General features: G+C 58.5%; 55 protein-coding genes and 3 tRNA genes (1 of these 58 running past the window's edge). 26 read left to right on the forward strand and 32 right to left on the reverse strand.

Features of this window, described 5'->3' with window-relative positions; all coding sequences use genetic code 11:
* From SVU69_08845 to SVU69_08860, 4 genes are all read left to right on the forward strand, one after another.
* Positions 1 to 229: hypothetical protein (locus SVU69_08845; protein MDY6943108.1), on the forward strand; the 229-nt coding region annotated here is incomplete at its 5' end.
* Between the two features lie 9 nt (positions 230 to 238).
* Positions 239 to 718, forward strand: a complete 480-nt coding sequence (locus SVU69_08850; GenBank protein MDY6943109.1) for a type IV pilin protein — start codon at positions 239 to 241, stop codon at positions 716 to 718.
* A gap of 181 nt (positions 719 to 899) precedes the next feature.
* Positions 900 to 1,454, forward strand: coding sequence for a GspH/FimT family pseudopilin (locus SVU69_08855; protein ID MDY6943110.1), 555 nt, complete (start codon positions 900 to 902; stop codon positions 1,452 to 1,454).
* A gap of 866 nt (positions 1,455 to 2,320) precedes the next feature.
* Positions 2,321 to 5,737, forward strand: coding sequence for a PilC/PilY family type IV pilus protein (locus tag SVU69_08860; protein ID MDY6943111.1), 3,417 nt, complete (start codon positions 2,321 to 2,323; stop codon positions 5,735 to 5,737).
* A gap of 60 nt (positions 5,738 to 5,797) precedes the next feature.
* On the opposite strand, the gene ispH is transcribed toward SVU69_08860, so the two are convergent.
* The 5 genes from ispH to murJ form a co-directional block, all read right to left on the reverse strand.
* Entirely contained in the window at positions 5,798 to 6,736 is a 939-nt protein-coding gene (gene ispH / locus SVU69_08865) for a 4-hydroxy-3-methylbut-2-enyl diphosphate reductase (GenBank protein MDY6943112.1), read from the reverse strand.
* Between the two features lie 66 nt (positions 6,737 to 6,802).
* Entirely contained in the window at positions 6,803 to 7,285 is a 483-nt protein-coding gene (gene lspA / locus SVU69_08870) for a signal peptidase II (GenBank protein ID MDY6943113.1), read from the reverse strand.
* Positions 7,285 to 10,137 carry an isoleucine--tRNA ligase gene (gene ileS, locus SVU69_08875; protein ID MDY6943114.1) on the reverse strand — a complete coding sequence of 951 codons (2,853 nt, stop codon included), beginning with the start codon at positions 10,135 to 10,137 and terminating at the stop codon, positions 7,285 to 7,287. Before ileS ends, lspA begins: the two co-directional genes overlap by 1 nt.
* A 25-nt stretch (positions 10,138 to 10,162) precedes the next feature.
* Positions 10,163 to 11,125, reverse strand: coding sequence for a bifunctional riboflavin kinase/FAD synthetase (ribF, locus tag SVU69_08880; protein ID MDY6943115.1), 963 nt, complete (start codon positions 11,123 to 11,125; stop codon positions 10,163 to 10,165).
* A gap of 61 nt (positions 11,126 to 11,186) precedes the next feature.
* Positions 11,187 to 12,752: a murein biosynthesis integral membrane protein MurJ gene (gene murJ / locus SVU69_08885; protein ID MDY6943116.1), complete on the reverse strand. Its 1,566-nt coding sequence runs from the start codon at positions 12,750 to 12,752 to the stop codon at positions 11,187 to 11,189.
* A 211-nt stretch (positions 12,753 to 12,963) separates the two neighbouring features.
* Between murJ and rpsT the strand changes: the two genes are divergently transcribed.
* Positions 12,964 to 13,236: a 30S ribosomal protein S20 gene (gene rpsT, locus SVU69_08890; GenBank protein ID MDY6943117.1), complete on the forward strand. Its 273-nt coding sequence runs from the start codon at positions 12,964 to 12,966 to the stop codon at positions 13,234 to 13,236.
* A gap of 55 nt (positions 13,237 to 13,291) precedes the next feature.
* Positions 13,292 to 13,669 carry an MAPEG family protein gene (locus tag SVU69_08895; protein ID MDY6943118.1) on the forward strand — a complete coding sequence of 126 codons (378 nt, stop codon included), beginning with the start codon at positions 13,292 to 13,294 and terminating at the stop codon, positions 13,667 to 13,669.
* Positions 13,670 to 13,678: 9 nt separating this feature from the next.
* Here the strand turns inward: SVU69_08895 and proB are convergent, their stop codons facing one another.
* The 4 genes from proB to rplU form a co-directional block, all read right to left on the reverse strand.
* Positions 13,679 to 14,803 carry a glutamate 5-kinase gene (proB, locus tag SVU69_08900; GenBank protein ID MDY6943119.1) on the reverse strand — a complete coding sequence of 375 codons (1,125 nt, stop codon included), beginning with the start codon at positions 14,801 to 14,803 and terminating at the stop codon, positions 13,679 to 13,681.
* Between the two features lie 27 nt (positions 14,804 to 14,830).
* Positions 14,831 to 15,907: a GTPase ObgE gene (obgE, locus tag SVU69_08905; protein ID MDY6943120.1), complete on the reverse strand. Its 1,077-nt coding sequence runs from the start codon at positions 15,905 to 15,907 to the stop codon at positions 14,831 to 14,833.
* Positions 15,908 to 16,011: 104 nt separating this feature from the next.
* Positions 16,012 to 16,269: a 50S ribosomal protein L27 gene (gene rpmA, locus SVU69_08910; protein ID MDY6943121.1), complete on the reverse strand. Its 258-nt coding sequence runs from the start codon at positions 16,267 to 16,269 to the stop codon at positions 16,012 to 16,014.
* Between the two features lie 86 nt (positions 16,270 to 16,355).
* Positions 16,356 to 16,670 carry a 50S ribosomal protein L21 gene (rplU, locus tag SVU69_08915; protein ID MDY6943122.1) on the reverse strand — a complete coding sequence of 105 codons (315 nt, stop codon included), beginning with the start codon at positions 16,668 to 16,670 and terminating at the stop codon, positions 16,356 to 16,358.
* A gap of 210 nt (positions 16,671 to 16,880) precedes the next feature.
* Between rplU and SVU69_08920 the strand changes: the two genes are divergently transcribed.
* Positions 16,881 to 17,849 carry a polyprenyl synthetase family protein gene (locus tag SVU69_08920; protein ID MDY6943123.1) on the forward strand — a complete coding sequence of 323 codons (969 nt, stop codon included), beginning with the start codon at positions 16,881 to 16,883 and terminating at the stop codon, positions 17,847 to 17,849.
* Positions 17,850 to 17,855: 6 nt separating this feature from the next.
* Positions 17,856 to 17,932, forward strand: a tRNA-Pro gene (locus tag SVU69_08925).
* A gap of 37 nt (positions 17,933 to 17,969) precedes the next feature.
* Here SVU69_08925 and yidD read toward each other — a convergent pair.
* A complete protein-coding gene (gene yidD, locus SVU69_08930; protein ID MDY6943124.1) occupies positions 17,970 to 18,254 on the reverse strand; it encodes a membrane protein insertion efficiency factor YidD in 285 nt (94 codons plus the stop codon).
* 206 nt (positions 18,255 to 18,460) lie between these two features.
* Between yidD and SVU69_08935 the strand changes: the two genes are divergently transcribed.
* The 5 genes from SVU69_08935 to SVU69_08955 all read left to right on the forward strand — a co-directional run bounded on the left by SVU69_08935 (position 18,461) and on the right by SVU69_08955 (position 22,730).
* On the forward strand, positions 18,461 to 19,348 hold the full coding sequence (locus tag SVU69_08935; GenBank protein ID MDY6943125.1) for a zinc ABC transporter substrate-binding protein: 888 nt from the start codon (positions 18,461 to 18,463) through the stop codon (positions 19,346 to 19,348).
* Positions 19,345 to 20,082 carry an ATP-binding cassette domain-containing protein gene (locus SVU69_08940; protein MDY6943126.1) on the forward strand — a complete coding sequence of 246 codons (738 nt, stop codon included), beginning with the start codon at positions 19,345 to 19,347 and terminating at the stop codon, positions 20,080 to 20,082. The genes SVU69_08935 and SVU69_08940 overlap by 4 nt, the downstream gene beginning before the upstream one ends.
* A complete protein-coding gene (locus SVU69_08945; GenBank protein MDY6943127.1) occupies positions 20,075 to 20,944 on the forward strand; it encodes a metal ABC transporter permease in 870 nt (289 codons plus the stop codon). Before SVU69_08940 ends, SVU69_08945 begins: the two co-directional genes overlap by 8 nt.
* Positions 20,941 to 21,432, forward strand: a complete 492-nt coding sequence (locus SVU69_08950; protein MDY6943128.1) for a Fur family transcriptional regulator — start codon at positions 20,941 to 20,943, stop codon at positions 21,430 to 21,432. The genes SVU69_08945 and SVU69_08950 overlap by 4 nt, the downstream gene beginning before the upstream one ends.
* A 62-nt stretch (positions 21,433 to 21,494) precedes the next feature.
* Positions 21,495 to 22,730: an HD-GYP domain-containing protein gene (locus SVU69_08955; GenBank protein ID MDY6943129.1), complete on the forward strand. Its 1,236-nt coding sequence runs from the start codon at positions 21,495 to 21,497 to the stop codon at positions 22,728 to 22,730.
* 61 nt (positions 22,731 to 22,791) lie between these two features.
* Here SVU69_08955 and SVU69_08960 read toward each other — a convergent pair whose 3' ends face one another.
* From SVU69_08960 to SVU69_08985, 6 genes are all read right to left on the reverse strand, one after another.
* Positions 22,792 to 23,919 (reverse strand): phospholipase D-like domain-containing protein, encoded by a 1,128-nt coding sequence (locus tag SVU69_08960; GenBank protein MDY6943130.1) that lies wholly within the window; start codon positions 23,917 to 23,919, stop codon positions 22,792 to 22,794.
* Between the two features lie 277 nt (positions 23,920 to 24,196).
* Positions 24,197 to 24,273: transfer RNA gene (locus SVU69_08965), tRNA-Arg, on the reverse strand.
* A gap of 143 nt (positions 24,274 to 24,416) precedes the next feature.
* Positions 24,417 to 24,507: transfer RNA gene (locus tag SVU69_08970), tRNA-Ser, on the reverse strand.
* Positions 24,508 to 24,732: 225 nt separating this feature from the next.
* On the reverse strand, positions 24,733 to 24,936 hold the full coding sequence (gene csrA, locus SVU69_08975; GenBank protein MDY6943131.1) for a carbon storage regulator CsrA: 204 nt from the start codon (positions 24,934 to 24,936) through the stop codon (positions 24,733 to 24,735).
* Positions 24,937 to 25,131: 195 nt separating this feature from the next.
* On the reverse strand, positions 25,132 to 26,376 hold the full coding sequence (locus SVU69_08980) for an aspartate kinase (protein ID MDY6943132.1): 1,245 nt from the start codon (positions 26,374 to 26,376) through the stop codon (positions 25,132 to 25,134).
* Between the two features lie 387 nt (positions 26,377 to 26,763).
* Entirely contained in the window at positions 26,764 to 27,105 is a 342-nt protein-coding gene (locus tag SVU69_08985) for a non-heme iron oxygenase ferredoxin subunit (protein ID MDY6943133.1), read from the reverse strand.
* Between the two features lie 348 nt (positions 27,106 to 27,453).
* On the opposite strand from SVU69_08985, the gene SVU69_08990 reads away from it, so the two are divergent.
* From SVU69_08990 to SVU69_09000, 3 genes are all read left to right on the forward strand, one after another.
* Complete coding sequence (locus SVU69_08990) at positions 27,454 to 28,701, forward strand: fatty acid desaturase (GenBank protein ID MDY6943134.1); 1,248 nt, start codon at positions 27,454 to 27,456, stop codon at positions 28,699 to 28,701.
* 253 nt (positions 28,702 to 28,954) lie between these two features.
* Complete coding sequence (locus SVU69_08995; protein MDY6943135.1) at positions 28,955 to 30,202, forward strand: alkane 1-monooxygenase; 1,248 nt, start codon at positions 28,955 to 28,957, stop codon at positions 30,200 to 30,202.
* Positions 30,203 to 30,652: 450 nt separating this feature from the next.
* Positions 30,653 to 32,899: a PQQ-dependent dehydrogenase, methanol/ethanol family gene (locus SVU69_09000; GenBank protein MDY6943136.1), complete on the forward strand. Its 2,247-nt coding sequence runs from the start codon at positions 30,653 to 30,655 to the stop codon at positions 32,897 to 32,899.
* Positions 32,900 to 33,031: 132 nt separating this feature from the next.
* Here SVU69_09000 and alaS read toward each other — a convergent pair whose 3' ends face one another.
* From alaS to SVU69_09020, 4 genes are all read right to left on the reverse strand, one after another.
* The gene (alaS, locus tag SVU69_09005; protein MDY6943137.1) at positions 33,032 to 35,647 is read right to left on the reverse strand and encodes an alanine--tRNA ligase; all 2,616 of its coding nucleotides are present in this window, start codon (positions 35,645 to 35,647) and stop codon (positions 33,032 to 33,034) included.
* Between the two features lie 109 nt (positions 35,648 to 35,756).
* Complete coding sequence (locus SVU69_09010) at positions 35,757 to 36,251, reverse strand: regulatory protein RecX (GenBank protein MDY6943138.1); 495 nt, start codon at positions 36,249 to 36,251, stop codon at positions 35,757 to 35,759.
* Complete coding sequence (gene recA, locus SVU69_09015; protein MDY6943139.1) at positions 36,214 to 37,251, reverse strand: recombinase RecA; 1,038 nt, start codon at positions 37,249 to 37,251, stop codon at positions 36,214 to 36,216. Before recA ends, SVU69_09010 begins: the two co-directional genes overlap by 38 nt.
* A 221-nt stretch (positions 37,252 to 37,472) precedes the next feature.
* Complete coding sequence (locus SVU69_09020) at positions 37,473 to 38,018, reverse strand: nicotinamide-nucleotide amidohydrolase family protein (GenBank protein MDY6943140.1); 546 nt, start codon at positions 38,016 to 38,018, stop codon at positions 37,473 to 37,475.
* 92 nt (positions 38,019 to 38,110) lie between these two features.
* On the opposite strand from SVU69_09020, the gene mutS reads away from it, so the two are divergent.
* The 3 genes from mutS to folE2 all read left to right on the forward strand — a co-directional run bounded on the left by mutS (position 38,111) and on the right by folE2 (position 42,355).
* Entirely contained in the window at positions 38,111 to 40,723 is a 2,613-nt protein-coding gene (mutS, locus tag SVU69_09025; GenBank protein MDY6943141.1) for a DNA mismatch repair protein MutS, read from the forward strand.
* A 123-nt stretch (positions 40,724 to 40,846) separates the two neighbouring features.
* Entirely contained in the window at positions 40,847 to 41,230 is a 384-nt protein-coding gene (gene queD, locus SVU69_09030) for a 6-carboxytetrahydropterin synthase QueD (protein ID MDY6943142.1), read from the forward strand.
* 306 nt (positions 41,231 to 41,536) lie between these two features.
* Positions 41,537 to 42,355 carry a GTP cyclohydrolase FolE2 gene (folE2, locus tag SVU69_09035; protein ID MDY6943143.1) on the forward strand — a complete coding sequence of 273 codons (819 nt, stop codon included), beginning with the start codon at positions 41,537 to 41,539 and terminating at the stop codon, positions 42,353 to 42,355.
* 4 nt (positions 42,356 to 42,359) lie between these two features.
* Here folE2 and SVU69_09040 read toward each other — a convergent pair whose 3' ends face one another.
* From SVU69_09040 to glyA, 9 genes are all read right to left on the reverse strand, one after another.
* Entirely contained in the window at positions 42,360 to 42,899 is a 540-nt protein-coding gene (locus SVU69_09040) for a phosphatidylglycerophosphatase A (protein MDY6943144.1), read from the reverse strand.
* Positions 42,859 to 43,878, reverse strand: coding sequence for a thiamine-phosphate kinase (gene thiL / locus SVU69_09045; GenBank protein MDY6943145.1), 1,020 nt, complete (start codon positions 43,876 to 43,878; stop codon positions 42,859 to 42,861). The genes SVU69_09040 and thiL overlap by 41 nt, the downstream gene beginning before the upstream one ends.
* Positions 43,879 to 43,889: 11 nt before the next feature.
* Complete coding sequence (gene nusB / locus SVU69_09050; protein ID MDY6943146.1) at positions 43,890 to 44,366, reverse strand: transcription antitermination factor NusB; 477 nt, start codon at positions 44,364 to 44,366, stop codon at positions 43,890 to 43,892.
* Positions 44,367 to 44,371: 5 nt separating this feature from the next.
* The gene (gene ribE, locus SVU69_09055; protein ID MDY6943147.1) at positions 44,372 to 44,842 is read right to left on the reverse strand and encodes a 6,7-dimethyl-8-ribityllumazine synthase; all 471 of its coding nucleotides are present in this window, start codon (positions 44,840 to 44,842) and stop codon (positions 44,372 to 44,374) included.
* Between the two features lie 87 nt (positions 44,843 to 44,929).
* The gene (ribBA, locus tag SVU69_09060) at positions 44,930 to 46,036 is read right to left on the reverse strand and encodes a bifunctional 3,4-dihydroxy-2-butanone-4-phosphate synthase/GTP cyclohydrolase II (protein ID MDY6943148.1); all 1,107 of its coding nucleotides are present in this window, start codon (positions 46,034 to 46,036) and stop codon (positions 44,930 to 44,932) included.
* Between the two features lie 11 nt (positions 46,037 to 46,047).
* The gene (locus SVU69_09065) at positions 46,048 to 46,722 is read right to left on the reverse strand and encodes a riboflavin synthase (GenBank protein MDY6943149.1); all 675 of its coding nucleotides are present in this window, start codon (positions 46,720 to 46,722) and stop codon (positions 46,048 to 46,050) included.
* Between the two features lie 8 nt (positions 46,723 to 46,730).
* Positions 46,731 to 47,912 carry a bifunctional diaminohydroxyphosphoribosylaminopyrimidine deaminase/5-amino-6-(5-phosphoribosylamino)uracil reductase RibD gene (ribD, locus tag SVU69_09070; protein MDY6943150.1) on the reverse strand — a complete coding sequence of 394 codons (1,182 nt, stop codon included), beginning with the start codon at positions 47,910 to 47,912 and terminating at the stop codon, positions 46,731 to 46,733.
* Positions 47,909 to 48,430, reverse strand: a complete 522-nt coding sequence (gene nrdR, locus SVU69_09075; protein ID MDY6943151.1) for a transcriptional regulator NrdR — start codon at positions 48,428 to 48,430, stop codon at positions 47,909 to 47,911. The genes ribD and nrdR overlap by 4 nt, the downstream gene beginning before the upstream one ends.
* Before the next feature lie 8 nt (positions 48,431 to 48,438).
* Positions 48,439 to 49,713 carry a serine hydroxymethyltransferase gene (glyA, locus tag SVU69_09080; GenBank protein MDY6943152.1) on the reverse strand — a complete coding sequence of 425 codons (1,275 nt, stop codon included), beginning with the start codon at positions 49,711 to 49,713 and terminating at the stop codon, positions 48,439 to 48,441.
* Between the two features lie 241 nt (positions 49,714 to 49,954).
* Between glyA and ettA the strand changes: the two genes are divergently transcribed.
* From ettA to SVU69_09105, 5 genes are all read left to right on the forward strand, one after another.
* Positions 49,955 to 51,628 (forward strand): energy-dependent translational throttle protein EttA, encoded by a 1,674-nt coding sequence (gene ettA / locus SVU69_09085; GenBank protein ID MDY6943153.1) that lies wholly within the window; start codon positions 49,955 to 49,957, stop codon positions 51,626 to 51,628.
* Positions 51,625 to 52,530 (forward strand): ATP-binding protein, encoded by a 906-nt coding sequence (locus SVU69_09090; protein ID MDY6943154.1) that lies wholly within the window; start codon positions 51,625 to 51,627, stop codon positions 52,528 to 52,530. The genes ettA and SVU69_09090 overlap by 4 nt, the downstream gene beginning before the upstream one ends.
* 185 nt (positions 52,531 to 52,715) lie before the next feature.
* Positions 52,716 to 53,075: a hypothetical protein gene (locus SVU69_09095; protein MDY6943155.1), complete on the forward strand. Its 360-nt coding sequence runs from the start codon at positions 52,716 to 52,718 to the stop codon at positions 53,073 to 53,075.
* Positions 53,076 to 53,271: 196 nt separating this feature from the next.
* Positions 53,272 to 53,619, forward strand: a complete 348-nt coding sequence (locus SVU69_09100) for a hypothetical protein (protein ID MDY6943156.1) — start codon at positions 53,272 to 53,274, stop codon at positions 53,617 to 53,619.
* 208 nt (positions 53,620 to 53,827) lie between these two features.
* Positions 53,828 to 54,127 carry a hypothetical protein gene (locus tag SVU69_09105; GenBank protein ID MDY6943157.1) on the forward strand — a complete coding sequence of 100 codons (300 nt, stop codon included), beginning with the start codon at positions 53,828 to 53,830 and terminating at the stop codon, positions 54,125 to 54,127.
* A 152-nt stretch (positions 54,128 to 54,279) separates the two neighbouring features.
* Here the strand turns inward: SVU69_09105 and SVU69_09110 are convergent, their stop codons facing one another.
* From SVU69_09110 to egtD, 3 genes are all read right to left on the reverse strand, one after another.
* A complete protein-coding gene (locus tag SVU69_09110) occupies positions 54,280 to 54,822 on the reverse strand; it encodes a hypothetical protein (GenBank protein MDY6943158.1) in 543 nt (180 codons plus the stop codon).
* A gap of 139 nt (positions 54,823 to 54,961) precedes the next feature.
* Entirely contained in the window at positions 54,962 to 55,714 is a 753-nt protein-coding gene (locus SVU69_09115; GenBank protein ID MDY6943159.1) for a BPSS1780 family membrane protein, read from the reverse strand.
* Between the two features lie 78 nt (positions 55,715 to 55,792).
* A complete protein-coding gene (egtD, locus tag SVU69_09120) occupies positions 55,793 to 56,791 on the reverse strand; it encodes an L-histidine N(alpha)-methyltransferase (protein MDY6943160.1) in 999 nt (332 codons plus the stop codon).
* A gap of 87 nt (positions 56,792 to 56,878) precedes the next feature.
* Here egtD and egtC point away from each other — a divergent pair, with 87 nt between their 5' ends.
* Both egtC and SVU69_09130 read left to right on the forward strand, forming a co-directional pair.
* A complete protein-coding gene (egtC, locus tag SVU69_09125; GenBank protein ID MDY6943161.1) occupies positions 56,879 to 57,658 on the forward strand; it encodes an ergothioneine biosynthesis protein EgtC in 780 nt (259 codons plus the stop codon).
* Positions 57,655 to 57,671, forward strand: partial view of an SUMF1/EgtB/PvdO family nonheme iron enzyme gene (locus SVU69_09130; GenBank protein ID MDY6943162.1) — the 5' portion only. Its footprint extends 1,162 nt past the window's final position; the window shows 17 of its 1,179 coding nt (coding positions 1-17); it begins with the start codon at positions 57,655 to 57,657; the stop codon falls past the right edge of the window. The genes egtC and SVU69_09130 overlap by 4 nt, the downstream gene beginning before the upstream one ends.

The raw sequence follows: 57,671 nt of genomic DNA on the forward strand, positions 1-57,671 counted from the left end.
TGTCAGCTTGTTCGACGCCACGCCCACCATGCGCTTCTACAGTGCTGACAATGCCGATTTGGTTAAAGAGGACCGAATCTCGACGTTGGATCGCCCAGGCATACCCGCCTCGCCGGTTGTATATTTCCCGCCCGGAGGTGACGTCAAGATCCTCATTGGGCCGGAAATTCTTCCCAGCCCAATCAGCAACCCGACCACACGCACGTCGTGGGTCGCAGAGACGGAGTAGTCAGCCGTGATGCGAAAAATGACCCACCATTCGATGCTATCTGCCGGCTCCGATGATTCGGAGCCGGTCTGGGTAAAGCCTCAACGGGGTTTCACCCTGGTCGAACTGCTGATCGTGATCGTGATTGTAGGTATCCTCGCCTCTGTCGCCGTGCCGGCTTATCAAGGTCAGATGCAAAAGGCGCGCCGCTCGGATGCGATGACACTACTCATGGTCTCCGCTCAGCAGATGGAACGATGCGCGAGTCAGAATCCCGCCGCCACCGGCTATACAGGATGCGATACCGACTTAGCGGCCACATCGGACGAAGGTTACTATGACTTGGCGGCAAGCAGCGTAACCGCCACCACCTTCACACTCACGACGACCCCGGCCAGCGGCGAGGCACAAGTCAACGACACCGACTGCGCCAGTATGACGATCAACCAAGCCGGTCAGCGGTCAGCAAGAAACGGAGACGATGAAGACACCACAGCTACGTGCTGGTAAACCGCACCGCGGGAAAATCCACCCAGGCCCGTTCATCGCATTGAACGGGCCCACTTCCATCTAAAGCCCCTCGCTGTATAATTCGACTAACCGTTTCGACGGAATGCCGGACGGATAACAACTATCAGCCGCCCCAAATCCGCGGCCAAAAAAACTTATCAACACCAAGGATGGTGACCCCATGTCCAAGGGATTTACCCTGGTCGAGCTCATTGTGGTCTCGGCCCTCGTGAGCATACTTCTAGCCATTGCGTCCCCCAGTGTGGCAGCGCTGATCGGCGATAATCGTCTTTCCAGAGCACACAACGAATTGCTGACCCATCTGCGAACCGCCCGCCAAACGGCCGTTTACCACCAAACCTCCACCGTCGTTTGCGCCACCGGCGGCACACCGGATTGCGATAAGACCGATCAGTGGGAACTCGGCTGGATGACCTTCACAGACCCCAACGGTGATGAGCAATGCCGCGACAGCGACCTCGACGGCCGTTGCGACGATGACGGCGGCCGAATCATTCGAGTCGCCGAATCTCTACCACCCGGCATTCGGCTGCGAAAAACCCGAACCAGTATCGCCTATCTCCGTTTTGACGCCGCTGGAGCGGCCGGTGGGATCAACGCCCGATTTTTTGTTTGCGATGGCCGCGGTGAACCATACGCCAAGAGCTTGGTCATCAGCGCAACCGGCCGTGTGCGGACCACTCGCGATGCCGACGACTACCTTCGATGCGCTTAAACTCCGCCCCCGCCTCGTTCGCTGGACCAGTTGACAGCAAGTCCGAAGGTTCGCGTATCCACTCGTCACTGATCGGCTACCATTCGTCGGTCATGACAATGCCTGGCATTCAGAGTCGACCGTGACGGCCGATGAGCTATACAGGTTATTGGTAGTGACTCGCCAAGCAACCGATAAACAGCAACTAAAATTACAAACGTTATTCATCAATAGACAGCCGGTAAAACCGGCCAACAATAACAATCGATCAGAGCCGAACCCCGCCCGTTAGGGTGGAACCGAGTCGTCATTAAACTTTGGTGGCTACGGAGAAGGTACATGACCGGTCATATTGGCTCGTTCGTCGCCATGCACTGCCATGGACGGTCGGCGATTGTTATTGATAAACGCTCAGCGATGATTTCGCCGAGCATTTTCCTCACGTTTCGCCCCGATCCCTCACAGCGCGATAAGCGCACGCCGGGACAACCTGGGATTACAGGCCATCGCCGATCTTCGGACCAACCCGCCGCCCCAGGTTCTGCGCGCACATCCATTGATCCGTTAGCCGCCTTCTACATAAAACGCCGACAAGCTCGGTGGCACAGAGCGCGTCCCCATGGAACAGATCAGAGGTCGGCTGACCGAACTGAGGTGTTCGGACTGTCCGGTGCACGTTTTTCGAGTGACATCGGAAACGATGATCGTAACGGACGGGACGATACTGCCGTGCCACTGCGCACCGGCTCACGACGGCCTTCCCGCAACCGTTTGTTACGGCCCACGCCCCATGGTCGCGCGCTCTGTCTACGGGTAGCAGGCCATGTTGCCGCGGCTCAATCACCTAGATTCCACAACGGGCGAACGCTAGAGGCGAGGATGGAACCATGACAACGTTTGTTAGAACCCGACGCACCATCGTCTTTCTATGCGCCTGTGTCGTGAGCTTTATGGCGGGTTTTCCCGCCTATGCAGACGACACGGAAATTTACGTCACACCCCAGGCGGACACCTCAGCCCCGAATATCCTGTTTATTGTCGACACCTCCGGGAGCATGGGAACGGAAGAGCAAATGGATTCCGCACCCTTCGATTCCGCTACCATTTACGATGGTGCCTGCGATGTGAATCGAATCTATTGGAGCACATCGGGAAACCCGCCCAGTGCCTGTGACGGTTCCAACGCCACTGACAACTGGTTTCCCGTGGCGGCTAACACCTGCGATGCGGCCACCGGATCGCTATCGACCACCGGGCAGTACATCGCTCAAGCCACCCAATGGCGCAAAAAGAAAACCAGCAGTGGCAACAGTTCCTGGCGCTGGCGCTCCCCCAATGATGATTTTCACGGGAACGACAACTATTTCGAGTGCTTGGCGGACGCCGGCGTCCATGGTCAGGATAGCGCCTCGTCCCGACGGTATACCAATCGTGCCGCCAGCGGCAGCGGTGCAGATCCGTGGACCACGGGTTCCACCGTTCAGGTCACGAAGTGGAAACCCATCACGCTCTATTCCGGAAACTATCTGAACTGGTATCTGTACCACAGCAGCGCCGCCACCATGACGCGGCTAGAGATCGTTCAAGATATCGCCAAAAACCTGATCGCCAGCTTGAACGGTGTCAATATCGGGTTGATGCGTTTCGACGATGATTACTGGAGTGACTACTCTGGGAACCGGGGCGGCTACGTCACCCTTCCAGTTGCCGACATTGCCGCCAACCGCAGCGCCTTCAACACCAGCATTGACTCCTTTACCGACCAGGGCTCGACCCCCCTGTCCGAAACGCTGTATGAAGCCGCCCGCTATTTCCGCGGAGAAGCGCCGCACTTCGGCCTGTACACCTCGCCGGGAACCAGCGTAGCCTCCAGCCTGGATGCCGATGGTAAGTACATATCCCCCATCATCGATGTATGCCAAAAGAACAATATCGTCTACCTGACCGACGGTGAACCCCGAAGGGACAATGATGCCAACAACGTGATCGAGTCTCTTATCGGCAGCACCTGCGGCGTCAATTCCGGTACGGGCGGCTCCAATGGCGGTCAATGCCTGGATGATCTGGCCCAGTGGCTACACGAAAACGACCAGGCGCAGGTTAACGAAACCGAGGACACAATCAACAACATTGTCACCTACACCGTTGGTTTTCACACCGACCAAAGCCTGCTCGACGACACCGCCGCCAAGGGTGGTGGCAAATACTACACGGCCGACACCTATGATGAACTCAACCAAGCGCTCACGTCGGTCTTTCTCGAGATCCTCTCCCGCAACGGACTATTTACCGCGCCGGCGGTCTCCGTGAATGCGTTCAACCGTCTGGAACACCGTGATGAGTTGTATTTCGCGCTGTTCCGCCCGGAAGATACCGTCCACTGGTTCGGGAATTTGAAACGGTATCGCTTCGATTCGGACTACGACGAGGATGGAGAAATCGTCGATCAGCTGGGTTTTCCCGCGGTCGACCCTAACACCGGAACGTTTAAATCCGGGGCGCGCAGCTTCTGGAGTTCGGATATCGACGGAGATGATGTCATCGCCGGCGGCATGGCCAACGAGTTGAGCCTGCCACGCAATGTATACACCTATTTCGGACCGGACAGTCCGGACAATGTTTCGTTGGCGTCCTATCCGCTCCACGAGTCCAATCTCGCGACGCTGGAACCGCTATTGGCGCTGGAAAACCAGGTGACGAATGCGACAAGCCTCATTCAATGGGCGCGCGGCGTCGACATTCTGGACGACGATGACGACGACAGCTTTATCGATGCAAGGCCGCGCATGGGTGACCTGCTCCATAGCCGGCCGCTGGTCGTCATCTATGGTGGTACCGAAGATGCACCCGACGCGACCGTATTCGCCACCACCAACGAAGGTTACCTCCATGCGGTGGATACCAGCGACGGCAGCGAACAGTTCTCGTTTATCCCCAAAGAGCTACTGGCCAATCTGGAAGATTTGTACGCTGACGATGATGGCGGAAAAGTCTATGGCTTGGACGGCCCGCTGAGCCTGTGGTTGGAGAATAACGGCTCAACGACCATCAACCCTGCTTTGGAGGGCGATTTCGTCAAGCTCTACTTCGGCATGCGTCGGGGGGGCAACAACTACTATGCGGTGGACGTCTCCGACCGCAGCAATCCGGTCCTTAAATGGGTGATTAAAGGCGGCGGAGACAGCGGTGATTTTTCGGAGATGGGCCAATCCTGGTCACGGGCGAGCAAGTCGAAGGTCCGCATCGGAACTCAAGTGCGCGACGTCCTGATGTTTACTGGCGGCTACGATGACTCCAACGATTCCGACACCACACGCACCGTGGACGGCGTGGGACGCGCCGTCTATATCGTGGATGCGGAAACCGGCGCATTGATCTGGTCCGGTGGCACCAGCGCCGAAGACAGCTCGGAAACGGACGACTTCACCGCTAAGTTCAACGATATGATCTATTCCATCCCATCGGATCTGCGAATCGTCGATGCCAACGGGGATGGCTTGGCCGATATCTTGTTTGTCGGTGATATGGGCGGGCAACTGTGGCGTTTCGACATTGACAACGGCGCCACCTCCGTGAGCGACCTGGTTACCGGCGGGGTCATTGCCGACATCGGCGGCGATGACGCGAACAATCGGCGCATTTATTACCCACCATCAGTGGCCTTCGCCAGGGACCAGGGCGACATCTTTCTCGCCGTTGCTTTCGGCTCTGGCTGGCGCGCACACCCCCTGGACCAAACCGTGGACGATCGCTTCTATATGCTGCGACAGCTCTCGATTTACGGGCCGCCGCTGAACGAATCGGGGGACGTGAGTTACACCAAATACTCACACGACGACTTATATAACGCCACAGCCAACGTCATCGGCCAAGGCTCGGCAGAGGACGCGGACACCGCCTTGGCAACGCTCCGTGGCAGCGCCCATGGTTGGTATCTCGACCTGGAAAAGTCCGGCGAAAAATCCATCTCCGATCCTTTGATCGCCAACGGCCAGGTCATGTTTTCCACCTACACCCCTACCCCGCCGGAAGGCGGAACCACCTGCTCATCGGGTTTGGGTTCGGGATACTTCTATATCGTCAATTTGCTGGACGCGACGCCCACCCGGCCGCTGAATGGCGACGACGACAATCCGCTGGTCAAAGAAGACCGAGACATGCTGCTCAAGCGACCCGGCATTCCCGCCTCGCCGGTGGTGTATTTCCCGCCTGGTGGCAAGGTCAAGATTCTGGTCGGACCGGAGATCGTGCCCAGTCCGATCGAAAATCCGTCCACCCGGACATCCTGGGTCGCCAACAAGTAGTTCGACTGGGAAAACAAAGAGGATGCTCAGCCGGCCACATGATTTGTGGCCGGCTGAGGCTTAATTCGTACGCAGCGCTTTGGGCAGCGCAAAATAGATGGTTTCTTCCGGCCCGTCGGTTTCGGCGACGAACCGACCACCCCAGGCGGTAAGCTGATCGACGACCTTTTTCACCAACTGCTCGGGGGCCGAAGCGCCGGCAGTCACACCCACCTTATTCACACCAGCCAACCACTCCCGCTGAATATCCTCTGGTCCGTCGATCAGATAAGCGGCACGCCCTTCGCTTTGCGCCAGCTCTCTTAGACGATTGGAATTGGAACTGTTCCGCGACCCGACAACGAGCACAAGATCGACCTGACGAGCCAGCGCCCGGACTGCATCCTGGCGATTTTGCGTGGCATAGCAAATATCGTCCTTGCGAGGACCCTGGATGTTCGGAAAGTGCTCCCGGAGGGCATCGATCACCCGGCGGGTGTCGTCAACCGAAAGGGTGGTTTGGGTTACAAAAGCCAAACGATCGGGATCCTGAACCTTGAGCTTGGCCACATCATCCGGCGTTTCGACCAAGTGAATCTGGCCGCCGTGACAGGCCTCGAAGCGCCCCATGGTGCCCTCGACCTCTGGATGACCGGCGTGACCGATCAACACCACGTCAAATCCCTTACGGGCGTAGGCACCCACTTCCACATGCACCTTGGTGACCAGTGGACAAGTGGCGTCGAACACATGCAGTCCGCGGCGACTGGCATCGTCCTGAACAGAGCGCGGAACGCCATGGGCACTGAAAATCACGGTGGCACCGTCCGGCACCTCATCCAGTTCCTGAACGAAGATGGCACCCTTTTCGCTCAAACTGCGAATCACGAAGCGATTGTGAACGACCTCGTGCCGCACATAGATCGGCTGGCCGTAAAGCTCTAAGGCCCGCTCGACGATATCGATGGCACGCTCGACGCCGGCACAAAACCCCCGGGGATTAGCGAGCAAAATATCCATAAGACTCCACGCGTGGTCGCCGATGAGGCGACAATGGTCATTGACCAGCCAAGTCCCAACGATGCGTCAGCGCTCTTGGCCGCGGATACTCAGCCAAAGAAAAACCGCCGCGCCCACCGTAATCGCGGAATCAGCCGCGTTGAAAGCCGGCCAATACCACTGTTGATAGTAAAGCTGAATAAAATCGATCACGTGTCCATGCAAGACACGATCAATGGCATTGCCGATCGCACCACCCAAAATCAGGCTCAAGGCCATCGGTAAGATCACCAGGCCCTTGCGTAGCCGGACGAGCCAAACGCTCAGCCAAACGCTGACACCCACTGCAAGGGCCAGAAAAAACCAGCGCTGCCATCCATCTGCCGTACTCAAAAAACTGAATGCTGCCCCAGGATTATAAACCAAGGTCAAATTGAACCCCGGCACTATGGGCCACGGCTCGTAGGGGGTCAGCCAACGCAAGGCCAACCATTTGCTGAACTGATCGCACGCCACAATCAAGCTGGCCAGCACAAACCAACCGAGCGGCGCTTGCCATGACCGTGACATCACGCGAATCGGCGCTCCTCGCCTTTCCCCGCTACGTTCGTGACGCACCGTCCGCAGAGTGAGGGGTGCTCGCCGTCACGGCCAACGTCCGCCCGGCGATGCCAGCACCGTTCACATTTGCCGTTATCTGATGGCATCACGGCAATCCACAGTTCGTCGCCGCTGTGCAAAGTGTAGTGGACGGCATCATCGCTCCGCGCGGTGTCGCGATGGCAACGGGCATCGGAAGTGATGAAAACAAACCGAAGCTCCTCGCCCAATGCTGCCAGTTTCGGATGGATCTCGGCGCCCAGATACAAATCCACTTCCGCTTCCAATCCACCGCCGATCCCGCCAGCGACCCGCAAGGCCTCCAGCTCTTTGGCCACACACTCCCGCACTTCCAGCAATTGATCCCAGAAGGCCGCATCTAAACCGTGTTCCAGCTCGATCGCCGTGGGCGTCAATTCCGGCAACGGGTGCCACTCGGCTAAGAACACGCTCTCGGATCGGGCGCCGGGCATGTTCTGCCAGATCTCCTCGGCGGTAAAGCTCAGTACGGGCGCAATCCACCGCACTAAGGCCTCGGCAATGTGGTAGAGCGCCGTCTGCGCCGAACGACGTGCCAGACTCTCGGCCGGGGCCGTGTATAAGCGGTCTTTGAGCACATCGAGATAAAATCCACCCATGTCCACGGCGCAGAAATTGTGGACGTCCTGATACACGCGGTGGAACTCAAACTTGTCGTAGGCCGCCACGACCCGTTGCTGTATCGACTGGGCCCGGCCAATCGCCCAGCGGTCCAGCGGCAGCATGCCATCGATATCCACCGCATCACGAGCCGGGTCAAAGCCGTGCATATTCCCGAGCAGGTAGCGGGCCGTATTACGGATGCGTCGATAGGAATCGGAAATACGCGTGAGAATTTCGTCTGAAACGCTCATCTCCGCCCGGTAATCGGTCGCAGCGACCCAGAGCCGCAGCACATCCGCGCCGAGCCGGCCGACGACGTCGTCGACGGCGATGACGTTGCCTTCGGACTTCGACATCTTGCGGCCCTGAGCATCCACAGCAAAGCCGTGAGTCAACACGCTCTTGTACGGCGCACTGCCCCGCCGACCCACTGCCACCAACAATGATGACTGGAACCAGCCGCGATGCTGGTCGGAGCCCTCAAGATATAAGTCCGCCGGGTAGCCCAACTCATCACGCTGTTCCATCACGCACCAATTACTGGCACCTGAATCGAACCACACGTCGAGGATGTCGTTGGATTTTTCGTAATTCACCGCCTCCTCACCGAGCAACTCCGCCGCATCCAACACAAACCAAGCGTCGATGCCGCTCTGCTCGATCCGGGCGGCGACCTGTTCCATCAGTTCCGGCGTGTTGGGATGCGCTTCGCCCGTTTCGCGATGGATGAACAGAGCCAGCGGTACACCCCAATGACGCTGACGCGAAATGCACCAGTCCGGTCGCCCCTGAATCATGGACTCGATTCGACCGCGCCCCCACTCCGGTAACCAACGAACCTTGTCGATTTGGGTCAACGCGGCCGCCCGCAGCCCGGATTGTTCCATGCTCAAAAACCACTGTGGCGTGGCACGGAAAATGATGGGTGTCTTGTGGCGCCAACAATGGGGATAACTGTGTTGCAATCGCTCGACCTTGAGCAACGCACCGCCTGCTTTCAGTAGCTCTACGATGACGTCGTTGGCGCTCAACACCGATTGGCCGGCGACATGTTCCACGCCGCTCAGAAACCGACCGTCCGGACCCACCGGATTGTCCATGGACAGGTGATAGCGAACCCCCACGTTGTAGTCGTCCAAGCCATGCGCTGGCGCCGTGTGGACCAGGCCGGTACCCGCCTCTGTGGTCACGTGCTCACCCAGAACAATGGGCACTTCCCGTTCCAGGAAGGGGTGGCGAACCAACACGCCCTCCAAAGCTTGGCCCGCGCCGTAGGCAATAACGCGATAGTCGCTCACACCCCATCGCCCCATGACGTCTTTCAGCAGCGCCTCGGCCACCAGCAGTCGCTCGCGCCCCCGCGGACCGTCGGCCACCTGCACCAGGGCATAATCCAACTTCGGATGTACCGCCACGGCTTGGTTCGCAGGAAGCGTCCACGGCGTCGTGGTCCAAATGACCACCGAAAGCGGACCGTCGCCCTCCACCCCCTCGACGTGGTCCAGGCGCGCCAAAAGCTGCTCGGGCTCTGCACACTCAAATCGCACATCGATGGCCGGTGACCGCCGATCACGATACTCGACCTCCGCTTCGGCCAGGGCCGAGCCACAGTCGATACACCAGTGAACCGGCTTGGCGCCCCGGTGCAAGTGACCGTTTCGGGTCAGCTGCGCCAAGGCACGGACAGTATCCGCCTCGTAGCGATAGTCCATGGTCAAATACGGATGCTGCCAGTCTCCCAGCACACCCAAACGGATGAAACCTTCTCGTTGCCGATCCACTTGGCGGGCCGCATAGTCCCGACACGCCTGCCGAAACTCGCCCGCCGAGACCGCCACGCCGGCCTTCCCGACTTCCTTTTCGGTCGCCAGCTCAACCGGCAATCCGTGACAATCCCAACCTGGGACGTAGGGCGCATCCAGACCTTGCATCAAACGGCTTTTGACAATGACGTCCTTGAGGATTTTATTGATGGCGTGACCGATATGAATGTCGCCATTGGCGTAGGGCGGACCGTCATGCAAGACATAACGTGACCGACCGGCTCGCTGCGCGCGCAAGCCCGCATATAGATCCATCTCGTTCCAGAAGCGGAGCATCTCGGGCTCCCGCTTGGCCAGATTGGCCCGCATGGGAAATGCGGTCTGGGGTAGATTCAAAGTGTTCTTGTAATCGGTCATCGAAGTTGCCTGATCGGTAGTGGACTCAATTCGCGCCCGTTAATGCCCCAGTTGAAAAACCGAGCCGCCCGAGATGATCTCGTGCAGCGTGTGCATCTTGTTCGATTTGTCGCCGCATCGCTTCCACGGAGGAGAACCGCTCTTCATCGCGCAGGCGCTTGAGGAATGTCACTTCCAGAAACTGCCCGTACAAATCCCGATTTTGCCCCAACAGGTGGACCTCAAGCAGCTCCCGTGTTCCGTTGACGGTGGGACGGGTGCCGATACTGGCCACACCGGGAGCAATGCCATCCTCAAGACCGTTGATCGTGACGACGTAGATTCCCCGCAAGGGGCTCGCCCGCCGCCGGAGGGAGATATTGGCGGTGGGAAAACCAATGGTGCGACCGACCTTATCACCATGAATCACCCGCCCGCACAAGCTATACGGGCGTCCCAACAAACGCTCGGCCATATCCAGATCGCCCTCGGCCAAGGCGGCGCGAATCCTCGAACTGCTGACCCGCTCACCCTCGACGGCGAAGGTCGGCATGTGTTCAACCGCAAAACCAGATTCGAGCCCGCACGTCTGCAGGAAATGAAAATCGCCGCGCCGCCCCTGGCCGAACCGGAAGTCGTCACCGACCACCAAATAACGAACGCCTAATCCTTCGACGAGCAAATCATGCACGAAATCCGCCGGTGACATGGACGCCAAGCGCTTGTTAAATCGCAGGCACAAGACATAGTCCACCCCACAGGCACGCAACAAGGAGAGCTTCTCCCGAAGCCGGGTCAACCGTGGCGGCGAGTCGGCCGGCACGAAGAATTCCTGTGGGGAAGGCTCAAAGGTCACGACTACCGTCGGCAGTCCGAGTGCGTCGCCATGCTGACCCAAATGGGCCAACACGGTCTGGTGCCCACGATGGACACCATCGTAGTTTCCAATGGTGGCCACGCATCCCCCGCGTAACGGCTGCAGATTGTTCAGTCCACGTATAAATTGCATGACCCCAATGCCGAGGGCTGCCTAACTAAGGGGGTCAATTATAAGGCTTGACGCCCGGTTGTCATCGCGTCGCGGGCGAGCGCAGGTCCCTGGGACGGAAGCCGAACGACACCAGAACAAGAAAATAAACCGCGGCACTGCCGAAGATCCAAAGGATGAGCTGGCCGGCACGATGCCAACCGGACCATCCGAACCACGCCGTCATCGGGGGCACCAGCAACAACAGTCCTGCGGCCATCACCAGCCCGGCGATGGATGTCTTCAGCGCAAAACGCCACCAACCCGGCTGCGGCGTATAGACGCTCTCCCGGCGTAAAGCGCGATACAGCAGTGCCGCATTCAGAAAGGCAGATGCGCTGGTCGCCAATGCCAGGCCGACATGGGGTGCCGCGTAGCCAACCCAAACCATCGGAACGACAAACAACACATTGAGAACCATGTTGGTCACCATGGCGATGATTCCGATACGCACCGGCGTGCGGGTATCCTGACGGGCATAAAACCCCGGCACCAGCACCTTGACCAAAATAAAACCCAAAAGACCCGCGCCGTAGGCCGACAAACTGGCGGCGGACATGGCCACGTCGTGTTGATCGAATACCTCGGAGTGAAACAACGTCGTAAGCATCGGCCCGGCCAGCAAACCCAAGCCCAAGGCCGCCGGCAACCCAATCAGGAACACCTGCCTCAGGGCCCAATCCAATGTGGCGCTGAAATTCTTCGGATCGGCGTTTGCGTGACGTTGCGACAAGCTGGGCAAAATCACCGTGGCCAGCGCGATACCGAACACCCCCAGCGGAAATTCCATCAGGCGATCGGCGTAATAAAGCCAACTCACGCTACCCGTGACCAGAAACGATGCGATCAAGGTGTCGAATAAGAGATTGATCTGGGCCACTGATGCGCCGAACAAGGTCGGCAACATCAAACCCAGAATGCGTTTGACGCCGGGATGTCGCCACCCCCAGCGAGGCCGCGGCAACATTTTCAAACGCCACAAAAAGGGCAGCTGAAACAGTAACTGCGCCATACCCGCACCGAACACGGCCAACGCCAAGGCGTAAACCGGTTCGGCCAAGTGCGGCGCGACAAACACCGCGGCCGCGATAAAACAGATATTCAATAGCACCGGCGTAAAGGCCGGCACCCCGAACCGGCCGTAGGTATTGAGAATCCCGCCTGCCAACGCGGTGAGCGAAATAAAAAACAAATACGGAAACGTCACCCGCAGCAGATTCGCCGCCAAATCATATTGCCCGGCGTTGCCGACGAATCCGGGGGCGAAAATTAAAATCAATACCGGCGCCCCGACAACACCAACGGCGGTCACCGCGAGCAATATCAGGCCCAAGGTCCCGCTGACCCGATCGGCCAACTCGCGCACCTCCGCTGCCGAACGTTCGTTTTTGTATTCCGACAGCACCGGCACGAAGGCTTGGGAGAAAGCGCCCTCGGCGAACAAACGACGAAGAAAGTTGGGGATTTTGAAGGCCACAAAAAATGCGTCCATGGCCAACGACGCGCCGAAGTAGCGAGCAAAAATCACGTCGCGAACGAAACCGAGCACACGCGAGATCATCGTCATGGCGCTGACAATCGCGGTCGATTTGAGGAGGTTTCGTGCCATGCCGTCACCCTAGCTGCGGGCGGACTGTGATGTGGCGTCAATTCGCCCAGGGGCACAGGTCCGGAAAGAAAAACGACTCATGGTAGCGACCCGACCTGCCGTGCGCTAGGGGCCCGACCAACAACCCGCGCAGGGAATGATTGACAATGAGGTCGGATCCACGCATCATTCAGCCCCTTTCCATTTCATTTTCAGCGGTTTTGGGAGTCCCATGGCCAATAGTAACCAAGCGCGCAAGCGCGCCCGCCAAGCGGAAAGGGCCCGTCAACGCAACGCGAGCCTTCGCAGCCGCGAGCGTACTTACATTAAGAACGTGGCTAAAGCGATCGATGCAGGTGATCCGGAAGCGGCTCAGGCCAGCTACACCGCGGCTGTACCGGTCATCGACTCAATGACCAACAAAGGCATCTTGCATCGCAATACCGCCGCTCGACACAAGAGCCGACTCAATCGCCGCCTGAAAGCCCTCAAACAGCAAGCCTAAGGTTGGTAACTGACCGGGTCGTTCCGCGTGAATCGTCTCGGACAGGTAAATCACAATGACAGTTGCGTACTGGTGCGTTCTTATCGCCGCGATTATGCCTTTGCTCGGCTCCACCGTGGCCAAGGCCGGTGCCGCCGGCTTCGATAATCGCTCGGTCCGGCCATTTTTGGAATCGCAACAAGGCTGGCGATTGCGGGCCAATTGGGCCCAGCAAAACGCTTATGAAGCTTTTCCCCCGTTTGCGGCCGCGGTGATTATCGCCCACCTGACCGGCGGCGCCGCACAGGCCACCATTGACGGTTGGGCCTTGGCATTTGTCGCGCTGCGCACCCTCTACATGGCGATGTATATTCTGAACGCCGCGACCTTACGCAGTTTGGTTTGGACCGCGGCGTTCGCTTGCATCATCGGGCTTTTCGTCAGCGCGGCCTAACCTGCCCCTTTAAGCAACCACCATATTGTCTCGGTGAATCACTTCCGTCTCGTCTACATAACCCAAAATACTCTCGATACGCCCGCTGGGCTGACCGGCTATCTGCCGGCACTCGGATGCGCTGTAATTCGCCAAGCCACGCGAGACTTCTGAACCATCCGGCCCCCGGCAAACCACCAAATCACCACGCAAAAACTCACCGCGAACGTCGGTTATGCCCACAGGCAATAAACTCTTCCCACCTTCTTGCAACACCCGCACCGCACCGGCGTCGATCAGTAGCTCGCCACGGGATTTCAAGTGTCCGTAAATCCATTGCTTCCTCGCCACCAGAGGCGCCCGACCAGGGACGAGCAACGTGCCCGTTTCCTGTCCGTCGGCGATAGCCGGCAGAACGTGCGCTACCCGCCCGGATGCGATGATGGTGGCCGCGCCGCCCCGCGCCGCCCGCTCGGCGGCACCCAGCTTGGTGATCATCCCCCCCCGCCCCAACGCCCCAGGGCGAGGTGTCGCCAAAGCAGACAGCGCCGGATCGCCGGCTCGACCTTCGGCGATCAACTCGGCTTTGGGGTCGGATCTGGGATCGGCGCTGAAAAGCCCCGCCTGGTCCGTCAAAAGCACCAGTAAATCGGCCTCAATCAGATTGGCCACCAATGAGGCCAAGGTGTCGTTATCCCCGAATCGCAGCTCTTCGGTACTGACCGTGTCGTTTTCGTTCACGATGGGAACAATCCCGAGGTCCAAGAGAGTACGCAAGGTACTGCGTGCGTTGAGGTAGCGCTGCCGGTCGGTCAAATCGGCATAACTCAACAACACTTGCGCGGTATGCAGACCGTGGGTGGCAAAAACCCGTTCGTAGGCATGGATCAGGTTCATTTGGCCCACAGCGGCCGCGGCTTGGAGATCGTGCAGGGCGTGGGGCCTCGTCGACCAGCCCAAGGTCACCATGCCCGCAGCCACCGCCCCGGACGAAACCAGCACCATTTTTTTTCCCAGCTGGCTGAGCGCAGCCATTTGATGAGCCCACGCGGAAATCGCCTGCTCGTCGAGGCCACGCCCGTCGTTGGTCACCAACGAGCTGCCCACTTTAACCACCCAGCGTCGGCTGGCTCCATAATGCACTCGGTTCGACATGGACTCTGACATCACACCGCTGCGTATTCAGGTTTCCAAGGGATCATACGGTTCGTCGGACGGCTGCGCAGACGCGGAATCTGTCGCCTCCGCTCGGAACTGCTCTAGCCGCTGCATGAGCGCTTCGCATAAGGTCCGGGTCCCCTCGCCGGTTTTGGCGGAGATGGAAAAAACCGGTCCCTGCCACTCAAGACCATCGGTGAGTTCTCTGAGCTTTTGCTCGCGCATCTCGGGCGTCAGCAGATCGATTTTATTCAGCACCAACCAACGTTCGCGGACCGCCAAATCCGGGCTGAACCGCTCCAACTCAGCCGCCAATGTCCGCGCTTCTCCCACTAAATCGGATTCGGCAGGATCAGACGACCCATCCACAATATGGAGAATCAGGCGGGTGCGCTGCAAATGCTTCAGGAAGCGAATACCGAGACCCGCTCCTTCGGCAGCGCCTTCAATCAAACCCGGCACGTCGGCAATCACGAAACTCCGGTGCGTACCCACCGACACGACGCCCAGGTGGGGATGTAAGGTCGTGAATGGATAATCCGCCACTTTCGGACGCGCCCCGGAAACCGCGCGGATAAAACTGGACTTCCCGGCGTTGGGCATGCCCAATAAACCGACGTCGGCGAGGACGTTCAGCTCCAACCGGAGTTCGCGCTGCTCTCCGGGCGTGCCCTTGGTGAACTGCCTCGGTGCCCGATTGGTACTGCTCTTGTAGCGGGTGTTGCCTAAACCATGGAAACCGCCTTTGGCCACCAACAACTTTTGGCCGGGCCCAACCAGATCTCCGAGCATCTCCTCGGTCTCCATGTCGTAGACCAAAGTACCCACAGGAACGGGCACAATGCAGTCGGCGCCGCTTTTGCCGGTGCATTGACGTCCCCGTCCGCTGGCGCCACTTTCCGCCCGGAACTGACGGGAAACACGAAAATCGGCCAGCGTATTGATGTTCGGGTCGGCAAGAAGATAAACGCTACCCCCGTCGCCCCCGTCACCCCCGTCCGGACCGCCGAAGGGAATAAACTTCTCGCGGCGAAAACTGACGCAACCATCGCCGCCCTTACCGGCGAAGACTCGAATACTGGCCTCGTCGACAAATTTCATTTGAGATGCCTATCGCCAAGCAACCATGACGCTATTTTAAATGTCCCCAAACAAAAAAGCCCCGCGTTGGACGCAGGGCTTTCCTTAGACTTCGAAGGCGGTAGCTAGTCGGCAATCACGCTGACAAACTTGCGGTTGTTCGGACCTTTGGTTTCAAACACCACGCGTCCGTCTGATTTCGCGAACAGCGTGTGATCTTTACCACAACCCACATTCACGCCCGCGTGGAAACGCGTACCGCGTTGACGGACGATGATGTTACCCGCCAATACTTCCTGGCCGCCGAAACGCTTGACGCCCAGGCGTTTTGAATGGGAATCGCGACCGTTGCGTGTACTACCGCCGGCTTTCTTGTGTGCCATTGTCAATCACCTCTGAATTTTGGGGCCTTGGCACAACGTATGTAAGAGGTGTGCCTGCGCCGCGTTCACCATCCAGCTATCTGGTTTTAAGCGCCTTCGATACCGGTGATCTCGACTTCTGTATAGTCTTGGCGATGACCGGCGCGTCGCATGTAATGTTTACGACGTCGAAACTTGATGATTTCCACTTTCTTTCCGCGCGCCTGAGCACGCACCTTGGCAGTCACCTTGCCGCCCTCGACATAAGGTTTACCGACCGTGATGCCATCGCCGGCACCGACTAGCAACACCTTGTCGAATTCGACCGTGCCGCCTTCTTCTGCCGGAAGCTTTTCTACTCGCAGTATGTCGCCCTGCTGAACCCGGTATTGTTTGCCACCGGTATGGATAACCGCGTACATTTTGGATTTTCCCTAAAGGCGCGTTCTGAAACCGTACTTTATGGGTACGAACAAAGACCGGCAATTCTATCCGGGTGCTCGGGGCAGGTCAATGCATTTACACGCGATAAACGTCACCGAAAAGCACCTGAAAAAATAAAGCATCACAAATCGCGGTCCGGTCGATTACAATAGCGCGATTTTTTTTGCCGAGATTTCGAGACATTATTTATGGATTTGCGCGAAGTCCTTGCCTCAGTGGCGGACGACCTTGAGCGTGTGGACTCGTTCATGCGGACCTCACTGGAATCACCGGTGACGCTGATTCAGCAACTCAGCCACCACATTATCGACAGCGGCGGCAAAAGGCTCCGGCCCACCGTCGTCCTACTGGCGGCGCGGGCGTGTGGCTACACAGGCGAGGATCATGTGAAGCTGGCGGCCTCGACCGAAATGGTCCACACGGCGACATTATTACACGATGATGTGATCGACGAGTCCCGGATGCGGCGCGGGAAAAAGACTGCCAATGAGATCTGGGGAAACGAGGCCAGTGTGTTGGTGGGCGATTACCTCTACTCGCGCGCAACTCAGCTCATCTCCGGAGTCTCCCGCCTGGACGTGGTCCAAGTGCTGTCCGACGCGGCGAACGATATTGCGCAAGGCGAAATCATTCAGCTCTCGAACAAATACAATGCCGATTTGTCGGAAAAAGACTATTTCGCCACCATCCGCAGCAAGACCTCCCGATTGTTTCAGGCCAGCGCAGAAATCGGCACCCTAATTGCCGAAGCGGCGCCGGAGGTGACCCATCAGGTCTCTCAATACGGCTTGCATCTCGGCAATGCGTTCCAGTTGATCGACGATGCTCTGGACTACAACGGCTCCACGGATGAAATCGGCAAAAATGTCGGTGACGATCTGTCAGACGGCAAAGCCACCATCCCGCTCATTCATGCCATGCGTCACGGGTCGAAAGAGCAAGCCGAACTGATCCGTGGGGCCATCAAAAAGGGAGATGTGTCGCGCCTACAGGAAGTCATTGCGGCAATTGAATCGACCGGGGCAATCGAATACACTTCGCGGCTCGCCCGGGACGAAGTCCATAAAGCGGTTTCACACCTGTCCGTGCTGGAACAATCCAAATACCGCGACGCGATGGAACAACTGGCTTTGTTCACCATCGAAAGGCGATACTGAACAAACCGGGGTGTAGCTCAGCTTGGTAGAGCGCTGCCTTCGGGAGGCAGAGGTCGTAGGTTCGAATCCTGTCACCCCGACCAATAACTAACGGCGCGGAACGTACAACCCGCGCCGTTTTTATTTATCCCGCCGAACCGTCTGCGATTCTTGCCGGCCCTGCTTCATCTGTTTTCGCTCCGGCGGGACCGGATCATATCCCCAGGTTCCCCAAGGGTGGCAACGCAGCAAACGCCGCAACGCCAACCAGCTCCCGATCAACGCCCCGTGCACCTGGATCGCCTCCATTGCATACGCTGAGCATGTGGGCGTATGCCGACAATGGGGACCCAACAGCGGCGAGATCACAACCTGATACCCCCGGATCAGTCCACGCATGAGACGACCGACCGGATCAAGGCGCATGGGAAGCCCCAAGGTGCCGGCGGGTCAGTGCGTGGAGCAGGACACCCCACCGCGCTTTTTCATCCCAGATTTGACAGTCGTGCAAGCTGCGCCACCTTTCGCTAGAATGCGCTTCTTTCTAAACGTTACAATGTATCATCTTCCTTGCGAGGATACGCTTGAACCTCCCCCTCAGCAAATACGTAGCGACCACGCCCAGGAAGACTGTGCCAGGACAACTCTGTCGGATAATCCTCATCTCGACCGCGCTATTTTTGGTGGGTTGCCAGGGAGAGGAAAGCAGCGATCAAATCCAAATATTGGTCAGTGTGTTACCCGAGAAAACCTTCGTGGAGGCCGTTGGGGGCGATCGCGTTCGGGTGATGGTTTTGGTCCCACCGGGCGCCGGGCACGAGGCCATAGAACCCTCACCGAGAGAGGCCATCGAGCTGACCAGGGCCCAAGTCTACTTTCGAATCGGCGCCGAATTTGAGGAAGGCTGGCTGGAACGATTACGGGCAAGCAACCCGAACCTTCGAGTCGTGGATCTCCGTAAAGACATCGCGCTTCGGCGCCTAGTCGAATGGTCCGCATCAGACGCCCACGAACACCACGCGCACGGCATACTGGACCCCCATATCTGGACCGACCCATTGAATGTGGAAATCATCGCCCGCGTCATTCGCGATGAGCTGACCCAACTCGACCCCGATTATGCTGCGGACTATGCGTCTCGCTTTGAGACTTTCGCCCAGTCGATTCGAACATTGCACGAAGACATTCTGCAACAACTCAGCGATTGCGCAGGCTGCTCTTTCTTGGTTTTCCATCCCGCCTGGGGTTATTTCGCCGACCGCTATCATCTCCGGCAAATCCCGATCGAGATCGAAGGCAAAGAACCCAGTGCCCGGGAATTGGCCGCTATCATCGACTTGGCCCGCGCCGAGGGCTTGAAAACCCTGTGGGCCCAACCGCAGTACGCAATCCGTTCGGCGACGGTGGTCGCCGAGGCGATTGGCGCGCGGGTGATTCTCGCCGATCCCCTGTCGGAGAACTACTTCGCCGAAATGCGGCATGTCGCAAACCTCGTCAGTGAGCAACGGACGCCCCCATGACGGTGGTTGTGGAAGCGCAAGGACTCAGCTATCGAATCGGCACGCACAGCGTGCTGGAGGAGATCTCATTCTCCCTGCGCCGCGGTGAACGCATGCTCATCGTCGGGCCCAACGGAGGCGGAAAATCCACGCTTCTGAAGCTGATGGCGGGACAACTGTCGACTCAAACCGGTCGGATCGAAGCCTTGGGCGACAACCCCGCACGCGTGCGCAACCAAATTGGCTGGGTCTCACAATTCGCACCCCAACATTCGTGGTTCCCGCTGTCGGTTCGACAACTGGTCCTGACCGGTTGCCTGCAGGGTGCGATGCCACGCTTACGCTATACCCGGACCGAACGCCATACGGCCGACCGCGCGCTCAACGATATGGGCCTACTCGCTCTTAAGGAGCGTGCGGTTTCAAAACTGTCCGGGGGAGAGATGCAGCGGGCTCTGATCGCCCGCGCATTGGCGACCGAACCCCGTTTGCTGCTGCTCGATGAGCCCACGGCCAATCTCGACCCCACCTCGGAGCAACGCCTGTTTGAGCGACTGGGACGGTTAAGCGAGCGGTTAACGGTCGTGATGGTCTCTCACAATCTTCAGTTAGCGAAAACCTGGGCAAACCGATGCCTCTACGTTAACCGAACCGGCCGTGAGCTCTCACCCGGCGCCGAGCATGAAGCCGCACTCCACTTAATGTTCCCTGAGCCACCGCTCACAGAAACCGGAGCAACCAGGGCCCATGTTTGAATTGGCGCAACAAGCCCTGAGCAACCTGGTAAACCACGCGTTCCTTCAGAACGCCATGATCGGTGGCGTCCTGGCCGGAGTTGCCTGCGGCCTGATTGGCCCGTTCGTGGTGATGCGCCGTATCGGGTATATGGCAGGCGGCATCAGTCACGGCGTTTTGGGCGGCATGGGGGCCGCGTTTTTGCTCGGCGTGGCGCCGCTTTATGGTGCGATCCTAAGCGCGGTGGCGATGGCGCTGCTGATCGGCTGGGTCAACCTACGATGGCGAGCGCATGAAGATACGTTGATCAGCGCGGTGTGGGCAACGGGCATGGCGTTGGGGATTATTTTCATGCATCAATCTCCCGGCTACCGAGTCGATTTGATGAGCTATTTGTTCGGCAACATTCTTTTTGTCGGGCGCTCGGATCTGCTGATGATGGCCGGGGTCGATCTGGTGCTGCTCACAGTGTTGTTGGGCTATCAGAAATACTTGGTCGCGATCAGCTTTGACGAAGCATTCGCACGCCAGCGGAGTATTCCGGTAACGTTTCTTTCTCTCCTACTGTTGGTCTTGGTGGCACTCACCGTGGTCATACTGATTCAGATCGTGGGCCTGATTCTGGTCATCGCGTTGCTTACATTGCCCGCCGCGGCCGCTGGCCGCTACAGCCGCTCAGTGGGTTCGATGATGGTCATCGCCACCGTCTTGACGATCCTATGCGTCCAGGGCGGATTGGTTGTTTCCTATGCCACAGACTGGCCGAGCGGACCGACCATCGTTCTGGCCACGGCCGGCGTGTTCGTGCTGTCGTTGTTGGCCCCCCGTGGGACGGCGATCATCCGGCAGAAACCACATGCCGAAGAAGGGGGAAGCACATGACGGAAGAAACGGTGCTGAGCCAATTCCCCTCGCCCCGGCACAATCACCGCCGCTGCATCGCCGACGCCATGGCGGACGCGGAAAAACACTGCCGAACCCATGGGCTTAGGCTGACACCGATCAGGCGACGGGTGTTGGAGCTCATCTGGCAAGACCATGTCCCCATCAAAGCCTATGATTTGCTCTCCCTGCTGCAGCAAGAAGGGCACAAAGCAGCCCCCCCCACCGTGTACCGCGCCTTGGACTTTCTTATCGACGCCGGCGTCGTACACCGACTGGACACGCTGAACGCATTTGTCGGTTGCGTCGACCCCGCCACCGATCATAGCGGCCAGTTTTTTATCTGCACACAATGCCAGATGGTGGCTGAGATACGCTCGACAAGTATTGGTCAGGCCATTGAGAAAGAAGCCGTCAAGGTGGGCTTTCGAGTACGTAGCCGTCCTATGGAGATCCCTGGGCTCTGCCCCCGCTGCGCAAATCACTAGGCGGGTTTTTCATTAAAGTCCCCTCTCCAGATTCCGACAACTCAACAGGGAGGAAAGGCTGAATGAAACACAAGATCAACGTGGCGCATCTGACGGTCGGAATGTATGTGACCGAGCTGGATCGCCCCTGGACCGAAACGCCTTTTCTGTTCCAGGGTTTCACCATCGAAAGCGACGATGATCTGACCCAGCTTCGGGAGCTGTGTGACCATGTCTACATTCTGGGAGATGCGCCGCAGCTAGCAAAAGAAAAGCCGGCCCAGACAGACCTCGCCAAAGCGAATAGCCCAGAACCCGCCAAGGCCGCTACGGACCCGTCGGCGCAGTTCCTCGACCGTATCCGCGAGACCACCAAATTGCGTGATCGCAGTTGCGCCCTAGTCACCAGCGTACTCAAGTCCGTCGCCTCCGAGAAAAAGCCGGACCTCGCTCAGATCCAGGACATCGTCAGCGAACTGATTCGGGCCAACAATTCGGCGCAAGATGCCTCGCTATGGTTAACGATGATGCGAAACGACCAGCACGATGCAACGGCCGTTCACGGATTCAACACTGCCGTGATCGCCATCGCACTGGCCCGCTTGGCCAAACTGCCGTTGAAAGCCATGAAATCGGTTGGTACGGCGGCACTGCTGCACGACGTGGGCAAGGCCAAGACACCCGCGTCCATCCTCTATAAAGCCGGCCCGCTGAGTCCTCAGGAATTCGAAATTGTCCGCCGTCATGCAGCGGATGGTTATGAAGCTTTGAAATCATCGGAAGAACTACCCGAATCGACCGCAGAGATCATCTTCAGTCACCACGAGCGCCTTGATGGGCGCGGCTACCCACGGGGTCTGTCGGGAACGGCGATCAATCAAGAAGCACGCATCGTGATGACCGCAGAGGTTTACGACGAGTTGACGAATGAGCGGGTCTATCATGAAGCGATGGCACCGCAACAAGCATTGGCACTGATGCGCAAACAAGCCAAGGGACATTTCGGGGAGGACATGCTCCAATACTTTCTCGACTGTCTGGGAAATCATCCCGTGGGCAGCTTGATCCAGTTAGACAATGGCGCCATGGGAGTGGTCATTTCCCACAACAAAAGACGCCCCACCCAGCCCTTGGTGATGCTACTGCGGGACCAGAAGGGCCAGCCACTGAGCGATCGTCCCATTGTCAATTTGGCCCTCACCAACCCCACCGACAAAAACTCGCCTTCCCGGATACTCCGGGCACTGGACGCCAAAAAGGCCGGAATCGACATCGCGGGTGAAGCCAAAGAGATGATCGAAAAATCCCACCACGAATAGCAATTCTCGACCCAAGTCGGCACCCAAAGACCCCCTGGCCAATCACGATTGGGTTCTCGCCTCACAACCAGTAACGCAGCAACCAAGCCGCGGACTCCGCCACACGACTCAACCGACCGCGTTTTTGCCACTGGCCGAGGTCGACTTCCGCGGCTTCGGATTCACACGCCAGCAAGTGCGCCTCCAAGGTATGACAGAAATCCAGGGAACGGGTAAAGAGATTCAACTCCTCGTTCAAGAAAAAGCTGCGAACGTCGAGGTTTGCCGTGCCCACCGAGGCATACGCACCATCGGCAACCACCGCCTTGGTATGGAGCAGGCGAGGACCATACTCAAACACGCGAACCCCGGCCTCCAACAGGCGACCATACTCCGCTCTCGCGGCCCAACGGGCGAGCGGAACGTCGCTGACGGCAGGCAGTAACACGTGCACATCGACACCACGTTCGGCGCAGGTCATCAAACTCCGACGCGTGACTGGATCCGGGACGAAATAGGGCGTCGCAAGATACAAACGCTTCCGCGCGCGACGAAATAGATCCAGATACGCCCATCGCAGCTGCTGACGGCAACCGGGAGAGGACGTAGGCACCAGCGCGCTGGGCCGTAAACCGTCGTTGGAAGGCGGCGGAGAAGCGGTGTGCCGTGGCCACCAAACCGCTTCGATGATGCTCCGAGCCCACCGTGCCAGGTACCCCTCGAACCGAACGTGCGCGTCCAACCAGCGCTCATCATCGTAATATGTCCGGGAGCTCTCTTGATGGATATTGAATCCGCCGAGATAAGCCACGTCCGAGTCCACGACCAGCAACTTTCGGTGATCGCGTCGATTGAAACGAAACGGGTCCCGCCATTGCCAACGGTGAAAATATCTCAACTCGATGCTGTGCTGACTCAGATACGCACGCAACTTCCGGGACCATACCGGCGGCGTGCCCACCGCATCGAGCTGAACGCGCACGGTGACCCCGGCTTTGACCCGCTCCGCCAAAGCTTCGGCGAAGCGCCAACCCACGGGATCGTCGCCGAAGATATAACAGACCAAAGAGATATCAGAACGCGCCTTGCCGATATCGATCAACATGGCGTTATAGAGTCGGTCGCCCTCAGTAAACAGCTGCAGCGGATCGGCCCCGATGCCGAGATCGGGCAGACATGCTCGATCGTGGTCACTTGCGTATCTCGCCACACCACCCCCATCCACCTGTCGACGCCACCGAACCGTTCATCAAACCGGCCAGCTTCCAACACCGAACTCTACCCGATTAACGCGACGAGGCGCCCCTTTTGCGGTGACAGCTCGAACGTCGCGCACGGGGAGGATTAATCGGGGCGAAGGCGACGACGTTCCGCACGCCCTCCGCCTGCGTGTCGAACGACTGACTTGACGTGGGGGAAGGGGGCGAATCGTTTCTCGAACCATAGCAAAAACAAAAGGGCCACCTGACGGTGGCCCTTTTGACAATTGGCGCGCCCGGAAGGATTCGAACCTCCGACCGCCTGGTTCGTAGCCAGGTACTCTATCCAGCTGAGCTACGGGCGCGTGAAAGCCGGCAGATTATCGAGAGAACACCCTTAGGTGTCAAGTTAGCGAAAAATCGCGTCCGAAAGACCCGATGGAGAACACTGCAACAGTTCCCATCGGCAAACGGCCAGATTGAACAACCCAACGATGGCCGGATAATTTGGCGGAGAGAGAGGGATTCGAACCCTCGATGGGCTTTTAACCCATACTCCCTTAGCAGGGGAGCGCCTTCAGCCGCTCGGCCATCTCTCCGTATGCTGTCTAACCGACCAAACGCCCATCGCGTGGCCAGTTGAGAAGTCACGTCACCATGAAGAACCGAACATGCCCATCTACGCGCAGCCTGTTGGCATCGTCTCGACAGCCATTCGCGTCAGAGACGCCATTGTTCGGGTCCATTTGTGGGCGACACCGTACCGGACAGTCCAACACCGCCCCTAAAGGGACGCCTAGGATACTGGCGTGACGACGCCACGTCTAGAACCCGTGACTATTGGCTTGGCCTTCCTGCTCTTCTTGCTCTCGTTTGATGCGCTCGTATATCTCTTCGCGATGAACCGCGACATGTTTCGGTGCGTTAATACCAATTCGAACTTGGTTACCCTTGACACCGAGGACCGTTACAGTCACGTCGTCGCCCACCATGACGGTCTCACCTACTCGCCTTGTTAGTATCAGCATCGTGCAACTCCTTGCGACCTGTGCCGTGCCCCCGCGACAATCGCAGCTAACGCGTAAAAAAAACGATTGAATCCACCATTATCTTTCTATGCCAAATTTAGGTAATTTATTGGCAATCAAATAACTCTCCAAACTCTGGGAAACGCCACAACCGGTTAAGTTCCCCCTAACCCATCAACCTCCCCATATATTACCTTACGGCTCCGAGGCAAGGTTGCCCTGTGGTCCGTTTTCTAGCCCGAATGCTTCATGCAGCGTCCGGACAGCCAGCTCTAAGTATTTTTCGTGCAATACCACCGAAATCTTTATCTCGGACGTCGAAATCATTCGAATATTGATACCCTCGGCGGCCAAGGCATTGAACATCCGCGAAGCGACGCCGGCATGAGAACGCATCCCCACACCCACCACTGAAACCTTGACGATGCGGTCATCGCCCGAGACTTCTTTAGCGCCCAAATCGGCACGGTGCGCGTTAAGTATTTCCTGGGCTTTGGCATAGTCGTTGCGATTAACGGTAAAGGTCATGTCTGTCGTGCCATCGGTGGCAACGTTCTGCACGATCATGTCCACTTCGATGTTCGCATCGGCAATGGGCCCAAGAACCCGGTAAGCCACGCCCGGTTGATCGGAGATCCCCTTGACGGTAACTTGCGCCTCATCACGATTGTAGGCGATGCCTGAAATAATCGCTTCTTCCACGTCATTTGCCTCATAAGTAACCAGGGTGCCCGGTCCTTCTTCAAAACTGGACAACACGCGCAAAGGCACGTTGTACTTGCCCGCAAACTCCACCGACCGAATCTGCAGTACTTTGGTGCCCAGGCTGGCCAACTCCAGCATTTCTTCAAAGGTAATGCGATCGAGCCGATGGGCATTTGGAACAATACGCGGATCGGCCGTATACACGCCGTCGACGTCGGTGTAGATCTGGCATTCATCTGCCTTGAGCCCTGCAGCCAACGCCACGGCCGTCGTATCCGACCCGCCTCGACCGAGTGTGGTGATGTTGCCGTGTTGGTCTACCCCTTGAAAGCCCGCAACCACCACCACGCCACCGCGCTTAAGATCAGCATGAATGTGCTTATCATCGATGGCACGAATGCGAGCCTTGCCGTGTGCGTCGTCTGTCAGAATCCGGACTTGACCACCGGTATACGAACGGGCCGCTTGCCCGAGTTTTTGGAGCACCATACTCAGTAAGGCGATGGTGACCTGTTCACCCGTCGAGAGCAGCACATCGAGTTCTCGCGCTGAAGGCCGAGGATGGATTTCATGAGCGAGGGCCAAAAGTCGATTTGTCTCACCGCTCATGGCCGAGACCACCACCACGACCTCGTGCCCCGCATTTCGCGTGGCGATGACCTTCCGCGCAACGCTTTCGATGCGTTCCACGCTACCCACCGAAGTACCACCAAACTTTTGAACGATAAGCGCCATAGAGCCAACCGAAACTTTAAACACAAAAACACGACGTGGGTTCTGAACCCAGCCCGACGACGTACCAAGACCTTGGAGTGACCCGCGAGCGGCGCCATCACCTGACCGCGATGGTATCGCAACGACTCAGCCCAACCCGTCCATCGACAAAACCGATGAAACAGAAAGGCTTACCTGGACCCATGATCGCCACGGATGAAAGAGAGATGCGTTCCTTTGCAGCAGTGGGGACAGGTTCAGCCTGGTGAGAAACTGCGGCCGCGTTATTCTAGCCTGTTGGAGCCGCGCCGGTCATCCATGGGCGACCGCGCCACTGCCGTATATCGATCCGCCATAAAATAACTCACTGCCCGGACTCAAGTCTTATTCACGTCGGGCCGTCTCATCTCACGCGTCCACCCAGATTTGGTCGTCTTCGATCTTGGCCTGGTAGGTCTTCAAGCGCCGCTCCCCACGAAGCGGATTGAGAAGTCGAATCGCATTAGGCCAGTTCGCCCACTCTTTCACTTCGCCCGTGCGCACATCAAACCGTGCCCGGTGTAAAGGGCAAATCACACAGCCATCTTCCAGTCGACCGCGATCCAATGGCGCCCAGGTGTGGGGACACAACCGTTGAGTTGCGTAAACGCCGTCTTCAAAACGATAAATCACCACGGATGCGCTGCCGATGTCCACTTTCTTCATCCCGCCCATCGGGACATCATCCAACTGACAAACGGGTACAAACATTGTTTGGATTCTCCTCAGATCCCCGAAAGTACCGGCCGGGGCGCCCGTTTTATTCTGCGCCGACGCTGTTTCGACACTCAGCCAACGCGAGAATGATGAGATGCAGCGTCATGCCACGGCGTATCGAGGCACATCATGCGCGCGCCTTAAACCGCTGCAGGTCGTCGAATACCGGCAAATCAGGGCACAGCCAAACTTGACAACGCCCCGATGCTCAACGAGATTTACAATCATAAGTCACTGCACCAAATGCCGGTGCAGCAATCCTCGCATGAGCATTGCCAAACAACGATATAACAAGAATTCATAACAAAAACACCCGTGTCGCCGGAGGAGGCCACTCCCGCCATGATCATCATTGGCTCGATCTGGAAGTATCTTCGATTCGTTATTGTTCCCTACGCTTTGCTCTTGTCGGTCCCACTTTTCATCTGGGGTGGCTCCGCTCTGGGCTGGTTTACCGTCAGCGTCTTCCTGGTCATGGTGCTGGCCGACCTGTTTTTGGGAGAAGACACCAAAGAGTACGCGGGGCAGTACCGCTATCTGGGTCTTTTCGTGTGGCTGGAAAGCTCGGCCATTGTATGTTTCGCATCCGTTATTTTGGCGTTTGCCTGGAGCCTGGGCATTCGTCAAGGAGTGGACTTGTTCGGCGTGGCGGCGCTCACCCATGCCTTCACCGGTTTTGATGCCGCAACCACTCACCAGAACAATCCATGGAGTTACTATGCCGCAGGCTTTTTTCTGGCTGGATTCTCCGGGGGTCTTGTCGGCTCTGTGGTCGGTCACAACATGACCCATCGCACGTTCAATCCCGTTTCGGTCTGGATCGGGCGAATCGGCCAGGCCTTCAGCATGTTTACCTACTTCTCCATTCGCCATCCTTTCGGGCATCACAATCTCGTGGGCACGCCCAAAGATCCTTCATGGGCGCGGCGCGGGGAAAACTACTTCACTTTCCGCATGCGTTCCGTTTGGGGTCAGTACAAAATGACCTGGCAGCTTGAAAAAACGCGGCTCCATCGAATGGGATACTCCGTTTGGAGCTGGCGCAACCAAGCCATTCATGGCTGGCTGATGGAAGCGACGGTTGCCAGTGTCTTTATCTACGCGGCCGGGTGGCTGGGTTTGTTCGCGTATCTCGCCATCGGCTTTGTCTCCCATTCTGTTTTGGAACTGGTGAATTACGTGGAGCACTATGGACTGGTCCGCGTTCCCACCGAGCCGTTTCAATATCGCCACGCCTGGAATGACAACCACCGCATGACCCTTTGGGTCGGCATGGCGATCACGCGGCACTCCCATCATCACTTCGACGCCCAAGTAGAAGAATATGAGCTCAAGCCCCTGGTAAATGAAGCGCCCACCACCCCGTGGGGTTATTTCCCGAGCTTCTTCGCCGCTTTGGTGCCCCCCATATGGCATCGCGTCATTGTGCCGAAACTGCTCGACTGGGATCAGCGTTTCGCAACGAGTGAAGAACGTGCATTAGCCGCTCGGGAAAACATTCGAAGCGGTATACCCGCGTTGGTCCAGGCCGGCCAGGATTACCTCAACCAACGGACCGGGTCTGATCACACGGCAGGACAACCGGCCTAACCTCCCCGCCTGAACCGATGACGTCAAGATCGGAGGCGCGACTCGGTTACACAAACCCTAACCGCGTCCAACTCTATCTGATTGATTAACAAACTTTGACAGCCAGATAAACCACTGCTAGTCGTTAATGAAGTCTATATACTTCGGTTCAAACAGACTGTTCCCAAAACGAAGATTGAACCGACTTGCCGAAAAAAGACAACACGGCGTAAGAGCCAATCAGGTTACGACCCCTGTGCGAGGAGATCCCCTAATGCAAGCCATCAGTTCAATGTGGAAATACGGAAAATACTTTGTCGCGGCCTGGGCCATGCTTCTGGCATTGCCGTTGTTTATCCTCGGCGGTAGCGCGTTGACGGTTTATGCCGTGGCCCTCATTGCGCTGGTGCTGGTCGGGGATTTGTTTTTTGGCGAAGACTATAAGGAATACGAGGGCACCTATCGATTTCCCGGGCTGTTTTTCTGGCTGGAAACGGCCAGCCAAGCCATTATGATCGCCACCACCGTTTTGTATGCATGGCTGCTTGGGCTGCCGGAACTGGATCTACTTGGAATTGCGGCCGCTACGCAGCAGCTGACCGGCTGGGATGTCATGGCGGCCCAGGCACACAACCCCTGGCATTTCTACGTCGCCGCCTTCTTTATCACGGCTGCCGGAGGTGCCTTGGTCAATGTCGCCATTGCCCATAACCTGATTCACCGCACTTACGACCTGAAATCTGTCTGGGTGGGACGGGCAGGCGAGGCGTTCGGCCTGTTCACCTATTTTTCCATCCGCCACCCCTACGGCCATCACAACCTGGTCGGCACCCGCGAAGACCCCGCATGGGCCCGCCGGGGCGAAAACTTCTACCATTTCGTGGTCCGTTCCATCGTCGGCCAGTACAAAATGACCTGGGACCTGGAGGCCGAACGGCTGCGAAAAATCGGCAAACCGGTATGGAGTTGGCACAATGCCGCGCTGCAAGGATGGGCGCTGGAGGTGCTGGTCGTCGCTCTGTTCGTGTGGGTCGCCGGTTGGGTCGGCCTGTTGAACATTCTCGGCATCGGTCTAGTCACCCATGTCATGCTGGAGTTTGCGAATTACATGGAACACTACGGCTTGGTGCGGGTCCCCTCGGAGCCATTTCAAATACGCCACGCCTGGAACGACAACCACCGCATGTCCCTTTGGGTGGTCGCCGGCGTACCACGTCATGCGCACCATCACGCTGACGCCCAGGTAGAACACTACGAACTCAAACCCTACCCGGAGGCTCCGCGGACCATCGCCGGGTACGTCGGTACGGCACTGATATCCCTGGTACCGCCGCTGTGGCACAAGTTGATGACGCCGCGCTTGCTGGAATGGGACGAGAAGTATGCGACGCCGGAAGAAAGACTGATCGCCGCCGAAGAAAACCGCCTCAGCGGTATTCCAGAACTGGTCGCGGCCGCAGCCGCTTATCAACCAAGTCCCGCGCGCGAATCGCATCGGCCTACAATTTCGCAACCAGCCTAACAAAACATCCTCGCGCGGCCGGTACCCGCTACCCCGGCCGCGCCCTTGAGGGTTTTCCGCCGACCAACTTGACCAACCGTTCAATTCGACCAATAGTGTAGTTGTCCCGCGGACGTGGAGACGCTATGGTTTGCATCGAACCCAAACGGCCAGACATACGATAAAGGTGAATTCTCGGGCCATGCCCATCGGTTTCGGCAAAAGGTTCTTGAATACAATTCGTTAAAAATTGCTGAGCCAAAGGCCGAAGTTCCGCTATGATCTGGCAGTCTCTCGGCAGAAAGCGCACAATGCCGCTTCTGGTGTCGTAGGAAAATCTCGAGGGAACAACAAACGGCAAATCGTGTCGGGACAGTAAATACCGAGAGAGGCTTGCCCTGCAAAGCAGCCGTTTAACCGCTTTTCAATACACCGCAATCAAAGCAAAAGGCCTTACAAGGAGGTTATAGCGTGAAATTGAGCAGCCGATTATTGCTCGTGGGAGCCTTGTTCACAGGCTGCCTTCCCGCCTTCGCCACGTTAACAACAGTCGACACGTCACCGACTGCATCCATTCGAGAATCACTCCAGAGCATGGATGGCGAACGTTTGGCAAATGCGAACAGCGAACCGGGCAACTGGCTCGCTCATGGCCGCACCTACTCCGAACAACGTTACAGTCCACTCGAGTCCATCGACACCAACAACGTGGGTGAGTTAGGACTGGCTTGGTACTGGGATACCAACGTCACCCGCGCACACGAAGCGACCCCCATTGTGGTCGACGGCATCATGTACGCGACCGGCCCATGGAGTGAAGTCTATGCCCTGGATGCGCGCACGGGTGAATTGCTTTGGCGAAACGACCTCAACGTCGACAAGTCCCGAGGCCAGTATGCGTGTTGCGATGTGGGCAACCGCGGACCGGCCGTGTGGAAGGGCAAAGTCTTTGTCGGCACCATCGACGGCCGCATGGTGGCGCTCGATGCGGTCAGCGGCGAAATCCTTTGGGACACCCTGACCATCGACCTCTCTCGCCCCTACACGATTACTGGCGCCCCGCGTGTATTCAACGACAAAGTCATCATCGGCAATGGCGGCGCCGAATACGGTGTGCGCGGCTATGTGACCGCCTATGACACCGAAACCGGCGAACAGGTTTGGCGTTTCTACACGGTTCCCGGAAATCCCGCTGACGGCTTCGAGAACAAAGCCATGGAAATGGCGGCGGAAACGTGGGGAGGTGGACCCTGGTGGGAAGTCGGTGGTGGCGGCACCGCATGGAACTCTTTCGCCTATGACCCCGAACTCAACCTGATCTATATCGGTGTCGGGAACGGCTCTCCTTGGAACAAATACATCCGCAGCCCCGCCGGCGGCGACAATCTGTTCCTGTCGTCCATCGTCGCAGTCGATGCCGATACCGGCGATTACGTCTGGCACTACCAGACAACACCAGGCGAAGGCTGGGACTACACCGCCACGGAACACATGATCCTGGCCGACTTGGAGATCGACGGTCGCGTCCGAAAGGTCATCATGCAGGCGCCGAAGAACGGTTTCTTCTACGTACTCGACCGCGAAACGGGCGAGTTCATCTCGGCGAAAAACTTCGTGCCGGTCACTTGGGCCACCCATATCGACCCAGACACCGGCCGACCGGTCGAAACGGACAACGACTACAAAGACCATATGGTCATCCAGCAGCCCTCGCCCCTCGGCGGACATAACTGGATGCCGATGTGCTATAGCCCCGATACCGGCCTGGTCTATTTCCCCGCACAGGAAATGACCATGGTCTACGACCACGACGAAGAGTTCGTCTACACGCCCGGCTACTGGAACGTGGGCATGAATGTCATGAAAGACATCATGGTGCCCACTTGGGTCGACCCGGCCTTGATCAAGGCCGTCGCGAAAAAATCCGCACGCGGTTATCTGTTGGCCTGGGATCCGGTCAAGCAGCAGTCCGCCTGGCGAGTCGACCACGGCGGCATGTGGAACGGTGGCATGCTCTGCACTGCCGGCGGCTTGGTGTTCGAAGGTAACGGCGACGGCATCTTCGGTGCGTACGACGCTGAAACCGGTCGGCGGCTTTGGGAGTTCGAAGCTCAATCCGGCATCATCGCCCCACCCATCACCTACGAGATCGATGGCGAACAGTACGTCACCGTCTTGGTCGGTTATGGTGGTGCGGTCGGCTTGTCGTTCAGCATGGTAGCGGCGAGCCCGGAGCCGAACCGCCCGGAAGGGCGAATCATGACCTTCAAACTCGGCGCGAGCGAGCAGCTACCCGCGATCGAAAAGAAAGCGAAGCTGCCCGAACCGCCACCCCTTGAGGCGGATCGTGAAACCATCGCGAAGGGCAACAAGCTATATCATCATCACTGTGTCTATTGTCACGGGCCGGGCGCAATCAGCTCGAAATCCCTTGACGATCTGCGCTACATGGATGCGGAAACTCACGCCAACTTCAACGCCATCGTCCTCGGCGGCAGTGAAGAGCACCTGGGCATGCCGGGACACGGCGCGAAAATGAGCGTAGACGAAGTCGAGGCGATTCACGCCTACCTGACCAAACTCGGTCACAAGACACTGAAGGCCGAACAAGCACCCGAATGGTGGAAGTCCATCAAGTCGGTCGTATACGGCGTGCTTGCCGCCATAGTCGGGTTCTTCACTGGCATCTTCAGTTGGCTCATGAACGCCGGCGCTTAAACGACTATCGCGCTAAAAAAGCGCGGCAGGTTGAATACTTGCCGCGCTTTTTTATTCCCATCAGCCGCCCGGTGGTTTTTGGACAAAAAAATATCGGTACTCAAGGCACCGAGCGTCAGTACATCACACCGCTCACAAGCGCGCTTCGACCCAAGCGGCCACGTCCGCCAGGGCAGCATCCAAGTTGGACGGATCACTGCCTCCAGCCTGGGCCATATCCGCTCGTCCACCCCCGCGGCCGCCCACCTGGGACGCCACATGATTGGCAAGTTCGCCGGCCGGAACGGTTTGACACAAATCCTTGGTCACGCCCACCACCAAGACGACCTTCCCCTCATCGGCGCTCGCCAGCACGATCGCGGCAGTACCCAAGCGGTTTTTTAAATCGTCAACCGCTGTTCGCAAAGCTTTGGCATCAGCACCGTCCAAACGTGCCGCCAAAACTTGGGCATGGCCGACCGTCACGGCCTGGGACGCCAGATCGCCACCACCGCCGGCCGCGAGCTGTCCCCTGAGCTTTTCGAGTTCTTTTTCCAACCGGCGGTTTTGCTCCACCAGCTGCTGCACGCGATGAACCAAACCGTCCCGAGATGTTTTGGTTAGATCAGCCAGATGGGTCAATGTGCTTTCGTTGGCTGCCACCCAACTCAACGCTGCCTCGCCGGTCACGGCCTCGATCCGGCGAACGCCGGCGGCGACTCCAGCCTCGGAAATAATTTTGAACAAGCCGATATCGCCGGTTCTGGCCACATGCGTGCCGCCGCACAGTTCGGTGGAAAACTCACCCAGACGAACCACGCGAACCACGTCGCTGTATTTCTCACCGGCCAACGACAACGCACCGGCGGCAATCGCCTCTTGCAACGGCAGGGAGCGGGTTTCCGCTTCCCGGTTATTCAGAATCTCGGCATTGACCCGCTGCTCGATCTGCGCCAACTCGTCCGGCGTGACAGGTTCAAAGTGTGCAAAGTCGAATCGCAACCGCTCCGCATCGACCAACGACCCTTTCTGCGCGACATGACTGCCAAGCACCCCACGCAAGGCGGCATTGAGCAGATGAGTCGCCGAGTGGTTACGCCGAATCGCATCGCGTCGGATCACGTCCACCTCTGGACGCACGGCGTCACCCACGGCGAGCCGCCCCTCGCGAACGATGCCGATATGAATGTGGACACCACCTTCCTTTTGGGTGTCGATCACCTCGAAACGGCCGCGATCGGTCGCAATCCAACCGCTATCACCCACCTGACCGCCAGACTCGGCATAGAACGGGGTCCGCTCCAGCACGATTCGGCCTTCGCTGCCGGTAGCCAATTCGCCAACGGCCCGACCGTCCGCGAACAAGGCAACCACCTTGGCTTCGTCTTCAGTCCGCTCATAGCCGCTGAAGCGGAACTGACGAACAACATCCGCGTCCACGACGTCGGCAAGGCGGATGGTTTCACCCATCTCGAAATGACTGGCGGCGCGAGCCATCCGACGTTGCTCGGCCATGGCTTGCTCGAAACCCGCCGTGTCCACGTCTAAGCCACGCTCCCGAGCCACATCCGCGGTAAGATCGGCGGGGAATCCGTACGTATCGTACAAGCGAAAAACCGTCTGCCCGGGAATCACAGACCCCGACAAGCCAGCAATGGCTTCCTCCAAATGCCCCATACCCTGGTCCAGCGTCTGCAGGAAACGTTCTTCCTCTTGTCGCAGCACCCGCTCAACCAGCGCCTGTTGGGCCACCAACTCGGGGTACGCTTGGCCCATCTGGCCGACCAAAGGCACCACCATACGGTAGAAAAACGGCTCATCGACACCCAGTTTATGGCCGTGACGGGCGGCCCGTCGAATGATGCGGCGCAATACGTAGCCGCGCCCTTCATTGGATGGCAACACGCCGTCCACCACCAAAAAAGCGCTGGCGCGGATGTGATCGGCAATCACTTTCAGTGAGTTGTTCTGACCGTCTTCGGTTCCGGTGATTTCGGCCGCGGCGTCGATGAGGTGGCGAAACAGATCGATGTCATAATTGCTGTGAACGCCCTGCACCACTGCCGCAAGCCGCTCCAGCCCCATACCGGTGTCCACCGAGGGCTTCGGTAGCGGGTTGAGCGTCCCGTCGGCTTCCCGCGAATATTGCATAAACACGAGATTCCAGATCTCGACGTAGCGATCGCCGTCTTCATCGGGTGTGCCGGGAGGGCCGCCCGGAATTTCGGGACCGTGGTCGTAAAAGATCTCTGAACACGGCCCGCAAGGCCCCGTATCCCCCATGGCCCAGAAGTTGTCCTTCTCGCCGATGCGGGAAAACCGCGAGGGATCGACCCCGATATCGCGCAACCAGATCTCCGCCGCCTCGTCGTCCTGATCGAAAACCGTCACCCAGAGCCGTTCGGCCGGCAACTTAAGCACCCCGGTCAAATATTCCCAGGCAAAGTGAATCGCGTCGCGTTTGAAGTAGTCGCCAAAACTGAAGTTGCCGAGCATTTCGAAAAAGGTATGGTGACGCGCGGTATATCCGACGTTTTCCAGATCGTTGTGTTTGCCGCCCGCCCGCACACAACGCTGGGAACTGGCCGCCCGCGTATAGGGCCGCTGCTCCCGGCCCAGGAACACGTCTTTGAACTGAACCATACCGGCATTGGTGAACAGCAACGTGGGATCATCCGCCGGCACCAGGGCACTGCTGGGCACGACGGTGTGCCCGCGTTCACGGAAGAATTCCAAAAAGCTCTCTCGGAGATCGGCGCTACTGGTCATTTAGATCGAATCCAAATCTGCAATGCTGTTGAGTATAGGGAAAGCGGCCGCAGCGACAAGGCCTTCACCCGAACAGTCGCACCAGCCGCTCCCAGTGTGCCGACACCGGCTAGTCCGCGACATCCACATGCCAGATCGGTGCGCCCAGAACTTGCCGGATCTGACTCGCGCCAAACCCACGCTGCTCCAGAAACCGGGCTTGCTTCAGCCAGGCGCGGCGATCGGCCGGTGGCTTTTCGCCAAAACGTTTCTGCCGTACCTTTTCCAACTGTCGACGCCAGAGCGTTTCGTCATCCGGAAGCCAACGGGAAATGGTGTTCTCGGATACACCGCGCTCGGCCAGTTGATGACGAATCTTAAACGGCCCGTCGCCGCGCTCAATGTGGGAACGCACGAATACCTCGGCAAAGCGCTCATCGCTGAGATAACCGTCGTCGACCAGACGCCCCATCGTGGCCTCGAGGACGCCATTTGATTGCGCATAGGGCGCCAGCCGGCGCCTGATTTCACCGACCGCATACTCACGCTTTGCCAGCAGACGAATAGCCTTTTGATACAGGCCCGATTCATCCAGCGGCGTCTTGTTCGGGGATCTCAGATTCACTGCGGCGACGTGACGGAAGCAAACGCTCACGCAAGGTACGATCCAGTTCCTCGGCGATTTCCGGGTGATCCTTCAAAAACTGGCGGGCGTTTTCTTTTCCCTGACCCACCCGATTGCCCTGGTAGCTGTACCAAGCTCCCGATTTTTCCACAAGGTTGTTTTGCACGCCCAAGTCGATCAGCTCGCCTTCGTGCGAGATGCCTTCGCCATAGAGTATTTCGAACTCGGCCTCTTTGAACGGCGGGGCGACTTTGTTTTTGACGACTTTAACGCGGGTTTGGTTGCCCACAACCTCATCGCCTTTTTTGATCGCGCCGATGCGGCGAATGTCCAGACGCACCGACGAGTAGAACTTGAGGGCATTGCCGCCGGTCGTGGTCTCGGGGTTCCCAAACATTACGCCGATTTTCATCCGGATCTGGTTAATGAAAATTACCAGGCAATTGCTGCGTTTGATATTGGCGGTCAATTTTCGCAGGGCCTGTGACATCAGACGCGCTTGAAGCCCTACGTGGGAATCACCCATTTCGCCTTCGATCTCGGCCTTGGGCGTCAATGCCGCGACCGAGTCGACCACCACCACATCGACCGCACCGGAGCGCACCAACATGTCGGTGATTTCCAGCGCCTGCTCACCGGTATCGGGCTGTGATATCAACAACTCGTCCAAATTCACGCCCAGTTTTTCGGCATACTGCGGATCCAGGGCGTGCTCCGCATCGACAAACGCCGCCGTGCCGCCGGCTTTCTGCGCCTCGGCAACGGTCTGCAGCGTGAGCGTGGTTTTCCCGGATGACTCCGGACCATAGATTTCCACCACACGGCCCCGCGGCAAACCGCCGATACCCAATGCCAAATCCAACGTCAGGGAGCCGGTGGAAACCGCCGTGATATCGTTGACCACCTGCGTATCGCCCAGACGCATGATCGAACCTTTGCCGAATTGCCGTTCGATCTGTCCCAAGGCAGCCGAGAGGGCCTTTTTCCGATTGTCATCCATCTGATTTCCTCACGCGTATTGTCTCTTTCGTCTTCGCTTTGTTTGGCCACCATCGGGACAAACGCCATCTGAGCGTCGGTGCTTGTCGGAACACCGGGTCGGTTCATACTCTCTGGCATCGTCAGGGTGTCTCAGCGCGCTGCGACGACGTCGCATTATTTCACAATTTCCCTCAAGCCCGCAGGGCAATATCCTCACCGACCCGCGCGGGCGCAACCAAGTCAGCCCGCGGCCCTACCAGCCACCATTTTTGTCATACCCTTTACCGCTTGCAGAACGGCGGCTCGACGAATTGCCTCACGATGACCGGTCATTGTCGCGCAGTGCGTCAACACCTCGCCTTGGCGTACCGCCCATCCGAGCCAGACTGTTCCCACAGGTTTTTGTGCGCTGCCGCCTCCAGGGCCGGCAATCCCGGTAACGGCCAGCGCATAATCCGCACCCGATCGCTCGAGCGCCCCTTGCGCCATGGCCATGACCACCGGCTGGCTGACGGCACCGTTTTGCTCGATCAGCGAACCCGGCACGCCGAGTTGGCCCTGCTTCGCCGCATTGCTGTAGGTCACCCACCCGCATTCAAACCATTGCGAGCTACCGGGCAGATCCGTCAGACACTTGGCCACCCACCCGCCAGTACACGACTCGGCGGTGGCCACACGCGCCGACGAGGCCAGCAGAACATGCGCCAAAGATTGAGCGGCCGCGCTCATAGCCACGTCACCCGTATCCTGTTTCACACCCGTACCCCAGTTGTGCGTTTGTTCCACTCAGACTACTTTATTGGGCCCTCGATCAGTACCCGCATCTACCGGAGAAGCGGACCGGACGAGGCCTTCATCGCGGTATTCGCGGAGAGTTCATGGATAAAAAAATACGCGCGAAGGCGACGACTGACGAGCCACGCCAGGCAGCCCACCCCCAGCCGGATCTGTCGGCCCATACGCCGATGATGCGCCAGTACTGGGGGATCAAGTCGCAACATCCCGACACGCTGGTATTTTACCGGATGGGGGATTTCTACGAGCTGTTCTACGACGATGCCCAACGGGCAGCCGATCTGTTGCAGATCACCCTGACGCACCGCGGCGAATCAGCGGGCCAACCCATTCCCATGGCGGGCGTTCCGCACCACGCCGCCGAATCCTATATCGCCCGGCTGCTCAAAGCCGGCGAATCGGTCGTCCTGTGCGAGCAAGTCGGTAATCCGGCCACCAGCAAGGGACCGGTGGCACGCGAAGTGACCCGGATCATCACACCCGGAACCGCCACCGACGATGCCCTGCTGGATGCCCGTCGTGATGCACTGCTGTTGGCCATTCTCAGTCGTGGCAACCACCATGGCGTGGCATTTGTCGATTTAGCGGGCGGCCGCTTCACCCTGGCGGAAGTCGACAACCACCACGACTTGCTGGCAGAGATTGAGCGTTTGCAACCGGCCGAACTGTTGATCCCCGATGACGACACGCCATTACCAAACGCTTTGTCACACCATCGCGCTGTGCGCCGTTATCCCGCCTGGCACTTCGATCGGGTTAGCGCCGAAAGACGGCTGTGCGATCAATTCGGTACGCGGGATCTGACTGGATTCGGTGCAGAACAACTGGACCGCGCCGTGGCTGCAGCGGGGGCATTGCTCCACTATGTCCAGGAGACACAGAAAAGCGCTCTACCCCATCTGCGCATGCTGCGAGTGGAGCAGTCCAGCGACAGTTTGATTCTCGACGCCCCGACACGGCGAAATTTAGAACTGGAAACCAATCTGCGCGGCGGCAGTGACCATACCCTGGCGGCCGTTATCGACAAAACGGCAACCCCCATGGGCAGCCGCATGCTCCGGCGCTGGATGCAGCGTCCCCTGCGCAACCACCCAGAACTCCGGGAACGCTACCACGCCATCGCCACACTGAAAGAAAACCGCCATTTCGAAGACATTCGGGAACACATTCGTGGAATGGGCGACATCGAGCGCATCCTGACCCGCGTTGGCTTGCGAACCGCCCGCCCCAGAGATCTGGCTGCCCTGGGCGGCGCCCTTGAGGCGATACCCCGATTGAACGTGCTGCTCAGCGACTTGGACAGCCCGTTACTGGACCGTCTCCGCCCGGGCCTGGAGGGACATCCGAGCGTCAGCGCGCTCCTTACACGCGCACTGGTAAAACAACCGCCCCAACATATCCGCGACGGCGGAGTCGTAGCCGATGGCTTCGATGCCGAACTGGACCGATTAAGGGCACTGTCAACCAACGCGGACGGATTTCTACAGTCCCTGGAGGAACGGGAGAAAGCGCGAACCGGCATCGCGAGTCTGAAGCTCGGCTACAACCGCGTCCATGGTTATTACATCGAGATTGGCAAGTCCCACAGCGATCACGTGCCGCCCGACTACACGCGCCGCCAAACGCTGAAGTCGGCCGAGCGCTACATCACCGAGGAGTTGAAAGCCTTCGAGGATCAAGTGCTCAGCGCCCGGGAACGCGCACTTAACCGGGAAAAAGCGCTCTATGAAGAGCTATTGACCACGCTCGGCGCTGAACTCGAACGACTGCAACAAACAGCAGAAGACCTGGCGACGCTGGATGCTCTAAACAACCTGGCTGAACGCGCCTATACCCTGGGTTGGAGCGAACCGGAACTGCTCGACGAAGCACGGGTAGACATTATCGAAGGGCGCCACCCGGTGGTGGAACAGGCCCTGGATGGGCCCTTCATCCCCAACGACGTCAAGCTAGACGCCAATCGGCGCATGCTGGTCATCACCGGCCCCAACATGGGCGGGAAATCCACCTACATGCGCCAGACCGCCTTGATCACGCTATTGGCCCACATGGGCAGTTTCGTGCCCGCAACGACGGTCCGTTTGGGCCCCATCGACCGCATTTTCACCCGTATCGGAGCAGCCGATGAATTGGCTTCCGGGCGCTCGACCTTCATGGTGGAGATGACCGAAACCGCCAATATTCTGCATCATGCCACCGATCGCAGCCTGGTCTTGATGGATGAGATCGGGCGGGGCACCAGCACTTACGATGGCGTGTCCCTCGCCTGGGCCTGCGCTGACGATCTGGCCCGCCGAATCGGCGCCTTCACCCTCTTTGCCACCCACTACTTCGAGTTGACGCGCCTGGCGGACGAACAGACGGGCATCGGCAACGTCCATTTGGACGTTGCCGAACACGGCGAGCAACTGATTTTTCTCCACGCCGTCAAAGATGGTCCGGCCGATCAAAGTTACGGACTGCACGTGGCCGCGCTGGCTGGCGTCCCCCGGGGCGTGGTCGAAGCCGCAAGGCAATATCTGGAAAACCTGGAATCCAGTGCCGCACCAGGGCGAACCCACACCATGCCGCAACTTAGCCTGTTCCAGGCGGAGGAACACCCGGCATTGCGAATCCTTCGCACGATCGATCCCGATCAACTGACACCACGCAGTGCCTTGGAACTCCTCTATCAACTCCACGATCAGATTAAATAAGGCCGGGTGCGCCAAGCCGCCCTATCGTTTCGCGGCCTACCCCCAGGCGCAGCATCACGCAGTGGCTTGTCGGTATTCCATTGGCGTTTTACAATCGCACGTTTGCTCAATTCGCGCGAAACCATGACCGCAACCTATACACTCAAAGTGCTCAGCGAATTCGCATCGGCCCATACCTTAAGAGGTTACCCTGGGGCGTGCAGTCGCATGCATGGCCATAACTGGAAGGTGGAAGTCGAGATCGAAGCCACAGAGCTCGACGATACAGGCATGGCCATCGACTTCAAACAAATCAAAGAAGCAACCCGAGCCGTCACCGACCGGTTGGACCACCGCTATCTGAACGACATCCCACCTTTCGACCAACGCAACCCCACCGCCGAAAACATCGCCGCTCATTTGTACGAACAGCTCACGGACATGCTGGATACGCCGGCCTGCCGGGTGTCCGCCGTCACCCTTTGGGAAACGGACCGGGCATGTGTGCGTTACAGCACCACCAAGTAACGGGGTCTTCCACAACCGCGCCAGCTGGGAGCTGATCTCGCGATACCGCTTTAAATGAGTCCTATTATCATTAAGAGATGGACTTTGTTCGCCTTAGCGTCCAAAATAACTCAGTGGCGCCAGCATTGCTGGCTGGCGCGCATAGAACGGCGGTCACAATCCGTCGAGCAACAACAACGATTTTCACGTCGGATCACCCGCCGGCGTTACGCATCATCAACGCAAGGTATCCCTGATGACTCACCGGCCATGGGCGGCTGCGGCACGGACGGGAGCCGACGGAACATCAAACGAGGAACTGGAAACATGAGCCAATCCGGATCACGCCCCGCGGTCGTCAGCGAGATCGCGGACGTACAAGGCAGTGCGGATTCTCGGCAAATTCCTATTGATCGTGTCGGAATTCGTCAAATTCGTCACCCGTTGCGGGTTCGGGATCGAAGCGGCGAAGTGCAGCAAACCATTGCCACACTCAACATGTACGTCAATCTCCCCCACCACCAAAAGGGCACGCACATGTCCCGTTTCGTGGCCATTTTGGGAGAAAACCAAGACGTGCTGACAGTCCAATCGGTCGCGCAGCTTCTCGATCACATGACCGATCGGCTGGAAGCGGAATCGGGCTACCTGGAAATCAGCTTTCCGTACTTCGTCAACAAATCGGCGCCGGTATCCGGTGTCACCAGTCTGATGGACTACGAAGTCACCCTCACCGGCACCAAACGCGACAGGGACAATCAAACCCTGATCAAAGTGCTCGTACCCGTCACCAGCCTCTGCCCTTGCTCCAAGGAAATTTCCGCCTACGGGGCCCACAATCAACGCTCCCACGTGACCGTTGAGGTTCGTTGCCATGGCGAGTTGTGGATTGAAGAAATCATCGATGTGGTCGAGTCGGAAGCATCGGCCGAGCTCTATGGGCTCCTCAAACGACCGGACGAAAAGTACGTCACTGAACGAGCTTACGACAACCCGAAATTCGTCGAAGACATGGTCCGGGATGTAGCCGGTCGGCTGAATGAAGACGATCGAATTCTGGGTTATGTGGTTGAGTCTGAAAACTTCGAATCCATCCACAACCACTCGGCATACGCTTATCTTTCGCGGGACAAAGACGCCGAGTAAACGCTTAAGCGAAAAGCCACGATCCGGCGACACCCAATACCAACGCGGCATAGATTCCCGCTGCAATATCGTCAGCCATGGTACCGAGCCCGCCGAGCACCCGCTGGTCCAACATCTTAACCGGCCATGGCTTGGCAATATCAAAGATCCGGAACAAGACAAATCCGGCGGCGGCCAGCGCGAAAAACGAACCGGAAACCCACCCGAACACCACCGGAAGCATGGTGACCAGATAGCCGATGATCTCATCCCAGACCAAGCAGGAGGGATCATGGGCATTTAAGGTCTGTTCGGCGCGCGCGCAAATCACAACGCCGGCCAAAAAACCAAAAATCACCAGCCCCAGATAGGCCGGCCAGGGAAGGGAAAACACCATGGCATAAATCGGCAAAGCGACTAACGTGCCGAAGGTTCCCGGTGCCCTTGGCGCCAACCCCGAGCCGAACCCCGTCGCCAGCAGCAACCAGGGGTCACGAAACACCTCCGAGACAGACGGTCGCAAGCTATCGCCCACGCCGATCGAGCCCGAAATGCCGATAGCCACCTCGCGTACGCGGCTGATACTCCCGGCCATCGTTGTACAAACAGCGGACCACTGGATCGCGCTCGATCACACCGATCTGCGTGATATCGCAGCCCAACTCCGCGCCCAGGTTTTCGACAGTCCGATAGTGTTCGGGCGGAACGGTCAGACACAATTCGTAGTCATCGCCCCCACCCAGAGCAAGTTCGTAGGCCTCGTTTCCGTCAGCAAGCGCTTCGAAAGCTTCCGAGCGCGGCAACAACTCCACCCAAATGGCCGCCCCGACACCACTTTCGCGACACACATGGCCTAAATCGCCCAGCAGCCCGTCGGAGATATCGATGGCGGCACTGGCATATTGACGCAGAGTCAATGCCTGTCGCACCCGCGGCATGGGTGAATACAGTCGGGAGAGTAGTTGGGTACGATGATTCGGCGCACCGCGCGTGCGATCATCCAACAATTGCAAAGCCAAGGCCGCGTCTCCGAGCGTTCCGGTCACGAAAATGCAGTCTCCGGGGCGCGCGCCCGAGCGGCGGATGGCACCACCGGAAGGCACAAAGCCCCCTGCCGTCACACTCAAACTCATGCCCCCCCGGCTCATATCTCCGCCGATTAACTCAACGCCGAAGGTATCAGCCAGGGAAAGAAAACCGTCGGTAAAGCCATCCAACCATTGGGGATCGAGTTCGGGCAGCGTCAATGACAGCAAAACCCAAGCCGGATCGGCCGCCATCGCAGCCAAGTCACTCAGATTGACGGCCAAGGCCTTGTGCCCGATCTCGCGGGCCGCCATGCCCTGGGTAAAATGGACCCCTTCCACCAGGGTATCCATGGTCAGCACCAACTGATAACCGCTCGGAACTTTTACAACGGCGGCGTCATCACCGATGCCCACAATGACATCTTCGCGATGGGGGCGCCGGTCGCGAAAAAACTGATTGATGACGTCAAACTCAGTCGATACCGCTGAAATCTTTTTGGGCCGATCCGTGCTCACCTCAACTCCCGTTAGGGCTCTTTCGGGCGTTCTTCGGCAGGCGGCGCAGCCCGCTTTAGCTCAACCGGCCTTAGAATCCGTGCCACCCGGTCCAGAACACTGTTGACGAACGCATGACTGTTATCTCCGCCAAACAGCTTAGCCAGCTCCACCGCCTCGTTAATCACTACTCGATACGGCGTATCCGGGCACTGGGCGAGTTCGACCACCCCGATCAGCAGCAAAGCTTGCTCGACCGGGTCCACTTGGTTGAGAGGACGGTCCAACAAGGGTTGCAGCAACGCCTGCCATCGCGCATGGTCTTCGATGGCGCTCACCACCAGAACCGATAAGCGTTCGCGATCCACGGCATCCCGAGTCTGCTCGCTCTCCGGCAGTTGCGCCAAGATGACCCGCGGCTCGGCGTGATTCATTTGCCATTGGTAGAGCGCCTGCGCGGCGCACCGACGGGCGAGACTCCGTCCTCGACTGCGTCCAACTCGGGCCATATAGCTCAGGACTTCTTCAATGCGCGCAGCAGACTGACCATTTCCAGGGCCGTCTGAGCCGCTTCCGCGCCCTTGTTACCGGCTTTGGTTCCGGCCCGTTCGATGGCCTGCTCGATGGTATCTACCGTCAGGACACCAAAAGTCACGGGCACACCGCTACTGAGCGCAACCTGCCCGATACCTTTGACGCACTCCCCCGCTACGTACTCGAAATGCGGTGTACCACCGCGGATAACCGCACCCAATGCAATCACCGCATCGTACTGTCCACCCTCGACCACATGCTTGACCACCACGGGTAATTCAAAAGCACCGGGGGCTCGGATCAAATCGATATCGGATGCAGGGATACCGTGACGACACAGGAAATCAGTGGCGCCTCCGATGAGTTGCTGCACAATGAAGTCGTTAAATCGAGCAGCAACCACCGCGAATCGTCCGTCCACGGCCTGCAGTTGCCCCTCAATGGTTTTCATTTCCGCCATTCCCATTCTCTCTTGCTGTTTGCTTGCCCGACAAACCGGAGCCCGAGCGCTTAAGACGACACCGCCCCGCTGGCCGCCTTACTCCGAATCCACATACTCCACCACTTCCAGTCCGAACCCGGAAATGGCTTGCATCCGTTTGGGCGAACTGAGCACCCGCATTCGCCGAACCCCCAGATCTTTCAGGATCTGGGCGCCGATACCATGGGTCCGCAGCACACTACTGCCTTCACTGACGATCTCGCTCACGCCCCCCAAGCTCAACTTTTCAACCCGTTGGATCAGGCTGTGGGGCGTTTCCGGTTTGCGCAGCACGATGACCACACCGCTCTGTTCCTCGGCGATTCGACGCAAGGCCGCCGCCAACGGCCAACTCGATTCGGATTGGCGAATGCCGAGCAAATCCGTCAACGGATTTTCAACATGAACCCGAACCAACACCGGTTCGTCGGCATCGATAGGGCCTTTGACCAGCGCGAAATGCACTGCGCGATCCAGGACATCTTCGTAAGCGACCAAACGAAATTCGCCGTAGCTTGTCGACACTGGCACGTCGACCGCGCGCTCGACCGTTTTTTCGGTCTCCATCCGGTAGCGGATCAGATCCGCGACGGTGCCGATCTTCAGGCCATGTTTTTCCGCGAACTTTTCCAATCGCGGGCGACGGGCCATGGTGCCGTCTTCGTCGAGAATCTCGACGATCACGGCGGCCGGCTCAAGACCCGCGAGCCGGGCGAAATCGCAACCCGCCTCAGTATGCCCGGCCCGTGTCAACACGCCGCCGCGCTGCGCCATGAGGGGAAATACATGTCCCGGTGTCACCAAGTCTTCCGGCACGGCGTTGGGCCGCACCGCTGCTTGCACTGTCCGCGCACGATCGCCTGCGGAAATGCCGGTGGTCACGCCCTTGGCGGCCTCGATGGACACGGTGAAATTGGTCGCGTGCTTCTCGTCGGTATCGCTGACCATGAGCGGCAAGCGCAACTGACGACAGCGTTCCTGGGTCAAGGTCAAGCAAATCAACCCTCGACCATATCGGGCCATGAAATTGATATCTTCCGGTTGGCAATGGACGGCGGCCATGAGCAGATCGCCCTCGTTTTCACGATCTTCGTCATCCATGATGACCACCATGTGGCCACGACGAATCTCGTCGATGATTTCTTCGGTACGATTCAGTCCCATTGCCTTTCCTGTCAGGATCCGCCGTCATCGGTGCGGCCGACAAAACCAGAGCGCACCAAAGTTTCCAAACTCACGCCGGCGCGGTTAGCGCCCGCGTCACCAGCCAACAAACTTTCCAGGTAACGCGCCACCACGTCGGCCTCCAAATTGACGAGCCGACCCGGCGCATAATCCCCAATAATCGTGTGCTCCAGGGTATGGGGCACAATGTTGACATCGAATACCCGCCCTTCCACGCCGTTGACGGTCAAGCTGACACCGTCCACGCAGATCGATCCCTTGGGCGCGATGTAGCGCGTAAGCGCAGCAGGCGTTTCGATGACGAGCCGCCAGGAACGGCCGTCCTCATAGAATCGTTTGACCTCACCGATACCGTCGACATGGCCGCTGACCCAATGGCCGCCCAACCGATCCCCCACGCGAAGTGCGGGTTCCAGATTGACGCGACCACCCACCGCCAAACCACCAGTGGCAGTGCAATCGAGGGTCTCTTTGGACACGTCCGCCCAAAAACCGTCGGCAGTCAACTCGGTCGCGGTCAGGCAAACCCCATTGACGCTGATGCTCGCCCCGAGGGTGAGATCATCGCGCAATGGGCCAATTTGGTTTATTTGCAATCGCAGATCAACGCCTCGGGGTTCGGATGCGCCAATCACGCCAATGGCCTGAATCAATCCGGTAAACATTTAGAACCTCACCCCGTCTGCTGCGGCACGGCCGCCTCGCCGTAGTCCGGCCGCGCGCGCACCCGCCAGTCACGCCCCACGGCCCGGATATCCTCGATCACCAGTGGCACACGATCCGACATTTTCCCAACCGATGGCAGGTGAAAGGCGCCTAATCCGTTATCACCCATCAGATGGGGCGCAAAGTACATCACAATCTCATCTACCAAATGGGCCTCGATGAGGCTGCCCGCGAGGTGGGGGCCGGATTCAACCAGCACATCGTTGACTTCCCGAGCAGCCAAATCGGCCAAGACTGAATGGACATTCACCATCGAGCCAGGCTCTGTGACGCGCACGCTCGCCCCCGCCTCCTCGAGCGCACCTGCTCGCCCAGGTTCCGCCGAGGCGGTATAAATCAACGTCGACCCCGGCAGCGTCAGCATGCGCGCACGCGGAGAGATTCTCAGACGGCTGTCCAATACCACCCGAAGCGGTTGATGCCATGGCACCGGCTCTCCCAACGGCCCCACCAGCGGCTCACCCAGGCGCACATTCAACGAGGGGTCATCGCTGATCACGGTGCCGACCCCGGTCATGACTGCACCACTGGCCGCACGGAGCCGTTGCACGTCAGCTCGCGCCGACTCCCCGGTAATCCATCGGCTCTCGCCATCGGCCATAGCGGTTCGGCCATCCAAGCTGGAGGCAATTTTCACCGTAACCTTTGGCCGACCGCTTTCCATGCGGCGAATATAGCCGGCATTGAGCGCCATTGCCGCCGGTGCGGCAATGCCAATGGAAACGTCCACCTTGGCTTCGCGCAGCTGCGCGAAGCCTTGACCCGAAACCAGTGGGTTCGGGTCACGCATGGCCGCCACCACACGCTGCACACCCGCCTTGATCAGGGAGTCGGTACACGGCGCCGTGCGTCCGTGATGGCTGCACGGTTCAAGCGTAATATAGGCCGTAGCCCCCTTGGCCCGAGCACCCGCCTCCCGTAAGGCGTAAACTTCGGCGTGCGGTTGACCGGCCGCCATATGCCAACCGCGCCCCACGATTTCCTCACCGGCGACGATGATGCAACCGACACGGGGATTCGGTTGCGTGGTATAGCGTCCCCGTTCGGCGAGCTGAATCGCCTGAGCCATGTACGCGACGTCTCGCTGCTCGATCATGACGCCCTCGGCGTTGCGGTCACGGGCATTCATTTCCGCCCGCGCGAATCAGCGCTGTCGTCCGGCAACAAGGACAATTGCCCTTTGCCGTCATTTTCGGTCAAGCGTTGCAGACGATCGATCTCTTCGCGGAAAGCATTCACGTCCTGGAAACTGCGATAAACCGAGGCAAAACGTACGTACGCCACCTCATCCAAGCCTTGCAGTTCATTCATGACCCACTCACCGATTCGACGACCGTCGATTTCACGCTCGCCGCTGTCCCGGACCTTCCGCAGAATCCGGTGAATCGCCGCTTCTACCAATTCCATCGTAACCGGCCGTTTCTCTAAGGCACGCAACATCCCGTTGCACAGTTTGGACTCGTCGAACGGCTCACGACGTCCATCGCGCTTGATCACGCGAGGCATCACCAGTTGAGCCTGCTCGAAGGTGGTAAAACGCTCCTCACAGGCAGTACATTCCCGCCGACGCCGCACTTGGGCACCGTCACCGGCCAACCGGGAATCAATCACCCGGGTGTCGTCGGCTCCACAGAAGGGGCAACGCATCGATCATCTCAGACGGACGAACCGGATGCGTTGGCATAGACCGGAAATTGCCGGCATAGGGCAAGGACTTCCTGTTGCACCCGCTCGATGGTGGCGCGATCTTGCAAATTGTCCAGTATGTCACAGATCCATCCGCCCAGTTTGCGCGTCTCGGCCTCGGCAAACCCGCGAGTGGTAATGGCCGGCGTACCGATCCGGATGCCGCTGGTCACGAAGGGTGATTGGGGATCGTTGGGGACGGCGTTCTTGTTAACCGTGATATTGGCCTGACCCAGGGTGATCTCGGCATCCTTACCGGTTAGCCCTTTGTCGATGAGATCCACCAACATCAGGTGATTGTCCGTTCCCCCGGAGACAATGTTGTAACCCCGCTGAATCAGCACGTCGGCCAAACTCTTGGCGTTGGCGACCACCTGCTGCTGATAGGTCTTGAATTCAGGCTCCAAGGCTTCCTTGAAGGCCACCGCCTTGCCCGCGATCACGTGCATTAACGGCCCACCTTGATTACCCGGAAAAACGCTGGAATTGAGCTTTTTCTCGATACCGGGATTGGACCGCGCGACGATCAATCCACCTCGCGGCCCGCGTAAGGTTTTATGGGTCGTGGTGGTGACCACGTCGCAGTAAGGCACGGGATTGGGATACAAGCCCGCCACGACCAAACCGGCCACGTGGGCGATGTCTGCCACCAGATAGGCACCGACTTGATCCGCTATGGCGCGAAACCGCTCCCAGTCCAATACCCGTGAATACGCCGAGAAGCCGGCCATAATCAGCTTCGGGCGATGCTGCCGCGCCAGCGCCTCGATCTGCTCGTAATCCACTCGGGCATCAGATTCACGGATGCCGTACTGCACGGCATTGAACAACTTGCCGGAAAAATTCACCTTGGCGCCATGGGTCAAGTGCCCGCCTTCAGCCAAGCTCATACCCATGACGGTATCGCCCGGCTGCAACAGCGCCTGGTACACCGCGGCGTTGGCTTGCGACCCGGAGTGCGGCTGCACGTTGGCGTAATCGGCGCCGAACAGTTGCTTTGCCCGGTCGATGGCCAACTGTTCGACAATATCCACGTGCTCACAGCCGCCGTAGTAGCGTTTGCCCGGATAGCCTTCGGCGTACTTGTTGGTGAGCACCGAGCCTTGAGCCTGCAAGACCCGCGGACTGGCATAGTTTTCCGAGGCAATGAGTTCGATATGTTCTTCCTGACGCCGTTGTTCGGCGCCCATCGCAGCCCATAAATCACTATCGAAACCGGCAATCTGCATATCGTCGGTGAACATCGAGACTAGATACTCCGTCAACACAGGATGGCATCGCGCCCTAAAAGCCCTGGCCGAAACGAGCCCGGCATCGGCCTTCGCGGACGCGGAATTGGTCGGCGCATTGTACATGACAGAACGACGCAACCCCACCCACCGACAGGGATTTCTTCCTCCGTCTCAGACGCATACTGACAATCGGGCCGACCTCTCGGATAATGGCGACTTTTCGATTCACCATTCCGCGAGCTGAAGCATCACTATGGCCCAATACATCTACACGATGAACCGGGTAGGTAAAGTCGTACCCCCCAAGCGCGAAATTCTTCGAGATATCTCCCTGTCGTTTTTTCCGGGCGCCAAAATCGGCGTGCTGGGCTTAAACGGTTCTGGCAAATCCACCCTGCTGCGCATCATGGCGGGGGTCGATAAAGAGTTCGACGGCGAAGCGCGACCGCAACCCGGCATCAAAATCGGCTACCTGGCTCAGGAACCCGAATTGAATCCCGACAAAGATGTTCGCGGAAACGTTGAGGAAGGCGTGGGCGAGCTCAAAGCGCTGGTAGACCGTTTCAACGAAATCAGCATGAAGTTCGCCGAGCCCATGGGCGACGATGAAATGAACGCCCTGCTGGAAGAGCAGGCCAAGTTACAAGACGCCATCGACTCCGCCGGCGCCTGGGAACTGGACCGGATGCTGGAGGTCGCCGCCGACGCCTTGCGTCTTCCACCCTGGGATGCCGATGTCACCAAGCTCTCGGGCGGCGAGAAGCGCCGGGTGGCGCTGTGCCGGTTGCTGCTCTCGCACCCCGACATGCTGCTTTTGGACGAACCCACCAACCATTTGGACGCCGAATCGGTGGCTTGGCTGGAACGTTTTCTCCATGAGTACAAAGGTACGGTCATCGCGGTCACCCACGATCGCTACTTCCTGGACAATGTCGCAGGCTGGATACTGGAGCTAGACCGGGGTCACGGCATCCCCTGGGAAGGTAACTATTCCTCCTGGCTGGACCAAAAAGAGCGCCGACTGGCTCAGGAGGAACGTCAGGAAAGTGCGCGTCGGAAAGCGCTGCAAGAGGAACTGGAATGGGTCCGCAGCAACCCGAAGGGCCGGACGGCCAAAAGCAAAGCCCGACTCGCCCGTTTCGAAGAGTTGTCCTCGCAAGATTTCCAGAAGCGAAACGAAACCCAGGAACTCTACATTCCCCCGGGACCTCGCCTGGGTGACTTGGTCATCGAGGCCGACTCTGTAAAAAAAGGTTTCGGCGATCGCTTACTTTTCGAAAATCTGTGTTTCCGGCTGCCTCCCGGCGGCATTGTCGGCATCATCGGCCCCAACGGTGCCGGCAAGACCACCTTGTTTCGCTTGATGGCTGGCCAGGAGCAGCCGGATGCGGGCACTGTGCGAGTCGGCGAGACGGTCGAGCTGGCCTATGTCGATCAAAGCCGGCAAAGCCTGGACGACAGCAAAAACGTCTGGGAGGAAATCTCCGACGGACAGGACATCATCCGGGTCGGCAACTATGAGGTACCGTCCCGCGCCTATGTCGGCCGGTTTAATTTCAAAGGCTCTGACCAGCAAAAGCGGATCGGTCAGCTCTCCGGCGGAGAACGCAACCGGGTCCACTTGGCCAAGGTGCTGCGCAGCGGCGGCAACGTGCTACTGCTGGACGAACCCACCAACGATCTGGACGTAGAAACCTTGCGGGCACTGGAAGAAGCCTTGCTGGCATTTCCCGGCTGTGCGGTGGTCATCTCACACGATCGCTGGTTTCTCGACCGGATTGCCACCCATATTCTAGCTTTCGAGGGCGACAGCGAGGTGGTGTGGTTCGAAGGCAACTACGCCGACTACGAGGCGGACCGAAAACGGCGTTTGGGTGAAGACGCCGCACAGCCACACCGCATCAAGTACAAACGGCTTAACGCGTGACCGACAACCGACCGGAAACGAACGGCGACCTGAACGCCTTGGTCAATCGTCTCCACGCACTGTTGGACCGTGCCGAGGCGCTGCTACCACCGGCGTCGGCGCCGGTCGATTTTCGCACGGACCTCGCCTGCCGGTGGCGACGCGGGCCGCGGAGCAAAGGGTATCTTCAGCCCATCGCTCATCCGCACCGCGTTCAACTGGATGAGCTACATGGAATCGACCGTCAAAAGCGCCGGCTTTGCCGAAACACGCTACAGTTTCTGGAACGGCGACCGGCCAATAACGCCCTACTTTGGGGTTCGCGAGGAACCGGCAAATCCTCCTTGGTCAAAGCGCTGTTGACCGCCTACGGTGATCGGGGACTGCGTTTGGTTGAAGTCGCCAAAACTGATCTACCAGACCTCCCGGACATCGTCGGCGAGTTGGACGGTCGAGCGGAACGTTTCATTCTATTCTGCGACGATTTGTCATTCGCAGCCGAGGAGTCGGGCTATCAGACACTCAAAGGCTTACTGGAGGGCTCGGTGGATGCGCCGCCGGAGAACGTGCTCATTTATGCCACATCCAATCGCCGACACCTGATGCCCGAGTACCTGAGTGAAAACCAGCAAACCCGCCTGATAGAGGGAGAAATCCATCACGGCGATAGCGTGGAAGAGAAAATCTCGCTTTCCGAACGATTCGGCTTGTGGCTATCGTTTCATCCCTTTGATCAGGACCAGTATCTCACCATTGTCCGGCACGCACTCACTGGGCTCGACGCGGGAGTGGACTTCAACTCCGCTGCCCGCCAAGCCGCACTGGCCTGGGCGCTGGAGCGCGGCTCCCGAAGTGGGCGGGTCGCATGGCAATTCGCACGCGACTGGACCGGTCAGACGAACAACACCCACGCGCAGGACTAACCGCGCCATCCTGCGTTGGCCCACCCTTGCCTTCGCTCCCCAACCGCCAGCGCCCCCTCAACGGGATTCGGCCCGACATGGATCAAGAACCCACATCGTTGACCCTGATACCGTTGAAACATGGTCTTAGGTCGCGCTGATTAGCGACACCTCGCTTGGCTCTCTCACAACGTGGAGATTCCGAAATGACATACGCCTACAAATCTATTGCTCTGGCTCTCGGCCTGGCGCTTGCTCCCATGGCAGCCCACGCAGAATTGCAGCCGATGAAAGACAGCGCCCTGCGCGCCGTCAGCGGCCAAGCCATCAGTCAATACTTCTCGCTCACCGGCATCGACAACGCGACAGACGCGTGGTCGGCTCGGTTGCTGGAAAAAGCGGACAGTGCCAGATCGCTTGGGCTGATCCGTGTGGCCCATTTATTGACGAGAAAGGCCAATTATCTGAACTCGGTGGGCCAATGCAATCTAACCCGAGTATGTGACCCACAATCCCGCCAAAGCGCTGGAGCGGGTGCCGGGCTGCGCCGAGGTGCACCCAACTAAACACGCGCACATCACATCGCGGAAGCGCCGGGGGAGTCAACGCTGACTCCCCCGTCTCGTTTATAGACCGATGGGTTCCCAGAATTGTGAAAAATTCACAATTGCCACCTCCACGGCGACTCGGCACACTTGAGGCGTCAAGCATCCCCGCGCCAAGAATTGATCCTCGAAAGTAATATTCTCCGGAGCCCGTCAAATGAAAACATCATCGAAGACCTTGATGATCATCGCCGCCACGATGATGGTACCGATGACTGCGGCTGGAAAATTGCAGCCGATGAACGACGCCGAGTTGCGGGCCGTAGCCGGGCAGGGTACATATATGGATGCGCTGCTGAGGCCAATCGACACGATGACGGACTCGATAGCCGTCGTAGTGGCCGAGCCAAGCCAACGCACCAATGATACCGGCACCTCAAGACTCGCGAATACGCTGGACCAGATGGGGGAAAGCCCGGATACGCCATCGACGGATCTGCCCCCTCTCCCTTCGTCCATCAAGGGACTACAAGGCCCGGTCATCTATATCGACGTTCTCGGTTAGTTTCAGCCGGTAAAGCCCATCATCATCGAACCCTATCGCCCGACCTGAGGCGAAAGGTGCTCTTTGTCCGCCACCCTTCGTTTTCGTAATCCAACCTGGGTTCACCAAAGCGAGATTGCGAACCTTCCACATGATTGCCAGACTTAATAGTGCTTGTCACGCTGTGGCGAGCGGTTGCTTATTAGCAAAACCCTTAGGAGAAAATGACATGAAAAAACTGACTAGAGTCGTAACGTTAATGGCCGGCATGGGACTGGCGCCCTTGGCCGCCCATGCCGAACTGGCACCCATGACCGACGCCGAACTACAGGCGGTATCCGGTCAAGGCGTCTATTTTCAAATGCTGCTGACGGGAGTCGATGACGCCACCGACAATCTGGCCGGAATCTTGGAAAACTGGGCCGACCAGGCGCAATATGAGCGCGTAGGAAACGCGTTCGGTGGCGCAGCGGCAATCTTGGATACCATCGGCGAGTGCAACATCCCTCGCCTGTGTGCCCCGAAATAGGAAATCTGCGAGACCAACTTTGCGCGTTCTTAACGTAAGGTTTCCGATAGAGAAACATACCCAGGAACGCGATTGATCTCTTAAGGGGGGAATCAGGGGAGCCTTTTGGCTCCCCTTCTTTTTGGGCAACCGGGCGGTCAGAAGACCAAAACTCAGGGTCCACTATGGCTCAAAGCGGCCTTGGACAACATCCGGATACGGGCCAGACAGGCCGTATGAGCGCTCTCATCGGGCGATGAGTCGCGGGCCATCTCGGAGAGCGCCTTCTCTGCGGCGTCAAGCCATTTCCGATCCCCCCCATTCTGGCTCGAGCCTTCACCCACCGGCGTACACAACTGGCGGACGGAGAAGCCCTGCCGGCTTAGGGCCAGAACAGACGCCGGCGCGCGCGGCAAAGCGCGCGCCACCGCCCGCTCTAAGGCTTGCCCATGAACAACGGAAAGCATCGGGCGCAGCTGCGCAGCGGCGCCAAGCCACGCCAACTCACCGCTTTCCACCCCCTGAAGGAACTGATGCCAGTAATGGCCATCGTCGGCCAGGAGTTCGTCTATCACCCGGGAAGCCCTCACTTCCTCGATGGCCGCCAGAAGCACCTCCGGCGACAAGCTCTCAGGCGGTGTGGGACGAAGCACGGAAGCCAGCAGCGAAAGCATCAGCAGCGGAACGAACAAGGTAAACCAACGGCGAAGATCCATATCGACCAAATCGGCCAACCTGCGGCGAATCTGAATTCGATCAAACGACCTCGGCTGGCGCTCCCCGGTAACCTGAGACTCGCTGCTTCAACACTGTCCCGCGGGCGAGTCGAACCATCTGGATATCGACGACCCGATATCAGGCGGTCTCCGGATCAGCGGGTTGCATCTCGCCGCTTGCGGGATAAATCGCATTAAACGCCCGATAAGTGGCGCAGGAGATCAACGGCAGTAAAATCAATAGCCCCAGACCTAACGGGATAATGGCCACCACAGTCAACCCGACACCCACCAAGGTGAAAACCAACAGCGCCGGTATGTTCTTAAGACAACCGCTGAAACTGGATCGAAGCGCCGCGATGGGCTCAACACCGCGCAAAGTCACCAACGGAATGCCGAACATCATGCCCATGGATAACGCGATCTGTAATGTCAGGATGATCCCGATGGCGAGAAAAGCCGTCACCCCCAGACCGGCCCCCAGGCCCATATGCGGCGGTTGTCCGGAAGCCAAGCCCAACGCCGCAACCGAACTGCCGATAAAAACCGCCGCCACAAGCATGACGACCAATGCCACGCCGAAAGTGACCGCCCCCAAGGTCAGCAACGGGTTTAATTTCTCGCGGTCTTGAAAACATGAAAACAGCTTTGACAGCTCCAGCTCGCCACCCCGCTCAGCCGTATCGATCGCCAAGTACAAACCGCCGACGAGAACCGGACTGATCAGAGCTAATGCCAACCCGCCGATATAGGGAATCGCACTGGCGACAACCCAGATCACGATGAGCACCAGAATCAACACGATCCACATCCCCGGGTTTTTGACGAACATTCCCCACCCTTGTTTGATCCACGTCCACCCGTCGCTCGCCGGTACGCTGATTGGTTCCATAGTTATGACCTCCGAACAATGTATATGAGTCTGACAATTCGGTCCGACTGTCACGCCAACAGGCGCCCGGTCGAACACTCAAACCGGCTGAGCCACCACGAGGGAGAAGTATCGATTGGTCGGCTCGGCATGATGCACAACAGACAACCCCGCACTTGTGAGCAAACTGGTCAGGGTTTGGGGGGTGAATTTCCGGCTGATTTCGGTTCGGAGCCGCTCCCCGGCATTAAACTGAATTTCCAGATCCAAGGCGCCAAAACGGACCGTCTGCGGCACATCACAAACCAGATACATTTCCACTTGGCCCCGCTCTGCAACGAATTGCGCGCGGTGACGGAAAGCATCCACGTCGAAATTCGCATCCAACTCCCGATTCAATACCCGCAGCACGTTGGTATTAAACTCGGCCGTCACCCCGGCTGCATCGTTGTAAGCGGCGTTGAGTACATCATGGTCCTTCACCCGATCGACGCCCAACAACAGCGTATCACCGTCACGCATCAAGCCCCGCAGTTCCGTCAAAAATTCAACGGACTCGGACTCGGTGAAATTACCCAGCGTACCACCCAAAAAAACGAACAGCCGTCGACCCTCGATGGGCGGCAATCCGTCCAGGCCGGCGTGGTAATCCCCAACCAAAGGATTAACCGCCATCGCGGGATATTCCTGCCGCAGCGACTCGGCGACGGAGACCAACAACGGCTCACAGACATCGAAGGGCCAATAGCTGACCCGGTGGCCTATCGCGGAGGCGGCATTGAACAAGTGCCGGGTTTTGCGGGCGGTTCCACTGCCCAACTCAACGATGTGATCCGGCTGAGCCAGACGAATGATGTCTTCCGCATCGGCCGCCAGCAAGGCGTCTTCGGTGCGAGTGGGGTAGTACTCCGGCGTGTCGCAGATCCGGTCGAAAAGCTGAGATCCGCGTTCGTCGTAAAAATACTTGGGTGGAAGGGTGCGAGGCGGGTCACACAAGCCGGATTTCACATCTTCTTCCAGCGTGGGGACCGCCCGGGAGGCCGGTACCACGTAGCACTGGATCGGGAGGGATTTTCTGATGGCCACACCCTTGTTCACAGTCTCACTCCGCGTTGCGACAATGCCATGCTAGGCTAGCATCAAACCTTGACATGAACCATCGCACATACTGAAGGCAGCGGCATCGTGTGTCGAATCGCGGCTTACCTCGGCGAGGATGTGGATCTTGCCACCTTCCTGCTCCGTCCGCCTCATAGTCTGTATCGCCAATCGTGGGATGCGCGGGAGTTGACGGAGGCCCGCGTCAATGCCGACGGTTTCGGCATCGGTTGGTACGCACCGGACCGCCAAGCGGCAACATACATCAACACCAGCCCCATCTGGAGCGATCCCAACCTCGACAGCCTCGGCCGAACCTTGTCCAGCGGATGCTGGTTAGGCAACGTCCGCAGTGCCACCCCGGGCTTGGGCGTCAGTTTAGCCAACACTCAGCCTTTTCATGGCGCTAACTGGCTCTTCACCCACAACGGCTTCGTCGAAGACTTTGCCCAAGCGCTGCGACCACGGCTCAGCCGGGAGCTCGCCGACGACATCCACGCCGAAATCAAGGGCACGACCGACTCCGAATATCTGTTCGCACTGATCCGCCAGCGGATGCGGGAAAACCCCCATGCCGATCCGGCCGACGTAATGTTTCTCGCGGTCGAGGCGTTGGACCGTTGGATGGGGCAAAACCGCTGCCTATTGAATTGGATACTGACCGACGGCCAACGCGTGTTTGCGCTGCGCGATGCCGTCGGTGCCGAAGCGCCCAGCCTGTATTTTTGCACCGATAGCGAAACCACCCCCAACGGCCAATGGATCGCCTCGGAGCCGCTGGATGACAGTGAATTCTGGCGCCCCATTCCGCAAGGTGCCTTGCTGATACTCGACCATGACCAACCACCGGAGCTGCGAGCGCGATGATCGGTCGGGCTGC

This window comes from Pseudomonadota bacterium, from assembly GCA_034189865.1.
Lineage (GTDB): Bacteria > Pseudomonadota > Gammaproteobacteria > UBA5335 > UBA5335 > JAXHTV01.

Bases quoted from the DNA above. Each gene is read 5' to 3' on its own strand.
- ribBA (MDY6943148.1), bottom strand. From the start codon at position 46,036: ATGGGACTGAATCGTACCGAAGAAATCATCGACGAGATTCGTCGTGGC.
- queD (MDY6943142.1), top strand. From the start codon at position 40,847: ATGACCGCAACCTATACACTCAAAGTGCTCAGCGAATTCGCATCGGCC.
- SVU69_08855 (MDY6943110.1), top strand. From the start codon at position 900: ATGTCCAAGGGATTTACCCTGGTCGAGCTCATTGTGGTCTCGGCCCTC.
- yidD (MDY6943124.1), bottom strand. From the start codon at position 18,254: ATGCGCCTTGATCCGGTCGGTCGTCTCATGCGTGGACTGATCCGGGGG.
- SVU69_08990 (MDY6943134.1), top strand. From the start codon at position 27,454: ATGATCATCATTGGCTCGATCTGGAAGTATCTTCGATTCGTTATTGTT.
- csrA (MDY6943131.1), bottom strand. From the start codon at position 24,936: ATGCTGATACTAACAAGGCGAGTAGGTGAGACCGTCATGGTGGGCGAC.
- rpsT (MDY6943117.1), top strand. From the start codon at position 12,964: ATGGCCAATAGTAACCAAGCGCGCAAGCGCGCCCGCCAAGCGGAAAGG.
- glyA (MDY6943152.1), bottom strand. From the start codon at position 49,713: ATGTTCACCGACGATATGCAGATTGCCGGTTTCGATAGTGATTTATGG.
- recA (MDY6943139.1), bottom strand. From the start codon at position 37,251: ATGGATGACAATCGGAAAAAGGCCCTCTCGGCTGCCTTGGGACAGATC.
- ileS (MDY6943114.1), bottom strand. From the start codon at position 10,137: ATGACCGATTACAAGAACACTTTGAATCTACCCCAGACCGCATTTCCC.
- ispH (MDY6943112.1), bottom strand. From the start codon at position 6,736: ATGGATATTTTGCTCGCTAATCCCCGGGGGTTTTGTGCCGGCGTCGAG.
- SVU69_09115 (MDY6943159.1), bottom strand. From the start codon at position 55,714: ATGGAACCAATCAGCGTACCGGCGAGCGACGGGTGGACGTGGATCAAA.
- lspA (MDY6943113.1), bottom strand. From the start codon at position 7,285: ATGTCACGGTCATGGCAAGCGCCGCTCGGTTGGTTTGTGCTGGCCAGC.
- SVU69_08955 (MDY6943129.1), top strand. From the start codon at position 21,495: ATGAAACACAAGATCAACGTGGCGCATCTGACGGTCGGAATGTATGTG.
- ribF (MDY6943115.1), bottom strand. From the start codon at position 11,125: ATGCAATTTATACGTGGACTGAACAATCTGCAGCCGTTACGCGGGGGA.
- alaS (MDY6943137.1), bottom strand. From the start codon at position 35,647: ATGACCAGTAGCGCCGATCTCCGAGAGAGCTTTTTGGAATTCTTCCGT.
- SVU69_08980 (MDY6943132.1), bottom strand. From the start codon at position 26,376: ATGGCGCTTATCGTTCAAAAGTTTGGTGGTACTTCGGTGGGTAGCGTG.
- SVU69_08985 (MDY6943133.1), bottom strand. From the start codon at position 27,105: ATGTTTGTACCCGTTTGTCAGTTGGATGATGTCCCGATGGGCGGGATG.
- SVU69_09110 (MDY6943158.1), bottom strand. From the start codon at position 54,822: ATGGATCTTCGCCGTTGGTTTACCTTGTTCGTTCCGCTGCTGATGCTT.
- SVU69_09095 (MDY6943155.1), top strand. From the start codon at position 52,716: ATGACATACGCCTACAAATCTATTGCTCTGGCTCTCGGCCTGGCGCTT.
- ettA (MDY6943153.1), top strand. From the start codon at position 49,955: ATGGCCCAATACATCTACACGATGAACCGGGTAGGTAAAGTCGTACCC.
- obgE (MDY6943120.1), bottom strand. From the start codon at position 15,907: ATGAAATTTGTCGACGAGGCCAGTATTCGAGTCTTCGCCGGTAAGGGC.
- SVU69_08895 (MDY6943118.1), top strand. From the start codon at position 13,292: ATGACAGTTGCGTACTGGTGCGTTCTTATCGCCGCGATTATGCCTTTG.
- SVU69_08860 (MDY6943111.1), top strand. From the start codon at position 2,321: ATGACAACGTTTGTTAGAACCCGACGCACCATCGTCTTTCTATGCGCC.
- SVU69_08940 (MDY6943126.1), top strand. From the start codon at position 19,345: ATGACGGTGGTTGTGGAAGCGCAAGGACTCAGCTATCGAATCGGCACG.
- SVU69_08995 (MDY6943135.1), top strand. From the start codon at position 28,955: ATGCAAGCCATCAGTTCAATGTGGAAATACGGAAAATACTTTGTCGCG.
- SVU69_09105 (MDY6943157.1), top strand. From the start codon at position 53,828: ATGAAAAAACTGACTAGAGTCGTAACGTTAATGGCCGGCATGGGACTG.
- SVU69_08950 (MDY6943128.1), top strand. From the start codon at position 20,941: ATGACGGAAGAAACGGTGCTGAGCCAATTCCCCTCGCCCCGGCACAAT.
- proB (MDY6943119.1), bottom strand. From the start codon at position 14,803: ATGTCGAACCGAGTGCATTATGGAGCCAGCCGACGCTGGGTGGTTAAA.
- rpmA (MDY6943121.1), bottom strand. From the start codon at position 16,269: ATGGCACACAAGAAAGCCGGCGGTAGTACACGCAACGGTCGCGATTCC.
- folE2 (MDY6943143.1), top strand. From the start codon at position 41,537: ATGAGCCAATCCGGATCACGCCCCGCGGTCGTCAGCGAGATCGCGGAC.
- ribD (MDY6943150.1), bottom strand. From the start codon at position 47,912: ATGAATGCCCGTGACCGCAACGCCGAGGGCGTCATGATCGAGCAGCGA.
- murJ (MDY6943116.1), bottom strand. From the start codon at position 12,752: ATGGCACGAAACCTCCTCAAATCGACCGCGATTGTCAGCGCCATGACG.
- SVU69_09065 (MDY6943149.1), bottom strand. From the start codon at position 46,722: ATGTTTACCGGATTGATTCAGGCCATTGGCGTGATTGGCGCATCCGAA.
- rplU (MDY6943122.1), bottom strand. From the start codon at position 16,670: ATGTACGCGGTTATCCATACCGGTGGCAAACAATACCGGGTTCAGCAG.
- ribE (MDY6943147.1), bottom strand. From the start codon at position 44,842: ATGAAAACCATTGAGGGGCAACTGCAGGCCGTGGACGGACGATTCGCG.
- nusB (MDY6943146.1), bottom strand. From the start codon at position 44,366: ATGGCCCGAGTTGGACGCAGTCGAGGACGGAGTCTCGCCCGTCGGTGC.
- SVU69_08945 (MDY6943127.1), top strand. From the start codon at position 20,075: ATGTTTGAATTGGCGCAACAAGCCCTGAGCAACCTGGTAAACCACGCG.
- nrdR (MDY6943151.1), bottom strand. From the start codon at position 48,430: ATGCGTTGCCCCTTCTGTGGAGCCGACGACACCCGGGTGATTGATTCC.
- SVU69_08850 (MDY6943109.1), top strand. From the start codon at position 239: ATGCGAAAAATGACCCACCATTCGATGCTATCTGCCGGCTCCGATGAT.
- mutS (MDY6943141.1), top strand. From the start codon at position 38,111: ATGGATAAAAAAATACGCGCGAAGGCGACGACTGACGAGCCACGCCAG.
- SVU69_09100 (MDY6943156.1), top strand. From the start codon at position 53,272: ATGAAAACATCATCGAAGACCTTGATGATCATCGCCGCCACGATGATG.
- SVU69_08920 (MDY6943123.1), top strand. From the start codon at position 16,881: ATGGATTTGCGCGAAGTCCTTGCCTCAGTGGCGGACGACCTTGAGCGT.